We start from the raw sequence: 57,671 nt of genomic DNA, 5'->3' as shown, positions 1-57,671 counted from the left end.
TACCAAGCCAAAACTTAAAGCAAACCATTGATTTTAGGCGTATTTACTTTAATTTCGTTATGCGTACTGTGCCATTACTACGTACTGTATATAAAAATTACAGTGTGGATTGGTCTAAGTTCAACTCGCTAACTTTAAGCGATTCACCTGTTTTACTTTACCCATACTAAGTCTGTCTATACTCTATATGCTCTGTTTTCTAAAACATTAGCTGTTTTGCTAATAGTTAATGTATAAAAATAATAATAAAAGGTTTTATTATGCGTTTAGGGCCCGGACTGCTTGTCACCGCAGCTTTTATTGGACCAGGTACCATCACCACGGCAAGTGTTGCAGGTGCTAATTTTGGCTTTGCTCTTATTTGGACGTTATTGTTCTCAGTTGTAGCAACTATTTTGTTGCAATCAATGGCTGCTCGTCTTGGTGTTGCTACAGGACTTGATTTAGCATCTGCACTCAGAACCACCATTCAAACACCGATTTTTAAAGCCCTGGCTGCCATATTAGTGATCAGTGCAATTGGTATTGGCAGTGCAGCTTATGAAGCAGGCAATCTGACTGGTGCCAGTTTAGGACTGCAAGAAATACTCCCTTCTGTAAGTCCACTACTCTGGACTCCCCTTATTGCAATTTTAAGTGCAGTGCTCTTGTACACTGGCAAACATAAAGTCATTGAGGGTGCGTTAATTGTTCTAGTGGTGTTGATGAGTTTAGTATTTATTTCAACGCTGGTGATGGCAGCTCCGCCACTTGGTGAAGTGCTAAAAGGATTTATACCTAGCTTACCTGATAATTCAATTACCACGGTACTTGCCTTAATTGGCACAACAATTGTGCCCTACAACCTGTTTTTACACTCTGGGGTACTTGCAGAAAAACACGATAGTTCAAAAAATATCGACAAAGTAATCAAAGAAACAAACCTTGATACCGGTATTTCGATAACTTTAGGTGGCATAATCACGTTAGCTATCTTATCGACAGCCTCTGTGGCATTTTATGATACCGATGCAGGTAAAATTTCAGCGGCCAATATGGCTGTGCAACTTGAGCCCCTTCTAGGTGGTATGGCTCATTATTTCTTTGCTATCGGTTTATGTGCAGCTGGACTTACTAGCGCAATAACTGCACCGCTTGCGGGTGCTTACGCTGTTTGCGGCATGCTTGGTTGGTCAACACAAATGAGTGATACACGTTTTAAACTGGTTGCTATCACTATCCTTGTTTTCGGTGCACTGGTCGCATCGCTTGGGCTTGATCCGGTTGCGGTTATCATCTTTGCGCAAGCTGCCAATGGATTATTACTTCCAATTGTTACCTGTTACCTTGTTTGGTTAGTGAATCAAAAATCGGTGATGAAAGGATACACTAATTCGCTTTTACTTAACCTTGTAATTGTGCCAGTAATACTGCTTATATTTGGCCTTAGCCTTTATAAACTAAGCAATCTAATTTTTTAGCTTTTAGTTTGAAAATATGTATTAAAAAAAGGCCGCAAATTTGCGGCCTTTTTATATGTTGAGCACTTATTTAGTATAAGCGCGTGGCATCGCTGAATCAGTTGTATAACGATCGCGTAGTTTGTCTTGACGCGCTTCGGTTGAAACCTCTTCACCGTTGATCCACATTTTGCTTACGTGTGAGTTAAGCTCAAATGGATCAGCAGACCACATAACTAGGTTTGCACGTTTACCTTTGGCAATTGCGCCTGAGTTTAAACCAAAAACATCAGCAATATTGCTGGTAACTGCGCTAAGTGCACCTTGTTGGCTCATACCGTATGACACAGCATTACCTGCATCAAAACGTAATTGGTAAACGTTGTGGCTTGAGTCACCAGCAACACCAATAATGACTTTTACACCCGCTTTTTCAAGCTTACCTGCGTTAGCAAGGTTTGCATGCATAGAGTCAAAGCTACCCGGTAAGTTAGCCATAGAGCTGATGATCACAGGTACATCCACTTTAGCTAATGTATCAGCAACCACAACAGCATCATCACCGCCATGAATCACTAAATTGATGCCATAGCTTTCTTTTAACTTAACAAGTTCATAGATGTCAGATGCGCGTTGAACACTGGCAATCAGTGGCATATCACCAGCAAGCACAGCTGCTAAAACTTTTTGCTCTGTTGATGGCTCTTTTTTGTCATCTTTTTTAGCTGACTTTTCGCCTTCAAGCTTGTCGATAAGTGTTTTCATCGACATAGCACGTGAGCCTTTACTCTTTTCACCTAAATGAACAACAAGTGCAACTTGCTTTTTATTTACGCTTTCAAAGCTGCCTGATAGATCAACTACAGATGCAAGACCCGCAAAGATACTGTCACCACCGTTTGGTACAATCACATCTTGAGTAATACCGCCCTTGCGTGCATAAGGAATTAAGCTACTGCGTGGGTTGAATGCAAGGCTTGGATCAAAGTCAATGCCTGCTTTGTCGTCACCACCATCGCGCGACCCTGCAACAGCACCCACTTCCACTAAGCCTAATTGGTTCATAGTACCAATAAAGCCTGCAGTCACGATTTGGCCTTTTGCATCAATGGTTGCATCCGCGTTGACAGTCGCTGGGTTAATAGCAACAATTTTGCCATCTTCAATAACAACGCTTGCGCCTTCAAGTACGCCTTGCTCTGTTGAAGTGTGTAGTGTTGCATTGACAATCGCTACCGATGCAGCACTTGCTGTCGCAGAAAATAAGCCAGCAGCAACAAGTGACAGCTTTAATGATTTAGTTAATTTTGTCATCAATGTTACTCCTATTTTTGACCTAGCATGAAATCACTTTGTGCTTGGTATTTATCATCGTTACGATCATAAACTTTGGCACCATCGATAAATACTTGTTCAGCTTTCGCATATACACTGAATGGGTTTTGGTTCCAGATAACCACATCAGCTTGCTTACCTGCTTCAAGTGAACCTGTTTTATCATCAATACCTAGCGATTTAGCCGCGTTTGAAGTGATCCACTTAATTGCGTGTTGCTCAGAGATGTCGTAACCCACATCATTCGCGCGATACATCACTTTACCGGCTTCTTGGTTTAAGCGTTGAATCGTTGTATCTGAATCAGAGTGAACAACGGCACATGAATTTTTAACAGCATCTACAATTGCTACGTTCTCTTGAACCATGTCGTAGGCTTCCATTTTAAAGCCCCACCAATCTGGCCAAAGTGCCGCACAGTTACCGTTTTCAGCAAGTAAGTCAGCAATTTTGTATGCTTCAACACCGTGATGGAAAGTGCCTGAGTGATAACCAAACTCTTTACCAAGGTCGATCATCATGGCCATTTCTTCTGCTTTATAACAGTGGTTATGGATTAATATGTCACCTTCTAACACGCCAGCTAGCGTATCTAGCTTAATGTCGCGGTGAGGTGCTGCAGGGTTTTTACCTGCGGCATAATCACTTTCGTACTTATCCCATTCACGTTTATATTCAGTCGCTTCAATCCACGCTGTGCGGTAGCCCGCCATGTTACCCATACGTGTTGATGGTAAAACACCTTTGCGGCCATAAACACGTTTCGGGTTTTCACCACATGCCATTTTTAAACCATATGGTGCTTCAGGAAACTTCATACCTTGCATCGTGTGCGAGGGAATGTTTTTAAGCGTTACACCGCGGCCACCAATTAAGTTTGCTGAACCAGGTAGAATTTGTAATGACGTAATACCACCTTCACGAGCACGGTTAAAGCCAGGATCTTGCGGCCATACTGAATGCTCAACCCATACTTCTGCAGTCACAGGGCTGGTCATTTCGTTACCATCTTGGTGAGATGCCACCGATGGAGTTGGGTATGCACCTAAATGTGAGTGCACGTCAATAATACCCGGTGTTACCCATTTGCCTTGTGCATCAATTGTTTTATCAGCTTGAACAGATAGGTCTTTACCTACTTGTTGGACTTTGCCATCAACAAAGAATACATCTGCGTCGTCTAAACGCTCACCTGTGCCGGTTAAAACAGTGGCATTAGTGATTAACGTACTTTGTGATGCAAGTGGCTGATAAGTGCTTGGGTATGGGTTTTTGTTAATTGAGACTTTTGGATCTTGTGGGCCATTGTCTTGACAACCCGCTAACGCGACACCAAGCGCCATAACCAACAAGGATGGTGCAAATTTTTGCATTCTTACGTTCCTCTTTTTTATTATTTAATTACTTTAACTAATTGTTAATTCTAATGCGAGTAAACGAGGCCAGTCACCAATATTCAAGACGAATAACCAGCCTCACAGAGCACTATTTCTTTATGTAGTTGTTATATAACTGCTCTAACGCACCTTCGGTAGTTAAGCTCGGATCTTTGTTGATAAAATGTTTCACAGTTCGAGTTACAAAGTCTGAGTTTTGCTTGTGCTGCTTGGCAAAACTTTTAATCAGTGAATCTGCATCGTTAGCTGCGGTTATTTTTTCGTGTCGATGGCGGTATTGACTCAATGCACGGTTAAAATCACCATTATAATCTTCGACCACCAGCTTATAGAATTCTGTTCTGTCGACTTGTAAATCATTAATGCAGTAATTAAGCGCGTCTTTAAAGTCATAAAAGACTTTGCCTTGCACATCAAATTCGGCACGTTTCTCGCGAATAGTGACACTGGCATCTTCAGTTGCATAACTATAACCTTGAAATGCTAATCGCTCTGCCGCCTCTGCACCTAACTTCATGCCTGCTTTAATACTGTGCACAAACTCATCACTCATATCGTGAAGTTCACTTTCATGCCACATGTGATAAACTCTCAGCGCTTTTGCATATTTTGCAGAAAGTTTCTTTTTTAGCTTTGTCACTCGCCCATCAATAGTTAGCACTCGTTCGTTATGCAGTAATGCAAAGCACTCATAACATGCTGGAATTGATATAAATTCGGCCTCTTCGCCTAAATCTATAATGCTTTGCAGCATATGCAGTGGCGGACAAAAATCTCGCTCAGTTGCTTCACAACCACAATAAAAACATTGATTAAAGTGTTTTGATTCAGATGCATAGGCTTGTTGATAATAGCCTGCTAATTTTGTGGTCACTGATGCTCCTTATACTCTGATTAGCCTTTTAAAGAAAAGCTAGAGTTAATACTTAAATGTAACAGCCACGTAAATATCAAGTCTTAAATACGAGCTAATACAGGATTTTTAAAAATTAATTAAAAAATTTTAAGGCTAATTGTGTCAACATTCACACTTTAAAATAGCACTTATCAAGCGGTTAGTTTTGTTTGTTCACATCTACATACTTACTTACATCTTGTCGATTTTCATTAACAGCAATTGTTTTTGTTTAGCGTAATACTTTAAATGTGCCCAGCAAACAGGAAGTGTGCAGTATCCATAATAGCCAGGTCGCACAAATGTTACGTTATAGACAACAACTGGAGAGAAAGATGAATACGTTAACTACAGCACTAGGTACAGCAATAATTTTAGGTTCTTCACTAGCAGCAACTGATGCAAGTGCAGCCCAATTTGTCGCAGCAGATAACTCAGTTGGCACTCAAGCGTGTATGGCTATTGCATCAAATAAGCCACTCAATGTAATCGGAACTATGCGCGATTTACGCTTAAGTAAACGAGTAATGACAGAAAAACTATTTTGCAATGATATGCCAACTAATAAGTTTGTTAGCACTTATGGGTTGCATAACTCTGCGAAATACTTAAATTTTGACATAGCAACAAAAACCAGTATTCAAGATATCGCTAACGTATCTGATGACACTGTGATTGTAATTGCAGGCTCAAAATAATGATGAATACACAGTAGCAGGTCTTTGAAGGCCTGCTACAAATTCCTTCTTCATTAGACTAGCGCAGCTATCAGGCCAAATAAGCCGCCAAACACCCCACCCCAAATTACTAACCAACCTAAATGTTCTTTGATCATGGTTTGAATAATATCTTTTACCATGGTTGGTGTGAGCTCATTCAATCGTTCATCAACTAAACGCTCAACTGTACTGTGTAATGAGCCACCAAGGTGAGATTTTGCAAATAGCTTTTCATCAAGAATGGTTTTAAATTCGTCGCTATTCGAAATATCAATAACCGCCTCTTTCATTTTTTCAATGAAAGGTTCGCGCATTGGCTCGAGCGCATCACGGCCACCAAACATCGACAGCATGCCACCAAATTGAGAGTTTTCGATAACCTCAATTAAAGAGTCATAAGCCGGACTTAAATTAACTTCACTGATCACAGGCTCTAAATCAATATTTGGTTTAGCGAGCGCCATGACCTGATCGATTTTTTCTTCAGCGAAGAACTCGGTCATTACCAAGTTACGAATCGCCACCTTAAAAGACGCAAACTTTAATGTTATAACACCAGAGCCGTATAAAAATGGTACTTTTTCGAATAGCATGTGAATAGCAAGCCAGTTTGTTACTGCGCCCGATAACGCAAATAAACCAACAGAAAGCACAATTGCTTGTTCAAATAAAAATCCGACTAATACTAAGGCAAGTGCCACTAAGTTAGTAATGAGACTTTTATTCATCTGACCCCTCATAAATACTTCGATAAACTTTAACAATATTAACGCTATGGGTTTGTTAATTCATCGTCTTTTTGCCATAGTTTAATTATATGGTTAAAAGGTGAACAAAATTATGTGGAATTCGGTGAATGAACAGATTAGCCAAGCGATGCATTTTGATTTTAAGCATACCTTTAAGCGCCAATTACAATCACCCAATAACGATAAATACTTCCAAATTGGCGATGATTTACACCACTTCTTTGTGAAAGTCGCTCACTTAAGTGATCTGGAGCGCCTAGAGTGCGAAGCCTTTAATCTAGAGCTGTTAACTCAAGAAAGCTTATTTATGATCCCAGATTGCATCACCACAGGTTGCAATATTGAGTTTTCATTTATCGTGCTTGAATGGTTAGAACTTGATAAACAGCCCCATACCAATTGGCATGAAATGGGAGAACACCTTGCTCATTTACACCAAAAGCATACCCAAGCCATGTTCGGCTTAGATAACGACAACTTCCTTGGCCCTACTCTACAACCAAATCGTTGGCACAAAAAATGGGATGTATTTTTTGCTGAAGAACGCATTGGTTGGCAATTGCAGTTATTACAAGAAAAAGGCATTGAGCTTGTTAATCAAGACACCTTCATCGCTTTTGTTAAAGACGCACTGCATAGCCATATTGTAGAGCCTTCGTTATTACACGGTGACTTTTGGCGTCGAAATATGGGCTTTTATAATAATGTGCCCAGTGTGTTTGACCCTGCTTGTTATTATGGTGATCGGGAATGCGATATCGCAATGAGTGAGCTTTATGCACCACTTCCCGATAGCTTTTATGACGCCTATAACGATATCTACCCATTGCAGGTAGGCTACGAGCAACGTAGAGCCATCTACCAACTATACCCTATGCTCAATAATGCCAATATCTTTGCAGGGCACTATCTTACTGAAGCAAAACAACAAATTGATCAGCTCCTGAAATAAGCTAAAAATCACTGTAAAAGGAATGTCACAAACCGCTAAACACAGCTATATTTAGCTTATAAAGCGTATTAATAAAGATGCTAACCGAATTGGTAGCACTACGCTTAAATAAATTCGGTTAGTGAGTTATATCAATCTAATTAAATCTAGATTCATTTTTGATGAGTTAGGGTCTAATGAAGATTGCAATTTAACGAACTCAGGCATGCCTGATTAAGGTAAAAGCTGATGAAAGACCAATACACACAACGGATTTCATGCCCTCACTGTGGCCACCACATTCACGTAGCACTTGATGCAAGTGACGGTGACCAAGATTACTATGAAGATTGCGCAGCATGTTGCAATCCCATCCATTTGAATATGCATATCGATTACGCACGCAACAAACTCGAATTACATGTCGATAGTGACGACGAGCAAATTTTTTAATTTGCTCGTTTTATATGTCCTTCTTGCGAGAGATAATTTTCGACCGTGTTGATAATGGTATAAGTTTGCTGATCGACTTCGATATTTAACTTATCCCCTTCGCGGTAATTATCGAGATTGGTAATAGAGAGAGTTTCTGGGATTAAGTGCAACCAAAAGCCCTGCTCATCAACTTCACCTACAGTGAGGCTTGCCCCATTAACGCTCACAAATCCCTTATAAAGCACGTATTTTTGCCACTCTTTTGCTAATGCTAATTGCATTTTACAGTTGTCTTGATGGTTTTTAATTGAAAGTATCTCGGCCATACAATGAATGTGGCCTGATACGATATGCCCGCCCAGTTCAGTCCCAAAAGTCACTGAACGTTCAAAATTCACCGTATCATTGACAGCCAGCTTACCTAGGTTGGTTAACTTCAATGTTTCATCAATCACATCAAAATTTATAACACAGCACCCTTGAGTGTCTGATGCAAACTTCACCACGGTTAAACAACAACCATTAATGGCTATGCTAGCGCCGATATTCAGGTTTTCAGCGTATTGCTGTTCTACTTGTAAAGCTAGCCTTAGTACACCGCCTTGGTTAGTAGCATCAACCACAACGGCTTGCGTTTGCACAATTCCAGTGAACATCGCTTTCTCTTTTCTTCATTAAATAGATAACTGCGATTTTTATTGATCTATGAATAGATTACAATGGCTGTCTGTTTATTTAGTTGTGTATTTTATGTCTTTTTGTAGTTGGGAAGCCAAAAGGTTAATTTCGTTAGCCATTCCTGTTTTTTTGGCACAGGTAACCCTTATTTTAATGACGGTTGTAGATACCGTGATGGCAGGCCAAGTAAGTGCAACAGACTTGGCAGCACTTTCTATTGCAACGGGTATTTGGAATCCGTTAATGCTTGCACTGCAAGGCATATTATTGGCGTTAACGGGTATCATAGCGCAGTTTGCTGGTTCAAACGATAAACAAGGTATTAGCCACTACTTTCAACAAGGTCTGTATCTGGCGTTAGTACTTGCCATAATCGGTTTAGGGCTGGCAAGCCTTGCTGATACAGTGCTTAGTCAATTAGACACCTCACAGTCTATTACCCATTTAGCTGAGCAATACATTCATTTTGTAAAATGGGGTATTTTTGGTTTTTTACTTTTCAGTGTGTACCGCAATATCACTGAAGGTATGGGAATGACCAAACCTGCTTTCTACATTAGCTTAATTGGCTTAGCGGTCAATATTCCTGCCAATTACGTATTTATACACGGTAAATTAGGTTTTCAAGCCTACGGTGGCGCGGGCTGTGGTATTGCCACGGCACTGGTATTTACAGCAATGGCGTTAACTCAGGTTATTTATTGTCACTTTAATAGAAAGATTGATGCCAAAGCATTATTAGCAAATTTTAGAGCGCCAAAGCCCGCTACTTTATGGACTATCACCAAAGTGGGTATTCCAATTTCATTAGCTACTTTTTTTGAAGTTACGCTATTTGCCTGTATTCCTTTGTTTATAGCGCACTTAGGTGCTGTTGCTGTTGCCGGCCACCAAATTGCAGCCAGTGTGACGACTTTATTGTTTATGATGCCGTTGAGCCTCTCAATTGCGATTAGCATTCGAATAGGCAATTTATTTGGCCAACAACATTATCAGCAGTTAAAAAATGCCGTTAAAACAAGTTATATTCTCGCGGCAATTATTGCTTTTCTGCTGGCAAGTGTGACCTTTTTTGCCCGAGATATTATAAACCAATTGTATTCTGATAACCCTGAAGTATTAGCCCTTGCCTCTTCAATCATGGTACTTGCTTGTATCTACCAGTTACCAGATGCCCTGCAAGTTTCTGCCAATGGTATTTTGCGGGGGTTAAAATACACGGCACCAATTGGCTATATCACCTTTGTATCCTATTGGTTGATCGGCTTTGCGCTTGGCTTCGTACTTGCTCGTACAGATTTAATTGTTCCAGCAATGGGCCCTCATGGCTTTTGGATAGGCATTATTGTGGGGTTAAGTGCCGCAGCAATTATGTTGATGTTCACTGTTCATAGGCGATTTAAACATGCACCTTTTTTGCAAAACCAATAGCCTTCTAAACTCTATCATCGCAACAGCGTGCGTGGCACTTATTGCCTGCATGCCCTCTTCCGGTGATGTAAATCACACCTACGCGCAACGATTAGAAAACGTGCTTAAAACCGAAAGTTTTAAGCTATCTAAACCAAGTACAATAACTGTTAACCACTTTACTGAAAATACTGAAGATAAAGCAACCATTGGTATGCTTGAACTTGCCCAGTTACGACAGTGTAAACTTGCAACCCTTATTGCTGAGCACAATAACCAGCTTGGCAAAACTGCAACGCCTGCTAACATTCTTAGTTATCAAATTAAGTTTATTCAAAGCGCAAAGGAGTGCTTAGAAAGCTTTGAAGAACAAGATGAGCTATTTGAAAAAATAAAACTCACCGCAATACAAAAACAAGCAAACCTTGCTAACTACTTTAGAGCTATGCTGCTCAACGAAAGCGAGTTTAAGCAAAGCTGGCAGCTAAGCTCGACACACATTGATGAAAACACCGCAGGTTTTAGCGAAACCGTGAGCGCGATGGAGCAAATTGCTAAGTTAAACAATCAAATTAATACCGGCAAAATAAACGCTATAGAGCCAGAGCAAATCATCAACCAACTCGAAGTATTAAATCGTTTTAAATACAACAAGCTACTCATTTCTGCGGCTCGTGTGCAAACACATTACAATCAACAATTAACAGCGCTGCTCATGAAGTATTCAAAAGATGATCTCTGCCCTGCAAACAAGAATAAACAAAAAGCGCAAACGTTGAGTAATGTGTTTAAAAAGTTTTATTTAGAGCAACTACAGCCTTATCAATCATTCTTAGTGGGTCGATTAGAAACTCTACAACCTCTTTACCAGCAAATATGGCGTGACACAGAATTGGCCCAGTTTGTAAATAGCGAAAGTAATGACGCAATTTTACAAAGTCTTAAGCACTCTGCGAAAAGCCATGTTGCTTGGTGGCAAGGTTTTTACAGAACGTGCGAAATTAGTCCGTTATGAATAAAAAACCAGCACTTAGCACAAAAATAGCTAAAGCTGCTTGATTCACACAACCAGTCGCTATATATTAGCCTCCGTTGTTTAGCCACGCTAACAACAGTTTTAAATCAAAATACAACCGTAGCTCAGTTGGTTAGAGCACTACCTTGACATGGTAGGGGTCGGTGGTTCGAATCCACTCGGTTGTACCACGATTTACCTTCTTGAATCTAAATTGGCTTTTTAGTCAAACTTACAGTACGACCGTAGCTCAGTTGGTTAGAGCGCTACCTTGACATGGTAGAGGTCGGTGGTTCGAATCCACTCGGTCGTACCAATTCTTAATGCTCCAAATTTAAAACATCCCTAGCTCAGTTGGTTAGAGCACTACCGCTCTCTATGACCCACGCCAAAATCGGTGGTTCGAATCCACTCGGTCGTACCAATTCTTAATTTTCCAAATTTAAAATATCTGTAGCTCAGTTGGTTAGAACACTACCGCTCTCTATGACCCACGCCAAATTCGGTGGTTCGAATCCAGTCGGTCGTACCAATTCTTAATGTTCCAAATTTAAAATATATGTAGCTCAGTTGGTTAGAGCACTACCACTCTCTATGACCCACGCCAAATTCGGTGGTTCGAATCCAGTCGGTCGTACCAATTCTTAATTTTCCAAATTTAAAATATGTAGTTCAGTTGTTTAACGCACTACTGCTTCAATCGTTTGCTCTCAGTCTCATACCCTGAATTAACGTTATGAAACTGAGTAGGAGCAGTAAAAAATTTATTAATTGGCGAGTTTCAAACCAATAATGCCAAGGGCGATCAGTAGCAAGCTGGCTATTTTTAATAGACTCACGCCTTCAGCTAATAGTGTCATGCCTATTATTGCTGAGCCAATAACGCCGATACCAACCCAAACCGCATAAGCCAAACTAAGTGGTAATGATTTGAGCGCCACACTTAAGCAATAAAAGCTGGCAGCCATGGTTAAGATTGTAAAGAATGAAATGAGGGGTTTTGTAAAACCGTCTGATTGTTTTAAGCCATAAGCCCAAGCGACTTCAAGTAAGCCAGCAGCAATAAGTAGGATCCAATTCATGGTCGACCTCTTTATGGGGTCGTCCCCGAATTTAATTACAACTTTAAGGTCGTCCTTAAAGCGGTATAGAACATCACCACACACGGCGCAATTTAGCACGCCCAAATTACCAAGGCAACTATAGCCATAAACTCACAGTTAGCGACCAATAATCAGTGCGCCACCTTGAGCTAATAAGTTTAAGGTTAACTTGCCACTGTTACTTACTGTGACTTGCTTAGTACCAGTGCTGCCATCTTTTTTATCAAACAACAGGGTGATTTTTTTACCCGCTAACATAGGTAAATCGATATCGAATTTTTTGGTTTTATTTTCACCATTCACGGCTGCTACCCACCATGTTTGTTGATGACGCCTTGCGATCGTTACATCTTGACCCGGTTGACCTGCAATATAACGTGTTTCATCCCATACCGTTGGCATCGCCTTTAAAGTATCAATAACAAATTGGGGTTGCTCTGCAAGGTTATTTGGCGTCAGCCCAAAATGTTGCACTGGTGATTGATAAAGCACACCTGTTGCCAGTTCAAATGTATCTGTGGTTTTACGAATAGTGCCGACTGTTTGATCTTGCGATAAGCGTTTGTTTAAAAACACAGGGGCAAAATCCATAGCGCCAATAGCATTACGAGTGAATGGTAAAATAGTCGCGTTATAGGCATGTAAATCTAACGAATTTTGATGAAAAACAAGGTTCTCCGATGCCAGTACCGCTTCAGAAGTAACGAAGTTAGGATACATTCTTTCCCAGCCACGCGGGATGGTGCTGCCATGAAAGGTGATCACTAAACCATACTGATTTGCATCTGTAAGAATATCTTCATACAGTTTAATGGTTTCTTGTTTATCACCACCAAAAAAGTCTACTTTCAGCCCTTTTACACCAATGCTTTGCAGCCACGCCATTTCATTTCGACGTGCAGGTGCACTGTTCATTCTATTTTGTGGGGTCTGTGGTGCATCATTCCACCAGCCATTTGAGTTGTACCACAAAATAACATCAACGCCCTTTCCATTGGCGTACTTAACCAATTCAGCTATTCTCTCGCGGCCAATGTTTTTATCCCACCAATTGTCGATTAATACATATTCAAAATTTAATGATGCAGCTAAGTCAATAAATTTGATTTGGTCATCGTAGTTGATACTTGGGTCTTGCCAAACAATCCAGCTCCATGTTGAACGACCCATTTTATAATTTTGACTTGCTTGATAAAGTGGTTTAACCAAATCAAATGCCACGGTTGATTCAACAATTGGCTTTAAACTCGCTCCTAACGTGATGGTGCGCCAAGGTGTGGTTGCAGGCATTGCCATAGCGGCATAAGTTGCACCTATGCCATTGTTTTCACCGGCCTGAGGAAATGAAATACGATAAATACCGTCTTTCGTACCTTCACTTAATTTTGAGCCAACATAATGGCTATCAACACCGGTTTCAGAAATTAATAACCAGCCTTTGTCGCTATTTTTAAATAATGCAGGAAAGGTATAACCCACGCCATTCGCTGACGGTGTTCCAAGGGCTTCGTTAAAGGTGTAAGGCTCTTCGTAACTTGGTTTTGTTTGCATCCAGCCCGTTTCAGGTAAGGCTTGTGGGCTTATAAATGTAGTTGCATTATCTGGTAGGTTAAAAGCACTGTATTCAGCTAGCACCTTGATACGGGTATCTGTTTCAGCTCCCGATATCTGATAACGAAATGCAACATCGCTATCAGACACATTAAACTCGACGCCAAGCATTCTGCCGTCTTGGTTTTCAAATTGCGCTTTGAGTGTATTCGCTGTGTAATTTACGTCACTCACCTTCGCATTATGCAGTTTATAGCTTTCATTGACTGAAGCTGTTGTATGGCTTTTATATTTGAGGCTTTGTGAAAAATCACCTAGGTTGGTATTTAAACCAAGCTCTGATTGCTGCAAAAAAACCTGATTGCCATAATTTACGCTATAAACAAGCTGGTTTTGTTGTTTTTCGAGTTTTACAGTTATTTGTCCATCAGGGCTTGTAACGCTAAGCGGTAATTGTGCGTGAGCAAGCATAGAGCTTGTGAGAAGTGATATATAGAGACTTTGCTTTATCATTGTTGTTATCCTTAAGCTGCAAAAGCATTAAGTGATATCATAATACAAATGCAAACTTTTTGTCACTCAAGTCTACAACTATAAGCTGTGACCGAAAAATGTACTCCATCCGTTAGATATTGTTACAGTTCCTAGGTTGTATATTTACGACAAAAGGCTAAGCTTTAGATAAATAACAAAAACTTAAACAATTTATGAAACTATTAACAGTGCTCTTTTTATTCGCCTCATATCAAGCCCTTGCGGGTCTAACACCTGTTAGTTTTGAAAAAAATGGTGAAATCGTCACTGAAGAAGCGGTGCGTTTCAACGGCGGATACGGTTATAACCTAAGTGCCAAACATGTTTTAAAGCTCGTCACTTTAGATTGGCCTCCTTATATTGACGAAAACTTGTGTAACAAGGGCTGGCTCTATCAATTTACTGTCAGCTCACTTCTTGAAAAAGGTTATGGCATACACATTGGTTTCTACCCATGGGCGCGTGCCGTTAGAGAAGCTGAATTAGGGCGCGCTGATATTCTTTTTCCTGAGTACTTCATTGAAGATGATGTTGTATCAGATAATTTTCTTAGTAAAACTCGCAACAATTTACTTGCTTTAAGTCATGAAATACCTGGTGGAGATCTATCATTCGTGGCGTTAAAAGGAAATCAAATCCCTTTCAATGGTGATTTAAAATCAGTTGAGAATTTACCTATTGGTGTAGTCCGCTCTTATAAAAACACCAAAAAACTCGATGCTATGATTGATAATAAAGAAATCGATACAATCGTCGCTAATAACGAGTACCAACTAATTCACCTGTTACTTAGTAACCGCGTAAGCCTGATTGTGGCGGACCTTGAAGTGTTAAAAGCCAGTGTTTACAAGTCTGAATTATCAATTAGCGGCAAACGACAAATTCTAGAATCACTGGTCGCGCTAGAACCAAAGCTTGAATACAAACCGCTTTATTATTCTATTAGTAAATCAACGCCGCACTGGCAAAAAGTTTTAAAAGATTTAAATAATGAAATTGAACTGATGCAACAAAGCGGCAAGTTTGATGAATATATTGAAAGAATGAAACAACAGTGCTACGGATCAGACAAAGCGGCATAACCGCCGCTATATTTTGATTAAATCAGTACGCTATTGGGGACTACTCGGGCACTCTAACCCAACCTTCCATCAACACACGCGCACTTCGGCTCATACTTGCTTTAGTGACTTGCCAATTGCCATCAACAAGTGTTGCAGCAGCGCCGACTTTTAAAGTGCCAGAAGGATGACCAAAGTTTACCTCTTGTCGCTCACCACCGCCTGCAGCAAGATTTACTAAAGTTCCAGGTATGGCAGCTGCAGTACCTATTGCTACCGCAGCCGTGCCCATCATAGCATGGTGCAATTTACCCATCGACATAGCACGTACCACTAAATCAATATCGGTTTCATTTACAACTTTACCGCTTGATGCGTGATACGTTTTAGCAGGTGCAACCCAAGCTACTTTTGGCGTATGTTGGCGTGCCTTTGCTTCATCAATATGAGAAATTAGCCCCATTTTCAACGCCCCATAGGCACGAATCGTTTCTAACTTTTCAAGTGCCGATGCATCACCGTTAATAGCTTCTTGCAGCTCTGTGCCATCATAACCAACTTCACTGGCGTTAATGAAAACTGTCGGAATACCAGCATTGATCATCGTTGCAGACAACATACCAATACCCGGCACTTCTAGCTCATCGACTAAGTTACCTGTGGGGAATAAGGCCCCTTCGCCATCTGCAGGGTCCATAAATTCAAGTTTTACTTGAGCGGCTGGAAAGGTCACGCCATCAAGCTCAAAATCACCAGTTTCTTGCACTTCGCCGTTAGTAATTGGCACATGTACTATAATGGTTTTACTAATATTGACTTGCCAAACTTTAACTTCGACAACGCCGTTGTCTGGAATTTTGCTGGCATCAACAAGGCCGTTCGACACAGCAAAGGCTCCGACTGCAGAAGTTAAATTTCCGCAGTTACCACTCCAATCAACAAACGCTTTATCGATAGCTACTTGACCAAATAGATAATCAACATCGTGATCAGGTTTCGCGCTTTTTGATAATATTACCGTCTTACTGGTACTTGAGGTTGCACCGCCCATACCATCAGTTTGTTTTTGGTAAGGATCGGGGCTACCAATCACACGTAACAACAGGTTATCGCGCGCCTCACCTGCCACTTGGGCAGGCTCAGGTAAGTCAGTTAAGTTAAAGAAAACCCCTTTACTGGTGCCGCCACGCATATAGGTCGCTGGCACCTTAATTTGTGGTTTAAACGCCATCGCTTAGTGCTCCTCAGATTCTAAAAAATCTTGCGCGAAACGTTGCAGTACACCACCCGCTGAATATATTGACACTTCTTCAGCAGTATCTAATCGACACGTCATTGGCACTTCAACGGTTTCACCATTAGCACGGGTAATCACTAGTGTCAGTGTTGCGCCTGGTGTTGGCTCACCTTTCACACTAAAACTCTCACTACCATTAATACCTAGCGTAGTTCGCGTAGTACCTGCTTTAAACTCAAGCGGTAATACACCCATACCAATTAAGTTAGTGCGGTGAATACGCTCAAAGCCTTCTGCTGCAATCACTTGAACACCAGCTAGGCGAACACCTTTTGCAGCCCAGTCACGTGACGAACCTTGACCATAATCAGCACCAGCTACAATGATAAGCGGTTGTTTGCGCTCCATGTAGGTTTCGATAGCTTCCCACATACGCGTCACTTTGCCTTCTGGTTCAATGCGAGCATATGAACCTTGCTTCACTTCACCATTTTCTTTAACCATTTCATTCAATAACTTAGGGTTAGCGAATGTAGCACGCTGTGCTGTTAAATGGTCACCTCGGTGAGTTGCATAGGAGTTAAAATCTTCTTCTGGGAGACCCATTTTAGCCAGGTATTCACCAGCAGCACTTGACGCTAAAATCGCATTCGAAGGTGATAAGTGATCAGTAGTGATGTTGTCGCCCAACACAGCTAATGCACGCATATCACTCAGAGAGCGTTCACCCGCTAATGCGCCTTCCCAATAAGGAGGACGACGAATATAGGTACTTTGTGGACGCCATTGGTAAAGTGGATCGTTGTCTTCACCGTAATCTACACTTAAGTCAAACATTGGCTCGTAAACCTTTTTAAATTGTTCAGGTTTAACACTTTGTTTGATCACTGCATCAATTTCTTCATCTGATGGCCATAAATCCATAAGACGAATTTCGTTACCTTGTTGATCATGCCCTAATACATCTTTTTCGATATCAAAACGAATAGTACCGGCGATAGCATAAGCAACAACCAGCGGCGGTGAAGCTAAGAATGCTTGTTTAGCATAAGGGTGAATACGGCCATCGAAGTTACGGTTACCCGAAAGTACAGCGGTTGCGTATAAGTCGCGGTCAATCACTTCTTGCTGAATTTTTGGATCAAGCGCACCACTCATGCCGTTACAGGTTGTACATGCAAAGGCAACGATACCAAAACCTAGTTGTTCAAGCTCAGGTAATAAATTTGCTTCTTCTAAGTAAGACTTAACCGCTTTAGAACCCGGTGCCAGTGATGTTTTAACCCATGGCTTACGAGTTAACCCTTTAGCGTTAGCATTACGCGCAAGTAAACCTGCGGCAATAACATTGCGTGGATTACTAGTATTCGTACAACTTGTGATTGCAGCAATGATACAGGCACCATCTGGCATTAAGCCTTCTTCATTCTCAACAACGCCAGTGATACCCGCTTTATCAAGTTCGCTTGTTGCAACACGGCGATGTGGATTTGAAGGGCCCGCAATATTGCGACCAACTGATGATAGATCAAAGGTTAACACACGCTCATATTCTGCCGTTTTAAGGCTATCACTCCAAAGGCCAGTTTCTTTCGCGTAAGTTTCGACGAGTTTAACTTGCTCTTCTTCACGGCCTGTTAAACGTAGATAATCAAGCGTGTTGTCATCAATGTAAAACATCGCAGCTGTTGCGCCAAACTCTGGCGTCATATTAGAAATAGTTGCTCTATCGCCTAAGGTAAGTGCATCGGCACCTTCGCCATAAAACTCAAGGTAGGTCGATACAACTCTTTCATTACGTAAAAATTCGGTGATCGCTAATACGATATCGGTTGCAGTAATACCCGGTTGTGGCTTGCCTTTGAGCTCAACACCCACAATATCAGGTAAACGCATGTAAGATGCACGGCCAAGCATCACGCTTTCTGCTTCAAGACCACCTACACCGACTGCAATAACACCTAATGCATCGACCATAGGTGTATGGCTATCTGTACCAACTAATGTATCTGGGAATGCCACGCCGTCACGTTTTTGGATCACAGGTGACATTTTCTCTAAATTGATTTGATGCATAATGCCGTTACCCGGCGGGATCACATCAATATTTTTAAATGCTGTTTTCGTCCAATTAATAAAGTGGAATCGGTCATCGTTACGACGGTCTTCAATAGCACGGTTTTTTTCAAATGCGTCAGGTTCAAAACCTGCGTGTTCAACCGCTAATGAATGGTCAACAATTAACTGTGTCGGTACCACAGGGTTTACTTTTGCAGGATCGCCGCCTTTTGCAGCTATGGCATCACGCAGGCCTGCTAAATCAACTAACGCTGTTTGACCTAAGATGTCGTGACACACAACGCGCGCAGGAAACCATGGAAAATCTAAATCACGCTTGCGGTTAATCAATTGCGACAGTGCATCATTTAGCATTTCAGGGTCACAACGACGAACTAAGTTTTCGGCAAGTACTCGCGATGTATAAGGAAGTGTGGCATAGCTGCCCGGTTTAATTGCATCAACAGCAGCGCGAGTATCAAAGTAATCGACGCCGGTGCCTGCTAATGGTTTTCTAAAATTTGTATTCATGATGATTCTACTTGTACTTGGTGACGGTGAACAAAGGTGGGCTGATTGTTTTTGTATTTATTTCGCCCCTTCATAAAGGGGTAGCCAAGCCACCCCTATCACTGATTTAATTAACGATTAACGCTCAGAAATTGGCGTGTAGCTACGCGCTTCTGGGCCAGTATAATCGGCACTTGGGCGAATAATACGGTTATTAGCACGTTGCTCTTTCACGTGTGCTGTCCAACCTGTTACACGGCTCATCACGAAAATTGGCGTAAATAACTTAGTTGGGATACCCATGAAGTGATACGCAGATGCATGGAAGAAATCAGCATTACAGAATAATTTCTTTTCACGCCACATAACTTCTTCACATCGAACAGATACAGGATATAGAACATCGTCACCCACTTCTGCAGCCAGCTTTTCTGACCATTTTTTGATGATCACGTTACGTGGATCTGATTCACGGTAAATGGCGTGACCAAAGCCCATGATCTTGTCTTTACGCTCAAGCATCCCCATCAGTGCATCTTCAGCTTGGTCTGCACTTGTAAAGCCTTCAATCATATCCATAGCCGCTTCGTTCGCACCACCATGTAGTGGACCACGTAAGCTACCAATTGCACCCGTTACACAAGAGTGAATATCAGACAATGTTGATGCACACACACGCGCAGTGAATGTTGATGCATTAAACTCATGCTCAGCATAAAGAATTAAAGATACATTCATTACTTGCTCAAACAGTGCTGATGGTGCTTCGTCATGTAATAAACGTAAGAAGTGTGCACCTACCGAATCATCATCTGTTTCAGTTTCAATACGAACGCCGTCATGGCTAAAACGATACCAGTAACAAATAATGCTTGGGAATACGGCAACTAAGCGATCAATCGCATCATTCGCCTGTGAGAAATCTTGCTCCATTTCTAGGTTACCTAGCATAGAACAACCCGTACGCATTACATCCATTGGGTGCGCGTCTTTAGGAATGTTCTCAAGCACAGTTTTTAGTGCGTCAGGTAAACCACGAAGTGATTTTAGCTTTGCTTTATATTCAGTCAGCTCAGACTCTGTTGGTAATTCACCGCGCGACAGTAAAAAAGACACTTCTTCAAACTGCGCTTTATCTGCTAATTCACTAATATCATAACCACAATAAGTTAAACCTGAACCTGACTTACCTACTGTACACAGAGCTGTTTCACCTGCTACTTGACCACGTAAACCTGCGCCGCCTAATGCTTTATCTACCATGAGTGTTCTCCTTATATGTTGTCGTTATGATTTTTTAGCTGAGAAAAGGTTATCGAGTGTGTTTTCATATGAGTGATAATCTAAAAACTCATATAATTCTGCACGTGTTTGCATATTGTCTACTTGGCTTTGTTGCGAGCCTTCGCTAAGAATAGACGAATACACATTAAGTGCGGCTTTGTTCATCGCTCTAAATGCACTAAGTGGATAAAGTACAATTTCAACACCCACTTCGCTCAATTGCTCAGTTGTATAAAGCGGTGTTTGGCCAAATTCAGTGATATTCGCAAGAATTGGCACATTTAAAGCTTTAGCAAACGCTTGGTAATCTGCTAAATCATGTACCGCTTCTGCAAAGATCGCATCTGCGCCAGCTTCAACACACGCTGCTGCGCGGTCAATCGCGGCATTTAAGCCTTCTTTTTGGAATGCATCAGTACGCGCCATAATATAAAAATCACTGTCTGTTTTGGCATCAACCGCCGCTTTAATACGGTCAACCATTTCATCTTTAGACACGATCTCTTTATTAGGACGGTGACCACAACGTTTTTGTGCTACTTGGTCTTCAATATGGAAGCCCGCTGCGCCTGCTTTGGTCATTTCTTTAACGGTACGAGCAATATTAAAAGCACCGCCCCAACCTGTGTCAGCATCAACAAGAAGCGGTAAGTCGGTAGCGCTGGTGATTCGACGAATATCTTCAAGTACGTTATCAAGGCTAGTCATACCTAAATCTGGCATGCCGTATGATGCGTTAGCAACACCCGCACCTGAAAGGTAAAGTGCTTGGTGGCCTGTTTTCTCTGCCATCATTGCGCAGTACGCGTTGACGGTGCCAACCACTTGCAATGGCTTGTTGTTGGCGATTGCCTGTTTGAATTTTAATCCTGCTGACATTGGATAACTCCTATCTTTGAACGGTTTCAGCTCTTTGGCTAACTCTATTTTTTAAATCTAAATTGTGACTGTTTAACTACGGCGCTACTGATTTTTTGCTGCGAGTAAGTCAAACTTCGTCTGAATATTTGCCTGAGACGCACTGATATGGCGCTTCATAAGCATTTCGGCTAATTCACCGTCATGGTTTTCAATGGCATTAATAATAGCCAAGTGTTCATCAAACGCTTTTGATACACGTGGCCCAACCATCCCCATTTGTACACGGTACATACGAATTAACTGGTACAACTCATTACATAACAGATGAATTAAGTGTGCGTTTTTCGACCCTTTAATAATGCGATAATGAAAATCAAGGTCGCCCGCTTCTTGGTAGTATGATTCACCTTCTTTTACACGCTGTGTTTGTAAGTGCTGATTCAATAACTGTTTTAAACCCTGTACTTCTTCAGGTTCCATGTTGTCGGCAGCTAACCGACAAGCTAGCCCTTCTAAGGCACTACGAACCTGATAGACTTCGATTAAACGCTCGGCGGTTAGCGCAACAACACGACAACCGACATTCGCTTTACGCTCTACCAAATAACAGCTCTCTAAACGATTTAGTGCCTCACGTAAGGTGGCACGGCTTACACCATAGCGTTTAGCAAGTTCTGGCTCAGAAATTTTGCTACCCTGCTCGATGGTGCCTTGGACAATTTCACGACGCATGTCGACAAACACTTGGTCTGATGCTGTTGTTATCGTGATATCGTTGTAGTTATCGTTGGCTTTTTGCTCTGTCATAATAGGTCTATCAAAGTACTAAATTAAGATTGTCGACAATTTGTGAGTTCACTATGCGCCCTATCATTGAAACTGTCAACCTTGAGATCGGAAAAACAGACTAAAAAACCAGCAAAATGTCGACATAAATTGATATTTATCAAAAATAATGGCTATAAAGAACATTTATATTAGTAATATGTCGACACTTCAATCTCACTGTTAAAAAGCTAAAAATATCCCCTGATAGCGCTATAAATGGTATGATCCAGCTATTATTACGTGATGTGAGAGCCATTTAGTGGACGCTAATACATATATTCCTGACTCATTTATTGATGATGTAAAAAGCTACCTTCCTGAACATTTATCATTAGACGACTTTATTGCAGCCTGTCGCCGCCCACTAAGACGATCTGTTCGCGTAAATACATTAAAAATGTCAGTCGATGAATTTCAGCGTCAATGCGCCAAAAAAGGATGGGAGTTAACAGCAATTCCATGGTGCGAAGAAGGGTTCTGGCTAACACGACCAAGCGACGAAGAAGCCGCCCTTGCAATCGGTAATACCGATTTACATTTAAGTGGTGCTATGTATGTGCAAGAAGCCAGCTCAATGTTACCGCCGGTAGCACTGAGAGCCGAAGTTAAGCAAAGCGACGCGGTACTTGATATGGCATCGGCACCAGGTTCAAAAACATCACAAATCGCCGCCATGATGGATAATAGTGGCGTGTTAGTGGCCAATGAGTTGTCATCGTCACGCTTAAAAGTATTGGCTGCAACCCTCAAACGTATGGGTGTGGGTAATTGCGCATTATCACATTTTGACGGTGTGATATTCGGGGATTACATGTATGAGTGCTTCGACAGCATTTTGCTAGATGCTCCGTGTTCAGGTGAAGGCACGGTTCGTAAAGATGCAGACGCCCTAAAGAATTGGTCAATCGAATCTAATATTGATATTGCTGCTGTGCAAAAAGCCCTTATCAAAAGTGCCTTTTATGCCTTAAAACCAGGCGGCACATTAGTCTATTCGACCTGTACTTTAACACCCCTTGAAAACCAACAAGTGTGTGAGTATCTATTATCAGAGTTCCCTGATTGCATCGAAGTACAACCGCTCGACAGCCTGTTTGATGGCGCAGACAAAGCGACAACCAGTGAAGGGTATTTACATGTTTGGCCGCAAACTTACGACAGTGAAGGTTTCTTCATCGCTAAATTTAAGAAAGTAGCATCAAGCGATAACCCAAATCAAAAAATTAAAAAAGGCGCATTTCCGTTTGCTGAGTTTGATAAAATACAAAGCCAAGCGTTTATGCAAACAATTAAAAAACAGTTCGGTCTAAAATCACTCAAAGGCACGTTAATGCAGCGTGATAAAGAGCTTTGGTTGTTTCCTGATGGCTTTGAAGAACTGCAAGATAAAATTAAATACTCTCGTTTAGGTATTCAACTTGGTGTGATCCACAAAGGCGGTGTTCGCTTAACTCACGAGTTTGCCACTGTCTTTGGCCAAGATTGCGATAAAAATACCTTTGAGATGTCTGTTTGCCAAGCAAACGATTACTTTAACGGTAAAGATATTAGGCTCGAAAAACCAACGCAAGATAATGGTGAAGTAGTTTTAATGTTATGTGGTTGTCCGGTAGGCCTAGGTAAGTGGCAAAAGAATAAAATTAAGAACTCATTACCTCGTGATTTGGTCCAAAATGCCCAGTTGATAACTTGGGTATAAGTTGCGCATAAAGACTGTATAAATAAGGCGCTAATTTAGGTAAAAAGCTGTAACAGACTGATTTTAAACTAGTATAAAATTTGTACATTTACCGTGCAATTTCCTGCTGATTAACTACACTTAAAAGTACTTTCTACTTCTCCCTACTGAATTTAGAAGGTGTTTTTTTATAGTTAGCGCAGGCTCACACGAGCCACCCCCTAAGCCCAGAACAATGCGGATTCGTTCTGGGCGTTTTTTTATTCAAAAGCAATCGATTAATTATCGTTTAAATCGAATTCAGTTATTTGGTTATCAGCGTGAATAAGTTCATATTTAGCGAGTAAGCCATCATTGAGCTCAATTAAGCTGATAGCCGCATTACTGACCAAATACTTTTGTCCTTCGCCTTTGGTTTGATGTTTATCAACTTCCATTTGCCAACGTTTAGTGAAAAAGTTAAGTGGGCTTTTCGGGGCATATAAAATTGAGTCGAGTTTATCGAGTACATTAATAAGTTTGCGTGGGAACTCATTTTTAATACCACTGGCAGTCAACTGCCAAATTCGGTTTTTATGTTTACCAAAGCGCTTTTGCACTGAAAAACAAAATGAATAATGGACATCACCAGAGAGGATCAAGGTTTCTTTTGGCGTATCTTCACGGCGAAAAGTATCTAGCAGTTTTTTAGCAGAACCTTCATGGGCCATCCAGTTTTCAACATCAACCAACAATGGCTGCCCGCAAAAATTAAAAATAGCTTGGATTGCTTCAATCGATTTAACACCAAACACCGGTGCTGGAGATACAATAATCACTTTATCGTGAGACAATAAGCTTTCTTCTAATTCAATGAGCCTTTCCCAATCAAGTAAGCCTGATGGTTCATTGAAATTTTGCTCATTACGCCAGCGATGGGTTCGGGTATCGAGAACCACAACTTTGGGGATGGTATTAAGCTCGTAATGCCAATGGTTAAAATTGAGTATTAGCTTATCAAAGTCTTTAAAATGCCAGCTCTGTTGTTGCAGGCTTTGTTTAAAACTGGGTAATAAAGACAAAGTGTTATCACCGGCATCATTACCAATTCCTTGCATTAACCAATAACTAATCAGGCCATTATTTACAATACGACGGCTAGCTGGGTGCTGATAAATAGCTTGCTCCCACCCTGCTGTTAAGTTCCAATCATCGGTGACATCATGATCATCAAACATCATTAGTGTCGACACATTGGCGAATAATCTTTCAACACTCTGAAGGCCATTTGCAAAGCCAACCAGTGCGTCCTTTTCAAGTTTAAATAGGTTAGCGTATTTAGGGGCTAATGCTGGGCATTCAATTGATTCAAACTCAATTAGCTGCCAAGTAACAGCACTGAAGTTTAATAAATATAGCGCTATAAATTCTTGAAAATGAATTAAGTGGTTTTCAGCTTTTAAGCTTGAGAAGTGTGGCTCATCTTTTTTAAGCCAATAACCAACACCAAATTTGCTCCGTTTTTGCCAAGGTACTTTAGGTAAGTGTAAATGGCGCTGATAAAGTTGCTGCTCAAACTCTTCTGGTAAATCTAAATCAAGCGCTGGCTCTGAAAACACTCCAAACAAGCTAATCACTTTTTCAATCGCGAGCAGCATAGGCCCTGCGACATCATCCGCATATATTTGGTCGCCAGATAACAATAATAGATCAGCACCTGCATTAAGTGACTGGCGCTGATCATTTTGCCAATTATCTGCAGCTACAAGGCTATCTTTTGCAGGGTGATGAGGGTTACGACACGAACCATGCAGAATTCTATCGAGTCGATTTGGGATCACAAATGCTGGAGATTCTGCACGTTCATAGCAATAAGACGATAAATCAAGGCTTTTTTCTTCATCATGTAACGAATAATAGATCAGTGAATCAACTGCAAACTGGCCACTGACTGGTATGACATTTATGAAATTTAAGTAAAGGTGTTGCCCTAACTGGATTGATTCTAAGCTAGAGAATGTTTCAACACCGCTAAACTCTATTCGGTAGTGGCAAGGCCTAGTTGTAACAAATTGAAAGCACACTCGCCCTGCATCTGCTCGGCGTACCATTGGCCCCATTACTAACTGAGGTAAGTTCGATACGCCGTCCACTATTACGCCCTTTTAGCTTGATTAAACAACGAGTAAAAGTTGTTGGTTGTTGCTTCAGCTAATTCGTTAAAAGTAAGCCCTTTTAACTCAGCGATGTAGTAAGCCACATCTTCAACATAGGCTGGTTGATTTGTTTTACCACGATATGGAACAGGCGCTAAATACGGTGAATCTGTTTCGATTAGTAAGCGATCTAGCGGAATTTGCTTTACAACGTCTTTTAACTCTACGGCATTTTTAAACGTAACAATGCCCGAAATCGAAATATAAAAGCCCATATTAATGGCTTTTTTGGCCATATCCCAGTTTTCTGTAAAGCAATGTAATACACCACCACAATTCTCAGCATTGTGGGCGCGCATTAAGTTAATGGTGTCTTCTCTAGCGTCTCGTGTATGAATAATAAGCGGCTTATTTAGCTCATTGGCAACGTCGATATGACCAACAAAGCTTTCTTGCTGAACAATATGGGTGTCTTTTGAGTAATAGTAATCAAGACCCGTTTCACCAATTGCTACCACTTTGTCGTGGCTTGCAAGTGAAATAAGCTTTTGCTTATCGAGTGCGTCTTTTTGATCAAGTGGATGCACACCACATGATGCAGAAACATCTGGATAGTTCTTAATTTTATCCAGCATTGATGGGAATTGATCTAAAGTTACGCTTACACATAAAAAGTGTTCTACTTTCTTTGCACGAGCATTATCGAGTACTTGGTCTAAATTAAGGTCGAGTTTATCGAAATCAAGCCTGTCTAAATGACAATGAGAATCTACAATCATGGTACTACTTTTATTACATGGTATAGGTCGGATTGCCTGAGTTTAACATAGTACCGAGTAGTTTTTCGATTTTGGCATTCAAATTGGTTTTATCATCGATAAAATTCACACCAATACCTGGCGGGTTTGAGCTTTGCGCACCTTGTGGTGTGATCCAAGCAACTTTACCCGTTACTACATCATCCTCTAGTGCATCTGGTAATGTTACTTTTAAAGCCAATGAATGACCCATTTCAAAGCGCATATTAGTGCGAACAAACAAACCACCATTTTTTAGATAAGGCATGTAACAGCGGTATAATTCTTCTAAGTCTTCGATATCTACTAATAATTCTTGCACGATATATCCTAATTTTGACTTTCACGTAAAGTAAACGCTAATTGTGAAATGGCTAGATCCATATTTAAGCCAAGCACATGCGAGCTGTTATAAAGAAACTCTGAAATAGCAGATTGTGCTTTTTGATAATTGAAAAAGTCCATTCCTAATACTAATTGCGTTTTAAGATGCTCTGTTAAAAACAAGGCAAATACATTAACCAAGCTATGATCTTTATTAAGGATGTCGACTAACGCACTGAAATTATGGCTGTCTTTTAGCTTAGTTGCAAATTTAAAGAGTGAATCAATAGCTTCAAGTTGGTTATCATTTTGCCACTGCTGAACAAGCAGTGGCTGCCTAGCGAACAACTCTAACCATGAATAATTAGCAATGTTCAGTGATGCTAACCATTGTGTTGTATATTCTGGGTTAACCTTTATTTCGTGTACCGCACAGCGACTTAAAATTGTTGCAGGTAATAATGCTGTTTGTTCGCACGTTAACAATAAATAACGGCGCAAACTTGGCTCTTCAAGGGTCTTTAATAAAGCATTAGCCGCTGCAGTGGTCATTTTGTGACACTGTTCAAGCACCACTACTTTGTTACCATTTTGCGCTGCTGAATGGTTGATAAAATCACTGATCTCCCGAATTTCATCAACGCCTATTGTTTGGCCTTCTACCTTTACAACGCGTTTATCAGGATGAGTACCCGCTTGATTTAGTTGGCAGCTTTTACAATTGCCACAGGCTTTTAAGTTTACAGGTGACGCACAAAGTAGCCCATCAGCGAGCGAATCGACTAAACGTTGCTTGCCAACACCTTTATCACCATTAAATAGCTGTGCATGATGAAAGCGTTGCTGTGCAAAACTTTGCGCAAGTTGCTGATAAAGCCCTTCAAGCCACGGCAAAGGCATATTAATTTAAACCTGCAAAAAAGTTATCAAGCACGGTAGTGATTGCCGCATGTACTTCTGGCATTGTTTGGTTTGCATCCACAATTTTGATACTGCTATCAGTGTTAGCTATTTCAAGGTAGCGTGCGCGAGTGCGCTCAAAAAAGCCTAATGCTTCTTGTTCGATACGATCAAGTTCACCACGTCCTTTAGCGCGAGCAAGACCCACAGCTGGGTCAATGTCTAAATAAATGGTTAAATCAGGCTTTAAACCATTTAGCACCATATCAGCTAAAAAAGAGAGTTTAGTTTGTTCAATACCACGACCACCACCTTGATATGCTTGTGATGAAAGATCATGGCGATCACCTAAAACCCAAGTGCCCTTTTCAAGTGCCGGATTAATAACATTAGCAACCAATTGCGAACGTGCTGCATACATGATTAACAGCTCTGTTTCACTCGTCACTGTTTCTTGGTGAGCCTGTTTGACGATATTACGCAGCTCTTCAGCCATAGCTGTACCGCCAGGCTCACGTACATTAATAAAATCGACTTGCTTGTTTTCTAAATAAGCTTGGCATACGGCAATAGCCGTTGATTTTCCGGCCCCTTCTAGGCCTTCAATCACTATAAATTTCGCTGTCATATGACTCAATTCTGGTTGTTAGTTTAATTGGTACTGCTTTACCGCTCGATTATGTTCTTGCAATGTTTTCGAAAATTGATGGCTGCCATCCCCTTTCGCAACAAAATACACATATTCAGACTCAGGTGGATTAACCGCGGCCAAAATCGCTGCTTTCGAAGGCATGGCTATGGGTGTTGGCGGCAAGCCTTTTATTTTATACGTGTTATACGGTGTATAGGTTGTTAAATCTTTTCGTTTTATATCGCCATCAAAATCAGCACCAATACCATAAATAACCGTTGGATCGGTTTGTAAGCGCATATTGGTTTTTAAACGATTGGTAAATACCGCAGAAATTAATGGTCGCTCAGAAGCAAGGCCCGTTTCTTTTTCGATGATAGAAGCCAGTATTAACGCTTCATACGGTGAGCTTAATACTAAATCTGGCGCTCTAGTTTGCCATGCGGTGTCTAATTCCTGCTGCATTTTGTTGTATGCGCGTTTTAATAAGCCGCTGGCACTATCTTCGCTATGGTAGTGATAGGTATCAGGGAACAACCAGCCTTCTAAATTCTCTTGCGTGTTACTTATCTGCGTCGCTAAATTTTCTGTATCTAAGTCTTGGCTTAAATGCGCTTGCTTTTGAATATTAGCAACAACGTCACGAAGTGGCTGACCTTCAATAATTGTGAAGCTAAAGCTCACTTGTGCACCTTGATTAATACGGCGAATATTATCAATCACAGCGCTTGTATCCAGTTCATAAAGACCCGCTTTTAAATCCGTAAGCGTAGGATCTAATTTAGCGAGTACCTGAAATTTAAAACAACTATCAACCCACTGCTTTGTTTGCCATGCTTGGCAAAGTTGATTAAAGCCGGTGCCACGCTCCACTTTAAATAAAGTACTATTTTCAACTTTTAACGGCATTTTTAATGCTGATTGAAGTTGTTGATAGCCAATACCACAACATAGCAATGCTAATAACAGCACGCTAACAATGACTTTTATCACACACTCTCCTTGGCAAACTGCGCCGTTAATAGCGCTTTACTGCATTCAATATCAAACTGTGTATCAGCAATTCGTGCAACGGGAACCACGCCCATTAAACTGTTACACATAAATACGGCATCCATAGCTAAAAGCTCATCTAGTTGGATTGCTTTAAATTCAATGGCTAACTTATCACATAAAGCGCTGAGATAAACCCCAGTGATACCGCAACGGTCTAACTTAGGTGATATAACTTGACCGTCTTTAATAGCAAAAATATTTGCAGTAGAGCACTCAATCACATTGTTATCATAATCAAGTACAACAACGTCATCACATTCAAGGCTGCTCATTTGCTTTTTGATAAGCACTTGCTCTAAACGGTTCAATGTTTTTAAGCCTGCAAGTAAAGGTTGATGTGCAAGTTTCACGTCGCTGATTTCAAGATTTGCCCCCTGCTGCTGCCAACTTTTATAGTGTGAAACTGCAGGCATGGTACTGATCAGCACTTGGATACTTGGTGTGTTTGGTAAGCCATAACCACGCCCACCTGCACCACGGGTGACAACTATTTTTAAAATACCGGTTTGTGTATCACTGATTGCGTGGTTAACTTCACGCTCAATTGCGGTTAAATCTAATTCGGGGAAAAATAGTCTTTGCGCGCATTCATCTAAACGCGCTTTGTGTAAATCCCAGTGCTCAACGACAGAATTCATCACAGAGGCTGTGGTAAAAAAGCCATCACCATAATTTAAGCCACGATCTTGCGTGCTTATTGTGGTGTCTGGTGTGATTATTTTTATTGTTTGTTTTAATTTATTCATACAAAAAAGCCCAGTTAAACAACTGGGCTCTTCTTTTTAGTCCGTTGTTAAAAAGAATTATACCTTTTTAAACAGCAACGAGCCATTAGTACCACCAAAACCAAATGAATTACATAGTGCGTAATCCAATTTAGCGTCACGTGCAGTGTGCGGTACGTAGTCTAAATCACAGCCTTCATCTGGGTTATCAAGGTTGATTGTAGGGCTTACTTTCTGGTCAACAAGTGACAAGATAGTAATAATTGACTCTACCGAGCCTGCTGCACCTAACAAGTGACCCATCATTGATTTAGATGAACTTACCATCACATCTTTCGCTGCATCACCAAAAATAGTTTTAACAGCGGATGTTTCGGCTTTATCGCCTGCATTCGTCGATGTACCGTGAGCATTAATGTAACCAACTTGGTCTGCATTAACTTGTGCATCGTTTAGGGCATTTTCCATCGCTAGAGCTGCGCCTGCACCGTCTTCAGGTGGAGATGTCATGTGATATGCATCGCCACTCATACCAAAACCAACGAGTTCAGCGTAGATCTTCGCGCCACGTGCTTTAGCATGCTCATATTCTTCAAGTACGATAACACCAGCACCATCAGCAAGAACAAAACCATCACGGTCTTTATCCCAAGGACGAGATGCAGCTTGTGGATCGTCGTTACGAGTTGATAATGCACGTGCCGCATTAAAGCCACCCATACCAATTGGTGTCGATGCTTTTTCAGCACCACCGGCTACCATTGCATCTGCATCGCCGTATGCAATCATACGCGCAGCATGACCAATGTTATGCAGACCTGTAGTACAGGCTGTAACGATTGAAATATTAGGGCCACGTAAACCGTGCATAATCGATAAATGACCAGAGATCATATTGATAATGGTCGAAGGTACGTAAAACGGAGAAAGCTTACGCGGGCCGCTATTTAATAGTTTAATGTGGTTTTCTTCAATTAAAGTTAAACCACCGATGCCAGAACCCACTGCTACACCAACACGAGTGGCGTTTTCTTCAGTGATCTCTAGACCAGAATCTTGTAGTGCTTGTACACCCGCTGCAATGCCATATTGGATAAACAAATCCATTTTCTTTGCATCTTTCGGTGACATGTAAGCTGATGCATCAAAGTCATTCAGCAAACCTGCGAATTTGGTGCCGAAACTTGAGGTATCGAAATGCGTGATAGTTTGAATACCACTTTTACCGTTTAACAAACCTTGCCAAGTAGATTCAACATCATTACCTAGCGGTGTCAACATTCCTAAGCCAGTTACGACGACTCGACGTTTAGCCACGGGTTGCCTCCAATAAGGAAATTATTTTAGGTGGGGTGTATACCAAATTTATTAGTATCATTCTATAGATAGACTAAGGGCAGCTTAATGCTGCCCTTAAAATCAAAATGCGTAAAATTACTCAGCGTGAGCTGTAACGTAATCGATTGCAGCTTGAACTGTAGTGATCTTTTCAGCTTCTTCGTCTGGGATCTCAGTGTCGAACTCTTCTTCAAGAGCCATTACTAGTTCTACAGTGTCAAGTGAATCAGCACCTAAGTCGTCAACGAAAGAAGCTTCATGTTTTACTTCTTCTTCTTTAACACCTAGTTGCTCAATGATAATTTTCTTTACGCGTTCTTGGATGTCGCTCATTCTTCTTTCCTTTATTAAAAACGCCAATGCGTTATTTTCAGATTGCGGCGTAGTTTACGCCGCATAATTCTGTGATTCAAGGATTTGCTGATAATTACTTATCTGGTCAAACCTCTCGAATAGTATTTGTTCATTTATCGCTTATTTTCATAGCGAATTCAAGTATGTTTAAAGCAAGATCACAAAAATTTCAACAATTTTCGATAATCTTTCGCTAGCAAATTTTTGCTAACTTTCATTAAACCATGTACATCGCGCCATTTACGTGCAATGTTTCGCCTGATACATACGCAGCAGCGTCAGATGCTAAATAGCATACCGCAGCAGCGATTTCTTCAGGTTGACCTAAACGCCCTGCAGGTACATTTGCAAGCGTAGCTGCTTTTTGGTCTTCAGTCAGCTCGTCTGTCATATCTGTTTGGATAAAACCCGGTGCAACAACGTTCACAGTGATGCCACGTGATGCCACTTCGCGTGCTAATGACTTAGTAAAACCAATTACACCCGCTTTCGCTGCAGCATAGTTAGCTTGACCCGCATTACCCATAGTGCCCACTACAGAACCGATATTAATGATACGACCATTTTTCTTTTTCATCATAGGGCGTAAAACAGCCTTAGATAAACGGAAAATTGAGCTTAGGTTCGTGTCGATGATGTCATCCCACTCACCGTCTTTCATACGCATTAATAAGTTATCGCGAGTAATACCTGCATTGTTAACTAATACGTCGATATCGCCTAAATCAGCCTTGATCGCAGCAAGTGTCGCCTCAATCGATTCAGGATCTGTAACGTTAAGGGCATAACCTTTACCGTTGTCACCTAGATATTCACTGATTTTAGCAGCACCTGATTCGCTTGTTGCAGTACCCGCTACTTTTGCACCTTGTGCAACTAGCGTATTTGCAATCGCTTTACCAATACCACGGCTTGCACCAGTGATTAGGACAACCTTGCCCTCAAGAGAAAATAAATTTGTCATTCTATTCCTACTTATTTCGCTTCATCAATAGCAGCTTGCGTATTAACCGCACCACATACCATTGCTTTATCAATTCGTTTAGCAAGGCCCGTTAATACTTTACCTGGGCCAAACTCATAGCTTTGTGTGATACCTTGCGCAACTAATGCTTGTACAGTTTCAGTCCAGCGTACTGGGCTGTATAGTTGGCGTACTAATGCATCTTTAATTGCTTCACTTGATTGCTCAGCTTTTACATCAACGTTGTTGATTACATCACACTTAGGTGTATTAAATGTTAAAGCGGCTAAATCAGCAGCTAATTTCTCAGCAGCTGGTTTCATTAGTTCACAGTGAGAAGGTACGCTTACTGCAAGTGGTAAAGCACGTTTAGCACCTGCTTCTTTACATGCTTCTGATGCACGCTCAACTGCCGCTTTGTGGCCAGCGATAACAACCTGACCTGGTGAGTTGTAGTTTACTGGTGAAACAACTTCACCATTTGCTGATGCGTCACAGGCAGCTTTGATTTCGTCATCACCTAAGCCGATGATTGCAGCCATAGAACCAACACCCGCAGGTACTGCTTCTTGCATATATAAACCACGATTTTCTACTAGTTTAACGGCTTCGCTTAAGCTTACAACGCCAGCACAAACTAATGCTGAATACTCGCCTAAACTGTGACCAGCCATAACAACATCGGCATCAGGGTTTGCGTCTAACCATTGACGGTAAATAGCAACACTAGCAGTAAGAAGTGCTGGTTGTGTACGATGGGTTTGATTTAATTCTTCTTCTGGACCATTTAGTACAAGTGCAGCTAGATCATAGCCAAGAGCTTCAGATGCTTCAGCGAATGTTGCTTTAGCAATTTGAGAATCAGCTAATAGTTCAGATAACATGCCCACAGTTTGTGAGCCTTGACCTGGAAATACGAGTGCAATTTTATGTGCCATACTTTGCTCTTATAATTAAACAAAAAAATATTCTGTAGCAGGCAGCATAACAAGTTTTAGATATGCTGCACTACTTTGTTGTTGGATGTGTTTGCTCAAAAATCGCAGCGATTTTTTCAGGGAGTTGGCGTTCGACTTCCCGCGCGGCTTCATCAATAGCAGCATGAAACGCCTTTGGTGAGGCATTGCCATGGCTTTTAACAACAATACCGCGCAATCCTACCAGACTTGCGCCGTTATACTGGTCGGGGTTCACCCGCTTGTAGAGTTTTTTTATCACTGGACGCAATAAAAACGCTAAACTTTTGTATAAGAAATGTTTGTGTAAGGCTTTGGTGAGTTTATGCATGATCAGTTTGGCAATACCTTCACAGGTTTTTAATGCCACATTACCTACAAATCCTTCGCACACAATAACATCGGCTTTTCCGCTGAAAATATCACTACCTTCACTGTAACCTGTGTAGTTGAGATATTCACACTGCTGCATTAACTGTGCAGCTTGTTTTATTCCTTCATGCCCTTTGATGTCTTCAGAGCCAATATTCAATAAACTAACTCTTGGGTTATCACACCCAAGTGCCTGCCCTGCTACCACAGAACCCATAATGCCAAATTGATAAAGGGTTTGTGCGTCACAATGCACATTAGCGCCTAAATCAAGTAAATAAACAGGGTTTTTACGTTCAGTTGGAACAGCAGAGATTAATGCAGGACGTTTTACGCCTGGAAGCATCTTTAATACATAATGCGCCATAAAAAATAACGCGCCTGTATTACCAGAGCTTACACACGCTTGCGCTTCACCCGATTTAACTAAATCGAGGGCAACTCGCATTGATGAATCTTTTTTAGAACGAACCGCTGAAGCAGGTTCACACGCATTTGTGACGACTTCGCTACAATGGCGAATAATTAAACGAGGGTGTGAAACAGAATCGAGTGCTTCGAGTTCTTTTAGAATAACTTGCTGATTACCACATAAGATGAGTCTTAAGTTGGTATTAGCATTTACCGCTTGCACGGCAGCGGGGATAGATGAACGGGGGCCGTAATCGCCCCCCATCATATCTAACGCTATGGTTAGATTGGTCAGCATATAGCAATCTCTTAGTTAGAAATTACTTTAACGCCTTTGTAGTAACCGTCAGCAGTTACGTGGTGACGACGGTGAGTCTCACCAGAAACTTGATCTACAGTTAAAGTTGGACCACTGATCGCATCGTGTGAACGGCGCATGCCGCGTCTTGCACGAGACTTTTTGCTTTTTTGTACAGCCATTAGTCTTCTCCTAAGAATCTTTCTTAAGTTGTTTCAAAATATCAAATGGATTTGGTTTGTCATCTTTTGCTGCTAATTTACCAAAGCTAGTAGGCTCTGATGAATAACTGCATGAAGCTTCGTTGTGAGTAGGCACTATTGGAATAGCTAAAATCAGTTCGTCTTCGATTAACTCAAATACGTTGATTTCACCGTTTTCGTCCAGCTCTACTTCATCGTAACCTTCAGGTAGATGATCTGACTCTGCATCCAAACCAATTGGCGAATACACAAAGTCTTGTTCCAAATCCAACCCTAATTCTCCATTACAGCGTTGGCAAGTTACAGTTACATGTGTTGATAAGTTACCACTTATTACCACTAAACCTTGCTCGTCAATTTTGCAATGAATCTTTACCGCTATTTCACCTGCTTCCTCCTGCACAACTTGCTCTAAACGAGAAAGTTTTTCAAGCGGGACAATACCGTCATACGTTAAACGATGTTGAGCTGCTTTGCTGGGATGAAGAGTGATGGGAATTTTCACCTTTTGCATAGGGGCTGCATCATATAGATAGTTAGTAAGTTAGTCAAAGTAAAAAACCAATTTTGATAGGTTTTTAACGATCTTCTGCTTTGTTTTCGGATTCATTGTGGCTTATCCTTGGCAAAATACAATTTTCATCCAGAATTTATTATGAAACCAACACTTATATTAGCGTCAAGCTCACCATTTAGACAGCAATTATTAACGAAGTTTAACTTACCTTTTCAAAGTTTTTCTCCAGATATTGATGAGTCCCCTATCGCAGCTGAAACGCCAGAGCAATTAGTTGCTCGTTTAAGCGAACAAAAAGCCCGTGTTGCCAAACAACATTATAGTGAAGGTTTGGTAATTGGCTCTGATCAAGTTGCGGTATTCAACGATACAATTTTAGGTAAACCTCATACTAAAGAGAATGCCATTAAGCAGCTATCATCTTTCAGTGGCCATACAGTGACCTTTTTAACGGGTTTAAGTGTATTTGATATACAAAGCGATAAAGCAATTACCACCGTGGTGCCATTTGATGTGACATTTAAAGCACTCACACTTGAGCAGATCAATGCTTATTGTGATGCCGAGGAGCCCTACAATTGTGCAGGCAGCTTTAAAAGTGAAGGACTCGGGATATGTTTATTTGAAAAGCTCAGTGGCGATGACCCTAATACATTGATAGGCCTGCCACTGATCACACTAACTAAAGTGCTGGCTGAGTTTGGTGTTGACGTGTTAACTCTGCAAGGGGCGTAGTTAAAACCTGCAAAAGTTGTTGGTATGAATCAACAACACATAACGGCGTATGTTGTTGCAACTGCGCCGGGCTATGGGCACCAAAACTCACTCCAATACAAGTAATACCTGCGGCATTAGCCATTGCCATATCCAATTGGCTATCGCCAATCATCACAGCATCACCTTTTGCGATGCCCTGCTCAAGTAAAATTTGCTCAAGCATATCTGGAGATGGCTTCGACTCAGCATCGTCAGAGCATTTTACATTCACAAAATACTTCACAAGGCCTGACTCATTAAGAAGCCTATCAATGCCTTCACGTCCTTTACCGGTAGCCACTGCCAATTGCATGCCTGCATCACTTAACTGCTTTAAAACGGATTCTACATCTTTAAATAAAGGTGCAGGTGTAACATCTAACTCACGGTACTGTGCTTTGTAACCTGCAACGAGTTCGTCGCTTAAATGTAAATGCGCCGGAAAAAGAACTTCAGTGGCTTTTGCCAGCGATAAACCAATAACGTCTTTTGCTTGTTGCTCTGTTGGAACAGGAATACCTAAGTCTCGCGCAGTATTTCGCAGGCAGGTAACAATTTTTGGCACAGAGTCCATCACTGTGCCATCCCAATCAAAAATAACCAGCTTAAACTTGTTCATTATCTGCACGTAGCTTTTTGATACAATTTTGAAGTGCATTATCGAGTGGCGCTTCAACATGCATGGTTGTTTCATTTTTAGGGTGCATAAAACGTAAATCGTGGGCATGTAAAAACAAACGATTTAAACCAGTCAGTTTATTCACGTATTGATCGAACTCTGCAACGCCATATTTATCATCACAAGCAATTGGATGACCTTTACATTGCGTATGCACACGAATTTGGTGAGTACGCCCCGTTACCGGCGACGCTTGTACTAATGAGCACTCAGCATATCGCTCAAGCACACGAAAACGCGTGTGCGATGGTTTACCTTCAGTATTATCAACACGCACCACACGCTCACCAGACTTTAAGGTGTTTTTACGAAGTCCTTCGGTAACGTTTTTCGTTTTAGAATCCCATTGACCATCAACTAATGCCCAATAGTTTTTCTCCATGGTTTTTTCACGTAACTGTTTATGTAAATCAGTTAACACTGAACGACGTTTAGAAATAAGCAAGCAACCTGATGTGTCACGGTCTAGTCTGTGTACAAGCTCTAAACTACGCTCTTCAGGACGAAGTACGCGAAGTGCTTCGATTAAGCCATAACTTAGGCCACTGCCACCATGCACAGCCATACCCGAAGGCTTGTTGATCACCATTAAATACTTGTCTTCAAACAAAATGGCGTCTTCAAGTTGTTTTACTTTATCGAGTTTCTTTGGCACAAACTCTTCTTTTTCGGCCACTTTGATAGGTGGAATACGAATCACATCGTTTAGTTGTAGTTTGTAGACAGGTTTTATGCGTTTTTTATTTACTCGCACTTCGCCTTTACGAAGGATTTTATAAACTGCACTTTTAGGCACACCTTTTAGGTGAGTAATAAGAAAGTTATCAATACGTTGACCTAGATGGTCTTCACCTATGGTAACAAACGAAACTTGTAAGCCGGTTTTTTCTGACATTGCCTAATCACTGATTTAAGTAAATAATTTAGTTGCTAACGCGACTGTAATAGTGGGATAATCACCGTCGCGAACATAAGTTTGCGAGTAACAACGGTGCTTTTATCACATTAATACATTCGTGAAGCATATTCTGGGTTGCCGATCATACAGATCCGCGCTAAGTTTTCCAAAGCTTTTATAATTACCCAGCCAACACGAGCGTTCAATTATCGGCGATGCGCGTAATATATTGCCTGAATAATTTGAGCACGAATGTTGATTAATGAACATAAAAAGCAATTGAACAAGATAAATTGACTGATAGTGACGACGTAGCAACGTCATTCAGAAGCAGCTGTTGTAGCAAGACATTGAATAAAAATTTGAACATGGTCGACTTCGGGACAAAACTCGTAAATTAAAACCGCAGAATTGGCGGCAGTTTTGACACCTATAAGAATTTAATAACGTGACAACATGTTATTGTCAGCCACACTTAGTGATGCTCAATGTAAGCAAACAACTTCAGGTTTTGACTTTACCCAGTCGTGAGACTGCACAAAAACAACCGTCAGAAACCACTGAACAGACGTGTTTATATCGTCATGTCAGCGACAGAATTAGTAGAGTAACAATATGAAACGTATGCTAATCAATGCGACGCAGCAAGAAGAAATGCGCGTTGCACTGGTTGATGGCCAGCGCCTGTATGATTTAGACATAGAGAGCCCAGGTCACGAACAAAAAAAAGCAAATATTTACAAGGGTAAAATTACCCGTATCGAACCGTCACTAGAAGCTGCCTTTGTTGATTATGGCGCTGAAAGACACGGTTTCCTTCCTCTTAAAGAAATAGCCCGCACCTACTTCCCACAAGGCTATACATTCCAAGGTCGTCCAAATATCCGTGACGTGATCAAAGAAGGCCAAGAAGTCATTGTGCAAGTTGATAAAGAAGAGCGTGGCCAAAAAGGCGCTGCGTTAACGACTTTTATCAGCGTTGCAGGTAGCTATTTAGTACTTATGCCTAACAACCCTCGTGCCGGTGGTATTTCTCGCCGTATCGAAGGTGATGAGCGTACTGAACTTAAAGAAGCACTAAGCCGTTTAGAACTACCTAAAGGCATGGGCTTAATTGTTCGTACTGCAGGTGTTGGTAAATCATTTGAAGAACTAGAGTACGACTTAAAAGCACTATTAGTGCATTGGCAAGCGATTCAGCAAGCTGCTGATAGCGGCCCTGCTCCGTTCTTAATTCACCAAGAAAGTAACGTAATTTTCCGCGCAATCCGTGACTATTTACGTCGTGATATTGGTGAAATTTTAATTGATAAAGCACGTGTATTTGAAGAAGCGAAAGCGCATATTGAGCGTTTCCGTCCAGATTTCATGAGCCGCGTTAAGCTTTATCAGGGCGATGTACCACTATTCACTCACTACCAAATTGAAAGCCAAATTGAATCTGCTTTCCAACGTGAAGTTCGCTTACCATCAGGTGGTTCAATTGTAATTGACCCAACTGAAGCACTTACGTCTATCGATATCAACTCATCTAAAGCCACTAAAGGCGGTGATATCGAAGAAACAGCACTTAATACTAACTTAGAAGCAGCAGACGAGATTGCCCGTCAATTACGTTTACGTGACTTAGGTGGTCTTATTGTTATCGACTTCATCGATATGACTCCACCACGCCACCAACGCGAAGTAGAGAATCGTTTAAAAGACGCTGCTCGTCCTGACCGTGCCCGTGTTCAGATTGGTAAGATCTCACGCTTTGGTCTGCTTGAAATGTCGCGTCAGCGCTTACGCCCTTCATTAGGTGAAGCAAGCCAAGGTCCATGTCCTCGTTGTAATGGTCAAGGTACGATTCGTTCTAACGAATCAATTGCACTGTCTATCCTTCGTTTAATCGAAGAAGAAGCAATTAAAGACAATACATCACAAGTAAATGCACAAGTGCCTGTGGCTGTTGCCGCTTACCTATTAAACGAAAAACGTCGTAGCGTGCAACGCATCGAAAAACGCCATAACGTTGATGTTGTGATCATTCCTAATCAACACATGGAAACGCCACATTACGAAGTAGTTCGCTTACGTAAAGACGAAACAATCGAAACAGTAAGCTACGAGCAAGTTGTTGCTCCTGAGCCAGAAGCATTTGAAATGGCTAAAGCGCCTTCAGCACCAGTTCGTGAAGAGCCGGTTCTTAAAGGTGTTGTTATGCCTACTACACCTGCACCTCAAGCTGCACCAAAAGCTGAGCAAACGACTCCTTCGGCTAAAAAGTCAGAAGGTGGATTATTTGCTGCAATTGGTAAGTTCTTCAAGTCGTTATTCAGCAATGCCGAAGAAGAAGCTGAAAAAGAGCAAGAAGAGAAAAAAGCAGCACAAAGACGTAGCAATAATCGTCGCAACAACGACAACCGTCGTCGTAGCAACAACCAACGCCGTCGCAACTCTCGTAATAAACGCCCTGACGATGCACAAGCTAAAGAAGAAAACACAAATACTTCAAATAAGCCTGAGCAAAAAGAAGGTAACGAGAATCGCAACAAACGTCGTCGTAATTCTAACAACAGAAAACGTAATGAAAAACGTAATGATGATGTAGAACAAACGAATAAAGACACTGCACCAGAGACGAAATCTGAGCAGCCAAAGGAAACTAAACCTAAGGTTCGTCGTCAACGTCGCAACTTACGCAAAAAAGTTCGCGTAACAGATGAAAGCGCAGATGAAGCAAAAGCAGTACAAACGACTGAAACAACTGAGCAAGCACCTAAAGCTGAAAAACCAGCTAAGCCTGCAAAAGAAAAAGTAGCAGTTGAAACTGAACAAGCAGAACAGCCAGTTGCTGAAAAGCAAGTATCTACAGAACCAGTAAAAGCTGACGCTGAGCCTAAACAAGCAGAGCAAACTGAATCGGTAGTTGAAACATCAACTGATGAAGAACAAGCTCAACCTCGTACACGATCTCGTCGTTCACCTCGCCACTTACGTGCTGCTGGTCAACGTCGCCGTCGCCCTGAGCATGATGAAAAGTCGAGTGATGACAAAGCTGATGCGCCAGCATTTATTCCTGTAGCAGATCAAGCTGCTGCTGAATATGAAGCTGAGCTAAAGGCAAAACAGGCTCAGGCTGAAACTGAAGAACCTGTAAAAGCTGAAGAGCCTGTTAAAACTGAAGAACCAGTGAAAGCTGAAGAGCCAGTTAAAACTGAAGAACCAGTTAAAACTGAAGAACCAGTTAAAGCTGAAGAACCAGTGAAAACTGAAGAACCAGTTAAAGCTGAAGAACCAGTTAAAGCTGAAGAACCAGTTAAAGCTGAAGAACCAGTTAAAGCTGAAGAGCCAGTTAAAACTGAAGAACCAGTGAAAGCTGAAGAGCCAGTTAAAACTGAAGAACCAGTTAAAGCTGAAGAGCCAGTTAAAGCTGAAGAACCAGTTAAAACTGAAGAACCWGTTAAAGCTGAAGAACCAGTTAAAACTGAAGAGCCAGTGCAAGCTGAAGAGCCAGTTAAAGCTGAAGAGCCAGTTAAAGCTGAAGAACCAGCAMAAGCTGARGAACCAGTGAAAGCTGAAGAACCAGTGAAAGCTGAAGAACCAGTGAAAGCTGAAGAACCAGTGAAAGCTGTAGAACCTGCTAAAAATGAAAAAACTGTTTTAGTAAAAGGTTCAGCAAGCGCTGCAATGGCAAAACCTACACCAGTTGCAGATAGTGAGCCAGAGCCAACACCAGCGGCTATGGCCCATGACAAGCGTGTAGCTATTCCAGATAGCGGCCTTCGTGCAGGTTCAATTAAACCTGCTGGCAGAGCCCGTGCTGATATGGCAAAAACCTTAGCGGCTGATTAATTTAGTCGCTTAAGTAAAAAAGCCGCGTTTATAACGCGGCTTTTTTGTATGTATTCTTCTTATAAAGCAATATTTTGTATACCTAGGTGATTTGCATAGCCACCTACAAGAACCTTATAAACCCCCTGCTCATCCGAATAAACACTGGCAGAAATATGTGAACTGCACCCCATTGCTCGGCCTTGTTCAAACTTGAAATGGTTTTCTTGCTGTACAAATACGTGTTTTGATAAGTAGCATGCAAGCGCGCCACTGGCGCTACCGGTTGCTGACTCTTCAGGTATACCAACCAAAGGCGCAAAGTTACGACAACTTGCGGTCAGCTCACTTTGCTCTTCACATAATTCAAAGGCATGCACACCAATCACATTATGCTGTTGGCAGAACTCGCTAAGCGCTGCCTCATCAATAACAATTTTATCTAAGTAGCCATTCGGCACAGCGACTATAATATCCGGCAATCCTGTAGTTATTACATCGATCGGCAAGCCAGTTTCTGCAAGAGTCGTTTCATCAAGCCCTAATAAGCCTGCAAGGTCGTCATAAGCAAAGTTGCCTAGGTATTTTGGCAAGGCTTGCTCCATGGTAATTTGCCCATCTTCGGCAATTGTTACACCTAACAAGCCCGCTTTTGTTCGTTGAGTGTAATAGCCAGGTTTTAATAACCCTTGTTCGAAGAGCGTAGCAAACACAGCTAGGGTTGCGTGGCCACAAAAATCAACTTCTTCAGTTGTCGTAAAAAATGACACAGCAAAGTCAACTTCATGATCTTGCGCCACAAATGCGGTTTCTGAAAAGCCAATTTCTTTTGCAATCGTCAGTTTTTCTGCGTTTGTGAGTTTATCTGCATTCAAAACGACACCTGCTGGGTTCCCGCCTGTATTATTTGCACTAAAGGAGTTAACTAAAAATGCGGTTATTGTCATTATTGTGTGCCTTGGTTTAAATTAAATTCAAAAAACAACATGCCATTTTCCTTAGATGCTTGCTCTTCAAAAGCCAACTTTTTTAAAAGCTTAATTGATGGTGTATTTGACTCGTCAACACCTGCGATGAGCTTATGCCAGTGTGACTGAGTGCTAGCCAGATTGATAAAACCCTGCAATAACTCAAATGCAAGACCCCGCCCCCAATATTGCTCAGCTAACAAATAACCTATATGAGCATCATGGTTTTCGGTATAGATAAATAAAAGGCCAACAACTTCTTGCTGTTGAGATTGCAGCATTAGTAAACGGCACTCGTTAAGCATGTTAGCCAGCCACTTTTCAGCAGCAGCTATAGAATCTATCCCCTGAAAATAACTCGGTAAAATCTCAACTACAGCAGGTGTTAATATCGAAGGTAAAGCGTTAACTAAAGTAGTTTGCTCTAATTTAGCGGTATTAGAGTTTATTTCAATGACGTTTAGTCTCGGTGTATTAAATGAAATAGCGATTTAACCTCTTAGATCTTCAGCCGTAAAATTACTTTTAAATGTAAAAGCATGTAGTGTGTCGCCGTTATCTCGCAGATATTGCAACCTTTCTAATGCCTCTTGAGGTGTTGGAATATGCTTATCTTCAACCCACCATAAAACATAGCTACCTTCTGATAAGCGCTGAAACCATTCACCTTTTCTGCGCATGAAATCTCTGTGGTGAGTGCGAAACATAAAATTTTTGAGATCTTCAACGCTTTCCCACACAGACATATTGATTATCATATTTGGATCATCAAACAATTTAATATTGGTGGCATCGCCTGATTCGTCTTTTAATCGCCATACAAAACCAACACTGTTTTCAGCCACCCCATTAATTAAATCGAGATTATCAACAAAGTCTTTTATTTCTGGGGCATCCAATGGGTATTTAGCAAGAGCAATATTTAGTTGGGCAAGTTTCATTAATGACTCTCCTTAGCCATCGGGGAAGTGTGTACCTTGAGTGTATTAAAACTAAGCGATATAGCAATAGCAACGTCATTGATATTAGTTAAATTCACCTTGCACAATTGCTTATAAATAAAAAAGCCCAGCAAGTGCTGGGCTATAAAACGAGTATTTATAATCTTATCGCTTAAAACTTAGACCTTTAAGCTTGAGCCAAATTAACTTTCGTCTTGCTCCATAAAGCGCTGAAGCTGGTCTTTAAGATTAGGTGGAATACCTTTAATTACCAGTGTATCGGTTGCTTCGTTATACATGACGCGCTCACCTAAGTGTTTACGTTCAAAGCTCACGCTAACACCGCCGCCCATGCCAGAGAACTTCACCATGCTAGTGACTGTTTTCTTATCAACAGGGAACGACTCTTCTAAGTCATAACTTTGCTCTTGGCAGAAGCTTTCAAATGGACTGTCGTCATTTTTCGATAAGGTTGCAGAAAGCTCTTTAACGTTGGCATCTTCACCTGTGGTTACGCAATCATTACAGTAATCAAAAACTTGCTTACGTAGCTCGTCTTTTTCTGACTTGTCGTATTGTTGCTCAGATAAATAATCTTCTACAGCACTAAGCATAACTTGGCTTTGCTGTTTAGGATCAATGCCCTCTTCGCAGCCTAAAAAGTCTAAAAAGAAGTCAGCCACTTTACGACCTGCACGACCTTTAATAAACGACACATAACGATTATCTTCTGGTTGTGTATCCCACGCAGTTAAATCGACACGTGCAGCTAGTTGCATACGCGAAATATCTAAGTGACGAGATGAAGCTAAATCAAGCTCAGAAGTAATTGAATAATGCTCTTTAATATTGATCATCGCAATTAACAAAAAGTCACTTGCAACATATTGATAATGGCAAAAAACTAAATAACCCGTTTCGTTAAAGGCATACTTATTTAACTCTTCTTTTAGCACATTTGTTGCTTGCTCTGTCATGTGCCAAAAGCCAAGTTCGTCGTTACGGTAACTTTGCATTGCCGAAGCAACAATGCTGTTTTTCTCGCCGCTGAATGCACAGTAGCCTTTACCTGGCTTACCATTATATGCATGGTGTAGCTGCTCTATAAAAACGGCTACTTTATCGTTAACAACCATCTCATCATTGCGTAAATGAATATCTGTATCGTCATCTTTTTTGTCTACATAGTGAACGACTAATTTTTTAACATCTATTGTCATCTTTGTTTTTCACGCCTCTGGTGTTAAAATACGGGAATATAACTCTTTTTATCGAACCAACTGATGCCTATCATATCAAAATATTCTAATGACCAAGTAGAACAAATCGTTGATCAGCTGATTGATGTACTAACAGAGCACAAAGCGCCTGTTGATTTAAGCCTTATGTGTTTAGGAAATTCTATCACGCATATTTTAAAAGAGCATGTACCATCAGAGAAAAGACAAGCTGTTGCCGACAACTTTGCAAAAGCATTAGCACAGTCGGTTAAATAAGATTTATGAATTTATCGCAACAAAGTCAGTTTTCTTCAAAAGTAAGTCAGCTTTTAAGTTGGGGCCATTGGTTCACCTTTGCAAACATAGGGTTAGTGCTATTTATTAGCTTAAGCTACTTAGTTGCAGACAGTGCACCGACTACCTTCATGGGTTATGTATATATGCTCGTGACCTGGTTAAGCCACACCAGCTTTATTACTTTTATTGCCTTTGTTTTAACGATATTTCCATTAAGTTTAGTGTTTCCATACCCTCGGCATATCCGAGGGATGGCAGCCATTATTGCAACCCTCGGCGCGTCATTCTTAACGCTTGATGCCTATGTTTATTTTAACTTGGGTTATCACTTAAACACGTCTGCGCTACCTGAAATCGTTTCTTTGTTGTGGCACCGCTTAACAAACTCACCGGCATTAACAACGATTCTTGCGGGCGGCATTGTGCTGCTAATTTTAGCGTTCCAGTTATTAGTCAGTAACTATACGTGGCACCACCTAGCGCGTTTAAAGCAATATAAGTTCCCGCGCTATGCAACCAGCACTATTTTAGTGTGCTTTGCACTTAGCCACAGTATTCATATTTGGGCAGATGCCAATTTAAAATTTGATATCACTAAACAAGATAATGTATTGCCGTTGTCTTACCCTACTACAGCAAAAAGCTTATTAGCTAAAAACGATTTGCTTGATTTAGAAAGCTACAAAGAAGCGCACGATGTAAGGCTTGACCCACATAATATCGATTACTTAGCACCTACTCCACTTGCCGAGTGTAAAGCTGAGTCGAGTGCGACTATCGATATTTTAGTATTTGAAAATAATGCTGACCTTGAGCAATTTGTTGCCACTGAGCCAGCACTACGTAAAACAGACTTGTTCTTACAACCTGTAGAAACAGAAGATACGTTATTTAGTTTAGTGTATGGCCTGCCAGCATTTTACAAAGCCCCTATTCTAGACAAACAGCAACTGCCTGTGTGGCTTGCTGATAATCGCTCAATTCAAATTAATGGTTTTGAGCAATTCGAGTTTATTAATAACGACGACCAAAACCCAGCGGTTCGCCTTGTACGCGCAGACGCTACAACACAAGCTCGCGAATCAGCCAATGCCGTGTTTGCCTTTAGTCTTGCACAGCAGAGCAATGGTATTGTTACAGCCTCTCGTTTATACAGCTCAGATAAAAAAGTTGTACAAACCGAAGGCCTTATTCAGCCAAGCGATATTATCGCCACCAGCGTAGGCCATTATTTAGGTTGCAAAACCCTAGCTAAACAAAGCATGTTAGGCAGTAACTTATACAAGCGCCATGACGACACCGGTGTTAATTACTCGCAAAATGTGTTCATCGCATTTAAAAAAGACAGAATTACCCTGATTGATTCAGACGGTAATTTTAAAAACATTTCAGCTGCACAAGGCTTTGCCATTGAACAAGGGCTCGATATTCCGTTCTTAGTTCAAAGCATTAAAAAGCTGAAGCGATATACGCCCTAGCGCTTATTGATAAATCAATATTTCGAGCTAGCTTTAGATATTAGACACCTTATTTGATTAGGAGACACGGACGTCATGAAAGCCATAATCATTTATCTAATATCACTTACACTAGTTTGTTTTACCAACACATCACTTGCTGCCACCACAGAATACTATAAATGTGTCACAGACAGAGGCACCGTATTTAGTGAGTTCTCCTGTGGTAGCCGTGCAACCAAGCATAAAATTCAAGTAACCGACCCAGACTTACAAGCTCCGCAAAACTTTGTTAAAGAGCTCAACGAGCTTGAGCGCCAGCAAATTATCAGAAACCTCGAAGCTGAAATTCGCAGCTATAAGCACCGTTTAGATATTTTAAGCCGTGATCGAGACCGAGCTCAGTACCAGCAAGAGCAGCGCTTAAACCGAATTTTGTCTGACAAAGAAGCAAAGCAAATTAGTAAAGACATCAACAAGCAGCTAAAAGCAATTAACAAGCAATACGGGCGCGACGTAAAAAGCGTTAATAAAAAACTCGCAAAACTTGAGAAAAAACTCGCTCGCTATAATTAAATACACTTTACTATTGGGTTTGAAGAATAAATAACATATTCTTAACACCAATAGAGTTATTGCTCTATGTTGGTATTAGTAAGGAGTTTATATGCAGCCACAACACATTGCAGAGTTAATTTTATCTGGGTTTCGCAATCACTATAAACTCTTTCAAGCAATTACAGCCAAAGCACCACTTGCGTTTGCCCATCGTGATTGGCAAAAAATAAATGAGATTAGCAAACTCAGAATTAGCCATTACGATGATCGGGTTAACGAAACCATTGCTAAGCTCAAGTCGCTCAACGAACAGCAAATTATTACCTTAGATCAAACCTGCTGGCTCGAAACAAAACAGCTTTATCAGCAATTTTTGCGCTTTCACCCTCAGGCAGAACTTGCCGAAACCTTTTACAACTCTGTTTTTTGTCGTTTATTTCATCGTCGTTATTTTAATAATGACTTTATCTTTGTAAAAGCGACGCTTGCTGATGCCCCCGCACTACCAATGGAAGTTGAATACCGCAGTTACCACCCTGTTGTTGATGGTTTAAGACCCACAATACGCAAAATTATTAATCAGTTTGACTTTAAAGCGCCCTTTGTTGATTTAGAACGCGATATTCGCTTGCTGGTAAAAGCCTTTTATAAACAAGCGCCCGATACACATCACCAAGCATGGCAAATGCGCTTTGATATACTGCAAGCCCCGTTTTACCGAAACAAAGCGGCTTATATTGTTGGCCGTGTGGTATCAGAAAGTGGCGTACAGCCATTTATTATTGCGGTGTTACACCATGAAGACAAAGGGTTATACCTCGATGCCCTACTCACCAAATCATCGCAAATGCGGGTTATCTTTGGTTTTGCCCGTGCTTATTTTATGGTTGAAACCCATGCGCCATCAGCGTTAGTACGGTTTTTAAATCAACTTATGCCAAACAAAACCCTGGCAGAGCTATACAACGCCATAGGTTTTCATAAACAAGGTAAGACCGAGTTTTACCGAGAGTTTTTAAGTCATTTAGATCATTCAAACGATCAGCTTGTAATTGCCCCTGGTACACCCGGGATGGTAATGATGGTATTTACCCTGCCGTCGTTTGGTTATGTGTTTAAAGTCATTAAAGACACCTTTGGTGAAAGCAAACCCTTTGGCCGCGATACCGTACTAAAACGCTATCAATTAGTAAAAAGCCATGACCGTGTTGGCCGCATGGCCGATACCATAGAGTATTCGAACGTCGTATTTCCACTAGCTCGATTTGATAGTAAATTACTTGCAGAGTTACATAAAACGATTGGCTCTTCGATGATTATTGAAGGCGAATGGCTAATCATCAAGCATTTGTATATAGAAAGACGGATGACACCGTTAAATCTGTATCTTGAAAATGCCAGTGAACAACAAGCGTTTGAAGCAATAGAAGAATACGGCCAAGCTTTAAAAGAAATGATTGCCGTAAATATTTTCCCAGGCGACATGCTGTTGAAAAACTTTGGGGTGAGTAAACATAATCGCATTATTTTTTACGACTATGATGAAGTTCAGTACCTAACAGACATGAACTTTCGCGCCTTACCAAAAGCAAAGTCGTACGATGATTACTTAACCAATGAGCAAAGTTACTCTGTGGCACCGCAAGATGTGTTTCCAGAGCAATTATGTACCTTTGTGACAGCAAACCCAGTGTATAAGCAATATTTATTGAGTACACACCCAGAGCTTGAAGATCCAGCCTATTGGCGACAAGCACAATACAATTATAAGCAAGGTGTAGTTAGCCACATTTATCCATACCCTGCTGCACAACGATTTATCCATTATTGGTAAACACCAAGGACACACAATGAATATAAGTAAAATAGATTTAAACTTACTTGTTTACCTAGATACTTTACTAAGGGAATGTAATGTCACTAAAGCTGCTAACCAGCTAAGCATTACCCAACCTGCCATGAGTAATGGCCTAAAAAGACTCCGTAATTTATTTAACGACCCTATTTTAGTGCGTACCAGCGAAGGTATGGTACCGACAGAGCGCGCAAAAGAGCTACAGCCTGTGATCCGTGGCATTTTAATGACCCTTGAAGAAACACTTGCACCAAATCGCGAATTTGAAGCATCACAAAGTAAACGTGTTTTTCGTATCATGGCCAGTGACTATGCAGCAAGTACCCTTGCTCCTCGCTTATTAAGTAAATTACACGAAGAAGCGCCCGATACAACACTCGATATTTTGACCCCAAGTGATGTAACCTTCCACGACGTTGAAAACGGTAAGGTAGATATGGCTATCAACCGCTTTGAAAACTTACCGCAATCGTTTCACTACAAACAAATTTGGAAAGACAGCTTTTGCTGCTTAGTAAAAGCAGATAACCCGATTATCAAAGACTTCAGCCTCGACAGCTATTTAAAAGCCCGCCATATCTGGGTAAGTAAAACAGGCTTTGGTGTAGGTGTGGGTATGGACCCTAAAGATGTGCAAAAGCTAGGTTGGGTTGATGAGGCGCTCGCTCACTTTGGTAAACACCGTAATATTGCCACCTTTACCCGTAACTACCACGTAGCCATTCACTTAGCGAAAGAACAAAACTTGGTTGCAACGTTGCCTTCAAAAGCCGCAAATATTTATTTAGATGATCCGGGCCTGAAAATTCTTGAGCCGCCATTCCCTATTCCGCCGTTTGAGCTCGATATGATTTGGAGTCCGCTATTACACCGTGATGCAAGCCATATTTGGTTACGCCAAAAGGTTGCAGAAGTAGCCGACGAGCTTAAGTAAGATTTTACCAACCAGTTGTAATTATTGCTGATAAGCAAGGTGTTAGCTTAGCTTATCAGCAGCATCCTCCTATTAAAAACCAATAACCAACTGAAATACAATAACTTTATATTTAAGTAATGAACTGGAATATGCTTTGCAAGTATCTAATTGCATTGTTTTTAATATTCAAAAAGAGGTCATTATGAATACTCATCAAGGACAAGACGTTCATCATATTGCAGATATCATCCAAGTTATGAATAGCGGTATCGATTTTTATGAAAAAGCTCAGGAAAAAGTAACCGACCCAAGCATTATTGCCTTATTTCAACGCATGATAGATGCTCGCAAAGTAAGTGTTGAGCGCTTACAACCTTATGCTATTAACGAAAATGGCGAGCGCGAAAATGGTTCTGACTTTGCTGTAGAAGCGCGTAAAGCTTATACATCACTAATTACTAAACTAGGTGCCGACAAAAACGCCACCTATGTTAGCGAACTTGAAGAAGTTGAAGATAAAACACTAGCCGAAATCAAGCACGCGCTTAAAAAGCCACAACCCCATGATTGTGAAGCCGCGTTATCAAAAACCCTGCTGACAATTCAAAGTTGTCATGCTGAAATGAGTAAAATGAAAAAGCATTAAATTGTGAGAGTGCAAAGCCCAGTTAAGCTGGGCTTTTATATTGTTAGAATAGTTAAATATCATCCCTAGACTCTGTAACTAAATCCCTATAATTGCCATATTAAGCGTAAGTCTAATCTACCAGGTAGCAATGTTTCCGTAATTGATTGTTAAAGTTTATCTCGAAAACTAGGGTTATTTTTATGTTTGATTATTCCGAGCCTAGTTAACTCTACAAACAATTTTTTTATTGTTTCATTTTGTTTTGAAGTCCTGTTTTTATTTGTAACTAAATCACAATAAGACTTTTGTAACCTGTTTATTTTTTGTTCACTTTTACGGCAATCAATACACTTTGTGCAGTGCGCATCAATATAAAATCTGAGTACCTCAAACCAATACTTTTGCTCCAAGGCAAAGAAAATAAAAGGTCTATTACATACCTCACACAACTCTTCTATATCAATGTATTTCTCCCTCGGATAAACCCCATAATTCTGTTTCTCTGTATTAGCAGGTATAGCTGTCCCAACGAGAAACTTAACGTGTTTATATCGCCAATAAGAATTATTTATATCTGTTACAGAGTATTGGTATCCAGATCGAATCGGCTTACACCCATAACGGGGATGATTTACATAAAGTGACATAAACAACTCTTTCCTTATTCTTGACAGCTACCAGTCTTGTTGCCCAAAGTTTCTTGTCAATTAGCCCTTTTGCTAAATTCAGTAAACTATGTCACTTAAAAATAGCTGAGCTAGCAATTTGAGCCAGAGCCACCATTTAGATAATGCATAAAGTTTTTATAAACAAACTCTTTAAATACTTTTATTCTCATTGGTTGATGTTTATCTCGTAAAAAGACCAAATAGAATGGCGTTGCCTTAGGGTGCCAATGCTTAAAAACAGGGATCAAGGTGCCGTCATTTAACTCCGAATTACAGTAAACTTCTGGAACTCGAATTATGCCATTACCACGCAATGCAGAATACACCATTACTTTGCCATTTTTGCACTCAAGATCACCTTGGACGATGACCTCTTGCTTCTCATTTGTATGCTCACTTAATAGAGTCCATGTATTCAATGAACCTGCTATACACTTGTGATTAATTAAATCTTTTGGGTTTAATGGTTCTCCATGCTTTTTAATGTACTCTGGGCTCGCATAAATGCCTATTGTAAGCTCAGTTAACTTTCTTGCGATTAATGATGAATCTGTTAAGTCTCCCATTCTGAATACAAAATCAAATTCGCCTGCTACTAAGTCGACTCTTCGACTACTAAAATCTAACACAACATTAATTTGTGGGTACTTCTGCATAAAATCAGTAACCATTGGGCCAATAACATTTTCACCAATGTACCCCCCGACACAATTTATTCTAATTTCACCTGATGTATGTGACGCAGTATCTGATGTTATATCTATAGCATGTTCAATGCGCTCAAAAGCTTTTTTACATTTATCGTAAAAAAGCTCACCAGATGGTGTTAAATGTTGCGTACGCGTCGTCCTAACTAACAAACTGACACCTAGACCAGCCTCTAATTGAGATAGTTGTTTAGAAATTTGTGAGCGAGAGCACATTAATTTATTGGCTGCTTTTGTAAAGCTTCCCTCTTCGACCAAAATAAGAAAGCTATTGATATCAGCATAATTGATGTCTTTTTTCATGTTTTATACCCATTAAAATCAACTTAACCACATAGATTCGCTCAAATCTGTAAACAGTATTGTGAATTAATGACTATATATCATCAAATCTTTAATAAATAAAATAAGCTTCAGAAAAACATCATTAGAAATAGATAGTTAAAACTTAAATTCACCTAGAGGAGTAATAAATGAAAAAGTTAGTAGTGATTACTGGAGCAAGTTCAGGCATTGGTGAAGCTATTGCTAAGCACTTTAGCGAAGCCGGTTACCCACTCTTACTTGTTGCAAGACGAGTTGAAAAATTAAAGGCTTTGAATCTTCAAAATTGCATCTGTGAACAGGTAGATGTTACTGATAAAGAAGCGTTTTCTAATTCTATAGAAAAAGCTGAGGCACAATACGGCCCTGTTGAGTGCTTAATTAATAATGCAGGTGTCATGTTATTAGGCCAAATAGATACACAAGAGTCTACTGAATGGCAAAAAATGTTCGATGTTAATGTTTTAGCATTACTAAATGGTATGCAAGCTGTTTTACCTGCTATGAAAAAACGTAATAGTGGCACCATAATTAACGTTAGTTCAATAGCTGGTAAAAAGACATTTGCTAATCATGCAGCTTATTGCGGCTCAAAGTTCGCCGTATCAGCAATTACAGAAAATGTTCGAGAAGAAGTGGCCGACTTTGGGGTACGCGTAACAAGTATTTGCCCTGGTGCCGTTGAGACAGAATTGCTTGGCCACACAACATCTGACGATATTAAAGCAGGTTACAACGAATGGAAAAAAGCTATGGGTGGAGTACTAATTGCTGATGATATCGCTCGTGCTGCGCTATTTATTCAAGAGCAACCACAACATGTGTGTGTTCGTGAATTACAGATTGCTCCTACCCGTCAACAACCTTAATCTAGCAATAACCTAAAAGTTTAATGTACGCCAATTCACTCATTGAGTAATAAAACTAAACATCCCATCGACAAGGGCTCAAGTTGATGGGGTGTTCATCATTGCGTAATTTTCATTTTAAACGAATCAATCAACTAAACTAAAAGTAAAATCGGTAAGTGTTCGAAAACCTATAACTAGCCCTAATCAGAAAAATAATCTCGCTCAAGGTGAGAAAAATTACTGTTAGATCATTTAATGCCATCAAAATTATAAAACACTTTATGCTCTATGACTGGCTAAAGTTAACGTTCTGTAAACATAAGCTAGCCTATAAACATTCATTTATTAATGTGTTTGTTATAGAGGCTTTTCAGGTAAGTCACTTATTATGTATATCACTCTTGGTCCCATACAAAATGTTATTAAACCATCATCTCTTTTCGGAAACTTATAATAAATGGCTATAGAAGCTTTATCTAGCATATTAGTAGCAAGCTGGAAAGTTGAAACTCTATAAGGTCTCAATTCTGGACTGTGTTCTAGATCTAATGGTTCATTAACAAATGTGGGAACAGTTAATACAGGTTGATCAAAATTGCTTTCAAACGAAATTTCAGCTCGAAAAGCTTGAGCGTCGCCGTAATCCAAAGGGTAGTAAACTTCTATATGCTATATCTCACGGTAAATACTTTGAGTTTTAAAAGCTGATAACCCACTCGTATTTTCAGTCGAACAAGCAAGGCTAAACAAGGGAGTTAATGAAAGTAAAAGTACTAGAAATCTCACTGTATCTCCTGAAAGTAAAACGCCATTGCAAGAATTTGGTAAACACTATTTATCATTCAATTTGTTGGGGATATCAACATAAATTTCTTTAGATTACATATAGCTATAAGCTTACTTTAATAAAAACTTAAACTCTCCATCGAGATTCAAGCCAAGACGTTAGAAGAAAGAATTATTAAGAAAACGTCAAAACTTTTTAATTTCACAAAACCTTCCATGATTTATAATTCTCACCTAAATGGGGCAAAAAATGCTTCGCTAAAATACTCAATAAAGGAGCGTAGGCAAAGTTTTTACTACCTCTTTAGGTAGCTTGTTATGTTACTGACGATAATAAAACAAAGAATAGCTTTATTAAAATCCCCGTTATCGACACAAAAACAAAAGCTTCACCTAGCTTGTTGTAATACGCGCGTGCTGTATTTAAACCAACACCTTTGTCCTTGGCTCTCCTGTAATATATTTTGGCTAAACCAAAATCAATTTTTAACAACTTCTTTGTTGGAGCAAAGTAAATATACAATCCGCCAATTCCAAAGCCTAAAAGAACAATATAATCCATAACAATTTCTTCATAATACTCTATTCAGCGACTGCTTGATGTTTGGCTTATATGTGAAGCTGAGCGACCCATCACCAGAGTTATAACACTCACTCCAAAGCCTACCAATGGCAAGCTTTAAAAATTGCGCCATCCCAGTTTCCTTAATTCACCACTACTCCGTGAAAACATGACGCCAACCGTTAAAAATATCTTACTGCAACGGTTGTTATGTGCGATTACTCAAAACTTACTGAGCTAATTTTAGGCTCTGACTCTAGTTTCGATTTTAAATACAATACACATTCATCAGTCTGAGATATTTTTGCTTTTCCAAAGAGCTTCTCAATGAAAGTACGGCTTTTATCTATTTGTAAAACCCACTCGAGTTCTGACTTTGGATCATTCCCTTCTTCAAAATAAGTAGATGCACCAAGCATGTATTGACGTCCCTTCCAATCAATATAGCTATACCAACCCCAATCCTCTGCATCTGGTTCAGTAACGTCAAAGTCAGGTTCAATTTCAGATTTAAACCACTTTAAAAGTGATTCACCAAAAATCGGATTAATTGGATTTGTTCGCTCTTTTGAAACGTCAAACTTTGTACTTTTAAAACTTATAGCAATATGCACGATTCTCACCAATACAACGAACTAATAACCGGGTCTAAATTAAAAGGCTTATATGAGCAACGAAGGAGTTCATGCTAACCATTTCACGTCCTTTCGAGTAACAATGATGTGCACTTATTTACTGTAGCTAAACCTAGATCTATATTTGCAACTATATACCCATACTCTTTCTTCGTTAAATTGTTAGACTTATATTGCTGCTTAGCTAGTTCGTGTGTCCAAGCCTTTTCACACGGAGCTAAGGGAATAGCTGTATCAATTGATAAAAGATATTCTTCTTTTATCGCTCCGCCTTTTTTGACAATACTTTTAGCACAAAGGCTTAAAGCATATTCAACAGCAAATTTATCGACACTTGGCATACCAATAAACTCTTCGTCACAAGCAAGCTTTTCATTACCTTCAGTATCAACATAATTAAGCTGACCTGAAGTAGTACAGCCTAAGCTAAAGAAAACTATAACGAGCAATAACATATATTTGATGTTCACTTTATTCCCTTTAAATAAATTTTTATGTTTTGACTTTAGCCAAACCTTGCTCCGTTAGCCTATACACAGTGCTGTAATACTCATTGAAAGCTATATAAGAAACATATTTTAGAGATTTCTATACTAATCACTTAAGACATAACTACATCATAGAAATGTAATAATGTTAGCTAAAATCACTGAGGGACGAACATCTAGCCAATATTTAGACGCCCTAATTCTTTTTCACTTTGCTAGTTTCCAATTACCCGTGATGACGCCGGATATGTTTGATTAAACCTAATTGGTTAAATTCAAGTGAAACAATATTGGTTTTATTGTACTCGATAGTTTTGTCTAAATGAGCAGGCTTAACTTTACCTGATTCAGTCATTTTTACAAAAACTACGTCAGCGCCAACCATAATCTCATTTATTTCTATTGAACTATAGATAACTTCATCATTTAGCTTACTTATCAAATCCTTACGGAGTTTTGATTTATCTGAATAAACAAATTTAAATTTGACGTGTTCATCAATGAAATCATCAGCTAGTAACGAAATAAAGTAGTCTATTTCTTGAGTGGTTGTGTTTGGCTGTTGACGTGCATTTTTTGCCGCTACAAATGCTTTAGCTTTCTCAATTAATTGCTCTGAAGTGAATTGGTCATTTGCATTACTGGTAAAAGAAAAGAGAAAACAAATTAACACTAATATAGATTTTTTCACGAACTTTCCTTGTATGCCTAACATTATGGTATTTATACGACACGTTGTTTGCGTTGCATAATAGTTTGTTGAGCTGAGTTGCTACATGCTCGGTTAGTTAAGTGGGTGTTGTTTATACTACAGCTCCCTGTAATGCTCAGCGCTTATAATGTATCCATTACACATAAATTTGACTAGATTAACAATTATATTTTCACGCTAAAATACTTTTAGCCTTAATATAGAAGCAAGATAAAGCATTGATTTTAAGCATCAAATTAACTAACGAGTAATTCATGTTGTTTTGCCATCGTTTATTGTTCGCTCTTTCCCGAAATTCTGAGAGTTTCAATAGCGTAAATCAAGCTTGACTCGTTACTGCCCCACAATGAGTTAACGTAATTACTCTAAAGGTGGCTTTGAGCGAAAAGCTGACAGTCACATTGCTCGATTCTCAACTAATTATACAGTTAGCCATCAATATTACTTTCGCTAAATCGAAAACAATATTGATGGCTATGCAGTGCTTAAAAGTCAGTAACAATAGTTACACCAGGAACTGTTGATGTATCCATTGTGGTTAAGGCATCTATCGATTGCTCAAGATTAATGCTCTGACCAATTAGTTTTTCAGGTGCTAACTTTCCTGAAAGCATCATAGCCAGCATGTCTTGGTAGCGGAAAGCTTGCATACCATGACTGCCAATGATTTCTAGCTCTTGTGCTATGACTTTGCCCATCGGGATATTAGGAGCAGCTTGATCCCCCAGAAGTAACCCTACTTGGACGTGTTTACCTAAACTGCGTAGGCATTTAATTGAATTGACACAAGTCACACTGTGCCCAAGTGCATCTAGTGAAACATGTGCACCACCTTGGGTAAGTGACATAATCGCTTCAGCTACATCGGCAACCTTGCTGGCGTTGATTACGGCAACGGCTCCTAAAGAGCGAGCAAGCTCGAGTTTATCTTCAGCAATATCAACAGCAATTACATGTGCACCAACAGCACTGGCTATCATGATAGCAGACAGTCCAATGCCCCCACAGCCATGAACAGCAACCCACTGCCCAGCTTTCACTTTACCTTGATCGACCACCGCTCTAAATGACGTTACAAAGCGACAGCCAAGGCTTGCTGCTGTAGCGAAATCCATATCACTAGGTAAATGAACTAGATTCGTGTCGGCATTATTAATCGCTACATATTCGGCAAAAGAGCCCCAATGTGTAAATCCTGGTTGCGTTTGGGTTGAACAAACTTGTTGGTTGCCAGAATGACAATCAGAGCAACTACCACAG

The 57,671-nt window shown here is 40.5% G+C and carries 56 protein-coding genes and 2 tRNA genes; 19 read left to right on the top strand and 39 right to left on the bottom strand.

What is annotated here, in order from left to right:
* Positions 1-260: 260 nt before the first annotated feature.
* Complete coding sequence (locus AOG27_RS19885) at positions 261-1,460, top strand: Nramp family divalent metal transporter (protein WP_054554741.1); 1,200 nt, start codon at positions 261-263, stop codon at positions 1,458-1,460.
* Positions 1,461-1,526: 66 nt separating this feature from the next.
* On the opposite strand, the gene AOG27_RS19880 is transcribed toward AOG27_RS19885, so the two are convergent.
* From AOG27_RS19880 to AOG27_RS19870, 3 genes are all read right to left on the bottom strand, one after another.
* Entirely contained in the window at positions 1,527-2,753 is a 1,227-nt protein-coding gene (locus AOG27_RS19880) for an amidohydrolase family protein (RefSeq protein WP_054554740.1), read from the bottom strand.
* A gap of 11 nt (positions 2,754-2,764) precedes the next feature.
* On the bottom strand, positions 2,765-4,147 hold the full coding sequence (locus AOG27_RS19875) for an amidohydrolase (RefSeq protein WP_054554739.1): 1,383 nt from the start codon (positions 4,145-4,147) through the stop codon (positions 2,765-2,767).
* A 112-nt stretch (positions 4,148-4,259) separates the two neighbouring features.
* A complete protein-coding gene (locus AOG27_RS19870) occupies positions 4,260-5,045 on the bottom strand; it encodes a hypothetical protein (RefSeq protein ID WP_054554738.1) in 786 nt (261 codons plus the stop codon).
* Between the two features lie 356 nt (positions 5,046-5,401).
* Between AOG27_RS19870 and AOG27_RS19865 the strand changes: the two genes are divergently transcribed.
* Complete coding sequence (locus AOG27_RS19865; protein WP_054554737.1) at positions 5,402-5,764, top strand: DUF3718 domain-containing protein; 363 nt, start codon at positions 5,402-5,404, stop codon at positions 5,762-5,764.
* 53 nt (positions 5,765-5,817) lie between these two features.
* Here AOG27_RS19865 and AOG27_RS19860 read toward each other — a convergent pair whose 3' ends face one another.
* The gene (locus AOG27_RS19860) at positions 5,818-6,513 is read right to left on the bottom strand and encodes a hypothetical protein (RefSeq protein WP_054554736.1); all 696 of its coding nucleotides are present in this window, start codon (positions 6,511-6,513) and stop codon (positions 5,818-5,820) included.
* Positions 6,514-6,625: 112 nt separating this feature from the next.
* Here AOG27_RS19860 and AOG27_RS19855 point away from each other — a divergent pair, with 112 nt between their 5' ends.
* Positions 6,626-7,486: a fructosamine kinase family protein gene (locus tag AOG27_RS19855; protein ID WP_054554735.1), complete on the top strand. Its 861-nt coding sequence runs from the start codon at positions 6,626-6,628 to the stop codon at positions 7,484-7,486.
* 228 nt (positions 7,487-7,714) lie between these two features.
* Entirely contained in the window at positions 7,715-7,918 is a 204-nt protein-coding gene (locus tag AOG27_RS19850; protein WP_054554734.1) for a CPXCG motif-containing cysteine-rich protein, read from the top strand.
* Here AOG27_RS19850 and AOG27_RS19845 read toward each other — a convergent pair.
* Positions 7,915-8,556: a riboflavin synthase gene (locus AOG27_RS19845; RefSeq protein WP_054554733.1), complete on the bottom strand. Its 642-nt coding sequence runs from the start codon at positions 8,554-8,556 to the stop codon at positions 7,915-7,917. The genes AOG27_RS19850 and AOG27_RS19845 overlap by 4 nt on opposite strands.
* Before the next feature lie 94 nt (positions 8,557-8,650).
* Here AOG27_RS19845 and AOG27_RS19840 point away from each other — a divergent pair, with 94 nt between their 5' ends.
* The 4 genes from AOG27_RS19840 (at position 8,651) to AOG27_RS19825 (ending at position 11,319) form a co-directional block, all read left to right on the top strand.
* The gene (locus AOG27_RS19840) at positions 8,651-10,009 is read left to right on the top strand and encodes an MATE family efflux transporter (RefSeq protein WP_054554732.1); all 1,359 of its coding nucleotides are present in this window, start codon (positions 8,651-8,653) and stop codon (positions 10,007-10,009) included.
* Positions 9,984-11,003 (top strand): DUF3080 family protein, encoded by a 1,020-nt coding sequence (locus AOG27_RS19835; protein ID WP_054554731.1) that lies wholly within the window; start codon positions 9,984-9,986, stop codon positions 11,001-11,003. Before AOG27_RS19840 ends, AOG27_RS19835 begins: the two co-directional genes overlap by 26 nt.
* A 114-nt stretch (positions 11,004-11,117) precedes the next feature.
* Positions 11,118-11,194, top strand: a tRNA-Val gene (locus AOG27_RS19830).
* 48 nt (positions 11,195-11,242) lie between these two features.
* Positions 11,243-11,319 (top strand) — tRNA-Val (locus AOG27_RS19825).
* Positions 11,320-11,770: 451 nt separating this feature from the next.
* On the opposite strand, the gene AOG27_RS19820 is transcribed toward AOG27_RS19825, so the two are convergent.
* Together AOG27_RS19820 and AOG27_RS19815 are read right to left on the bottom strand one after the other, a co-directional pair.
* Positions 11,771-12,085 carry a DMT family transporter gene (locus tag AOG27_RS19820; protein ID WP_054554730.1) on the bottom strand — a complete coding sequence of 105 codons (315 nt, stop codon included), beginning with the start codon at positions 12,083-12,085 and terminating at the stop codon, positions 11,771-11,773.
* Between the two features lie 138 nt (positions 12,086-12,223).
* Positions 12,224-14,170, bottom strand: coding sequence for a glycoside hydrolase family 97 protein (locus AOG27_RS19815; protein ID WP_054554729.1), 1,947 nt, complete (start codon positions 14,168-14,170; stop codon positions 12,224-12,226).
* 194 nt (positions 14,171-14,364) lie between these two features.
* On the opposite strand from AOG27_RS19815, the gene AOG27_RS19810 reads away from it, so the two are divergent.
* Positions 14,365-15,273, top strand: coding sequence for a substrate-binding periplasmic protein (locus AOG27_RS19810; RefSeq protein WP_054554728.1), 909 nt, complete (start codon positions 14,365-14,367; stop codon positions 15,271-15,273).
* Positions 15,274-15,313: 40 nt separating this feature from the next.
* Here the strand turns inward: AOG27_RS19810 and prpF are convergent, their stop codons facing one another.
* The 5 genes from prpF to AOG27_RS19785 all read right to left on the bottom strand — a co-directional run bounded on the left by prpF (position 15,314) and on the right by AOG27_RS19785 (position 22,009).
* Positions 15,314-16,483, bottom strand: a complete 1,170-nt coding sequence (gene prpF / locus AOG27_RS19805) for a 2-methylaconitate cis-trans isomerase PrpF (protein ID WP_054554727.1) — start codon at positions 16,481-16,483, stop codon at positions 15,314-15,316.
* A 3-nt stretch (positions 16,484-16,486) separates the two neighbouring features.
* Positions 16,487-19,078 carry a Fe/S-dependent 2-methylisocitrate dehydratase AcnD gene (gene acnD, locus AOG27_RS19800; RefSeq protein ID WP_054554726.1) on the bottom strand — a complete coding sequence of 864 codons (2,592 nt, stop codon included), beginning with the start codon at positions 19,076-19,078 and terminating at the stop codon, positions 16,487-16,489.
* 117 nt (positions 19,079-19,195) lie between these two features.
* Entirely contained in the window at positions 19,196-20,320 is a 1,125-nt protein-coding gene (gene prpC, locus AOG27_RS19795) for a bifunctional 2-methylcitrate synthase/citrate synthase (protein ID WP_054554725.1), read from the bottom strand.
* A gap of 24 nt (positions 20,321-20,344) precedes the next feature.
* Positions 20,345-21,220, bottom strand: a complete 876-nt coding sequence (gene prpB / locus AOG27_RS19790) for a methylisocitrate lyase (RefSeq protein WP_054554724.1) — start codon at positions 21,218-21,220, stop codon at positions 20,345-20,347.
* 84 nt (positions 21,221-21,304) lie between these two features.
* A complete protein-coding gene (locus tag AOG27_RS19785; RefSeq protein ID WP_054554723.1) occupies positions 21,305-22,009 on the bottom strand; it encodes a GntR family transcriptional regulator in 705 nt (234 codons plus the stop codon).
* Between the two features lie 280 nt (positions 22,010-22,289).
* On the opposite strand from AOG27_RS19785, the gene rsmF reads away from it, so the two are divergent.
* Entirely contained in the window at positions 22,290-23,729 is a 1,440-nt protein-coding gene (gene rsmF / locus AOG27_RS19780) for a 16S rRNA (cytosine(1407)-C(5))-methyltransferase RsmF (RefSeq protein ID WP_054554722.1), read from the top strand.
* A 257-nt stretch (positions 23,730-23,986) separates the two neighbouring features.
* On the opposite strand, the gene AOG27_RS19775 is transcribed toward rsmF, so the two are convergent.
* From AOG27_RS19775 to yceD, 14 genes are all read right to left on the bottom strand, one after another.
* Complete coding sequence (locus AOG27_RS19775; RefSeq protein ID WP_419177742.1) at positions 23,987-25,843, bottom strand: alkaline phosphatase D family protein; 1,857 nt, start codon at positions 25,841-25,843, stop codon at positions 23,987-23,989.
* Positions 25,843-26,622: a TatD family hydrolase gene (locus AOG27_RS19770; RefSeq protein ID WP_054554721.1), complete on the bottom strand. Its 780-nt coding sequence runs from the start codon at positions 26,620-26,622 to the stop codon at positions 25,843-25,845. The genes AOG27_RS19775 and AOG27_RS19770 overlap by 1 nt, the downstream gene beginning before the upstream one ends.
* Before the next feature lie 13 nt (positions 26,623-26,635).
* Positions 26,636-26,962, bottom strand: a complete 327-nt coding sequence (locus AOG27_RS19765; RefSeq protein WP_054554720.1) for a PilZ domain-containing protein — start codon at positions 26,960-26,962, stop codon at positions 26,636-26,638.
* A gap of 8 nt (positions 26,963-26,970) precedes the next feature.
* Entirely contained in the window at positions 26,971-27,864 is an 894-nt protein-coding gene (locus AOG27_RS19760) for a DNA polymerase III subunit (protein ID WP_054554719.1), read from the bottom strand.
* 1 nt (position 27,865) lies between these two features.
* Positions 27,866-28,492 carry a dTMP kinase gene (tmk, locus tag AOG27_RS19755; protein ID WP_054554718.1) on the bottom strand — a complete coding sequence of 209 codons (627 nt, stop codon included), beginning with the start codon at positions 28,490-28,492 and terminating at the stop codon, positions 27,866-27,868.
* A gap of 18 nt (positions 28,493-28,510) precedes the next feature.
* Positions 28,511-29,488 (bottom strand): endolytic transglycosylase MltG, encoded by a 978-nt coding sequence (gene mltG, locus AOG27_RS19750; protein WP_054554717.1) that lies wholly within the window; start codon positions 29,486-29,488, stop codon positions 28,511-28,513.
* Entirely contained in the window at positions 29,485-30,297 is an 813-nt protein-coding gene (pabC, locus tag AOG27_RS19745) for an aminodeoxychorismate lyase (protein WP_054554716.1), read from the bottom strand. The genes mltG and pabC overlap by 4 nt, the downstream gene beginning before the upstream one ends.
* Before the next feature lie 57 nt (positions 30,298-30,354).
* The gene (fabF, locus tag AOG27_RS19740; protein WP_054554715.1) at positions 30,355-31,593 is read right to left on the bottom strand and encodes a beta-ketoacyl-ACP synthase II; all 1,239 of its coding nucleotides are present in this window, start codon (positions 31,591-31,593) and stop codon (positions 30,355-30,357) included.
* 117 nt (positions 31,594-31,710) lie between these two features.
* Entirely contained in the window at positions 31,711-31,947 is a 237-nt protein-coding gene (gene acpP / locus AOG27_RS19735) for an acyl carrier protein (RefSeq protein WP_016707440.1), read from the bottom strand.
* A gap of 238 nt (positions 31,948-32,185) precedes the next feature.
* Positions 32,186-32,932, bottom strand: a complete 747-nt coding sequence (fabG, locus tag AOG27_RS19730) for a 3-oxoacyl-ACP reductase FabG (protein WP_054554714.1) — start codon at positions 32,930-32,932, stop codon at positions 32,186-32,188.
* An 11-nt stretch (positions 32,933-32,943) separates the two neighbouring features.
* Positions 32,944-33,870 carry an ACP S-malonyltransferase gene (gene fabD / locus AOG27_RS19725; RefSeq protein ID WP_054554713.1) on the bottom strand — a complete coding sequence of 309 codons (927 nt, stop codon included), beginning with the start codon at positions 33,868-33,870 and terminating at the stop codon, positions 32,944-32,946.
* Positions 33,871-33,940: 70 nt separating this feature from the next.
* Complete coding sequence (plsX, locus tag AOG27_RS19720; RefSeq protein ID WP_054554712.1) at positions 33,941-34,969, bottom strand: phosphate acyltransferase PlsX; 1,029 nt, start codon at positions 34,967-34,969, stop codon at positions 33,941-33,943.
* 11 nt (positions 34,970-34,980) lie between these two features.
* The gene (rpmF, locus tag AOG27_RS19715) at positions 34,981-35,151 is read right to left on the bottom strand and encodes a 50S ribosomal protein L32 (protein ID WP_036967969.1); all 171 of its coding nucleotides are present in this window, start codon (positions 35,149-35,151) and stop codon (positions 34,981-34,983) included.
* Between the two features lie 10 nt (positions 35,152-35,161).
* Positions 35,162-35,686 (bottom strand): 23S rRNA accumulation protein YceD, encoded by a 525-nt coding sequence (gene yceD, locus AOG27_RS19710; protein ID WP_054554711.1) that lies wholly within the window; start codon positions 35,684-35,686, stop codon positions 35,162-35,164.
* Positions 35,687-35,827: 141 nt separating this feature from the next.
* Here yceD and AOG27_RS19705 point away from each other — a divergent pair, with 141 nt between their 5' ends.
* On the top strand, positions 35,828-36,424 hold the full coding sequence (locus AOG27_RS19705) for a Maf family protein (RefSeq protein WP_054554710.1): 597 nt from the start codon (positions 35,828-35,830) through the stop codon (positions 36,422-36,424).
* Here the strand turns inward: AOG27_RS19705 and AOG27_RS19700 are convergent.
* Complete coding sequence (locus AOG27_RS19700) at positions 36,372-37,064, bottom strand: HAD family hydrolase (RefSeq protein ID WP_054554709.1); 693 nt, start codon at positions 37,062-37,064, stop codon at positions 36,372-36,374. The genes AOG27_RS19705 and AOG27_RS19700 overlap by 53 nt on opposite strands.
* Positions 37,051-38,019, bottom strand: a complete 969-nt coding sequence (gene rluC, locus AOG27_RS19695) for a 23S rRNA pseudouridine(955/2504/2580) synthase RluC (RefSeq protein WP_054554708.1) — start codon at positions 38,017-38,019, stop codon at positions 37,051-37,053. Before rluC ends, AOG27_RS19700 begins: the two co-directional genes overlap by 14 nt.
* 618 nt (positions 38,020-38,637) lie before the next feature.
* On the opposite strand from rluC, the gene rne reads away from it, so the two are divergent.
* The gene (gene rne / locus AOG27_RS19690; RefSeq protein WP_054554707.1) at positions 38,638-41,859 is read left to right on the top strand and encodes a ribonuclease E; all 3,222 of its coding nucleotides are present in this window, start codon (positions 38,638-38,640) and stop codon (positions 41,857-41,859) included.
* Positions 41,860-41,918: 59 nt separating this feature from the next.
* Here the strand turns inward: rne and AOG27_RS19685 are convergent, their stop codons facing one another.
* From AOG27_RS19685 to yejK, 4 genes are all read right to left on the bottom strand, one after another.
* Positions 41,919-42,785, bottom strand: coding sequence for a PhzF family phenazine biosynthesis protein (locus tag AOG27_RS19685; RefSeq protein ID WP_054554706.1), 867 nt, complete (start codon positions 42,783-42,785; stop codon positions 41,919-41,921).
* A complete protein-coding gene (locus AOG27_RS21820) occupies positions 42,785-43,174 on the bottom strand; it encodes a GNAT family N-acetyltransferase (RefSeq protein ID WP_327077897.1) in 390 nt (129 codons plus the stop codon). Before AOG27_RS21820 ends, AOG27_RS19685 begins: the two co-directional genes overlap by 1 nt.
* 123 nt (positions 43,175-43,297) lie before the next feature.
* Positions 43,298-43,747 (bottom strand): DUF3291 domain-containing protein, encoded by a 450-nt coding sequence (locus AOG27_RS19675; RefSeq protein WP_054554704.1) that lies wholly within the window; start codon positions 43,745-43,747, stop codon positions 43,298-43,300.
* A gap of 203 nt (positions 43,748-43,950) precedes the next feature.
* Positions 43,951-44,967, bottom strand: coding sequence for a nucleoid-associated protein YejK (gene yejK / locus AOG27_RS19670; protein ID WP_054554703.1), 1,017 nt, complete (start codon positions 44,965-44,967; stop codon positions 43,951-43,953).
* 63 nt (positions 44,968-45,030) lie between these two features.
* On the opposite strand from yejK, the gene AOG27_RS19665 reads away from it, so the two are divergent.
* From AOG27_RS19665 to AOG27_RS19640, 6 genes are all read left to right on the top strand, one after another.
* Positions 45,031-45,243, top strand: coding sequence for a DUF1414 domain-containing protein (locus tag AOG27_RS19665; protein WP_054554702.1), 213 nt, complete (start codon positions 45,031-45,033; stop codon positions 45,241-45,243).
* Between the two features lie 5 nt (positions 45,244-45,248).
* Positions 45,249-46,742, top strand: a complete 1,494-nt coding sequence (locus AOG27_RS19660) for a DUF3413 domain-containing protein (protein ID WP_054554701.1) — start codon at positions 45,249-45,251, stop codon at positions 46,740-46,742.
* A gap of 75 nt (positions 46,743-46,817) precedes the next feature.
* A complete protein-coding gene (locus AOG27_RS19655; RefSeq protein WP_054554700.1) occupies positions 46,818-47,297 on the top strand; it encodes a hypothetical protein in 480 nt (159 codons plus the stop codon).
* Positions 47,298-47,388: 91 nt separating this feature from the next.
* Positions 47,389-49,113 carry a bifunctional isocitrate dehydrogenase kinase/phosphatase gene (aceK, locus tag AOG27_RS19650; protein ID WP_054554699.1) on the top strand — a complete coding sequence of 575 codons (1,725 nt, stop codon included), beginning with the start codon at positions 47,389-47,391 and terminating at the stop codon, positions 49,111-49,113.
* A 16-nt stretch (positions 49,114-49,129) separates the two neighbouring features.
* Positions 49,130-50,068 carry a LysR family transcriptional regulator gene (locus AOG27_RS19645; RefSeq protein ID WP_054554698.1) on the top strand — a complete coding sequence of 313 codons (939 nt, stop codon included), beginning with the start codon at positions 49,130-49,132 and terminating at the stop codon, positions 50,066-50,068.
* Between the two features lie 184 nt (positions 50,069-50,252).
* Positions 50,253-50,696 (top strand): ferritin-like domain-containing protein, encoded by a 444-nt coding sequence (locus AOG27_RS19640; protein WP_054554697.1) that lies wholly within the window; start codon positions 50,253-50,255, stop codon positions 50,694-50,696.
* Positions 50,697-50,845: 149 nt separating this feature from the next.
* On the opposite strand, the gene AOG27_RS19635 is transcribed toward AOG27_RS19640, so the two are convergent.
* Both AOG27_RS19635 and AOG27_RS19630 read right to left on the bottom strand, forming a co-directional pair.
* A complete protein-coding gene (locus AOG27_RS19635) occupies positions 50,846-51,325 on the bottom strand; it encodes a zinc-ribbon domain containing protein (protein WP_054554696.1) in 480 nt (159 codons plus the stop codon).
* A gap of 110 nt (positions 51,326-51,435) precedes the next feature.
* Positions 51,436-52,356, bottom strand: a complete 921-nt coding sequence (locus AOG27_RS19630; protein WP_054554695.1) for a LysR family transcriptional regulator — start codon at positions 52,354-52,356, stop codon at positions 51,436-51,438.
* Positions 52,357-52,526: 170 nt separating this feature from the next.
* Here AOG27_RS19630 and AOG27_RS19625 point away from each other — a divergent pair, with 170 nt between their 5' ends.
* The gene (locus tag AOG27_RS19625; RefSeq protein WP_054554694.1) at positions 52,527-53,246 is read left to right on the top strand and encodes an SDR family oxidoreductase; all 720 of its coding nucleotides are present in this window, start codon (positions 52,527-52,529) and stop codon (positions 53,244-53,246) included.
* A 1,084-nt stretch (positions 53,247-54,330) separates the two neighbouring features.
* On the opposite strand, the gene AOG27_RS19615 is transcribed toward AOG27_RS19625, so the two are convergent.
* From AOG27_RS19615 to AOG27_RS19595, 5 genes are all read right to left on the bottom strand, one after another.
* Positions 54,331-54,576, bottom strand: a complete 246-nt coding sequence (locus AOG27_RS19615; protein WP_054554692.1) for a hypothetical protein — start codon at positions 54,574-54,576, stop codon at positions 54,331-54,333.
* A gap of 218 nt (positions 54,577-54,794) precedes the next feature.
* On the bottom strand, positions 54,795-55,190 hold the full coding sequence (locus AOG27_RS19610) for a hypothetical protein (RefSeq protein WP_054554691.1): 396 nt from the start codon (positions 55,188-55,190) through the stop codon (positions 54,795-54,797).
* An 83-nt stretch (positions 55,191-55,273) separates the two neighbouring features.
* Positions 55,274-55,681 (bottom strand): hypothetical protein, encoded by a 408-nt coding sequence (locus AOG27_RS19605; protein WP_054554690.1) that lies wholly within the window; start codon positions 55,679-55,681, stop codon positions 55,274-55,276.
* A gap of 244 nt (positions 55,682-55,925) precedes the next feature.
* Positions 55,926-56,390, bottom strand: a complete 465-nt coding sequence (locus AOG27_RS19600; RefSeq protein WP_054554689.1) for a hypothetical protein — start codon at positions 56,388-56,390, stop codon at positions 55,926-55,928.
* A 506-nt stretch (positions 56,391-56,896) separates the two neighbouring features.
* A partial coding sequence (locus AOG27_RS19595) for a zinc-binding dehydrogenase (RefSeq protein ID WP_054554688.1) occupies positions 56,897-57,671 on the bottom strand: 775 nt, incomplete at its 5' end.

The sequence above is a fragment of the Pseudoalteromonas lipolytica genome (genome assembly GCF_001306915.1).
Lineage (GTDB): Bacteria > Pseudomonadota > Gammaproteobacteria > Enterobacterales > Alteromonadaceae > Pseudoalteromonas > Pseudoalteromonas simplex.
Note: the sequence above shows the minus strand (reverse complement) of the source record. Positions and strands in the feature narration are given on the sequence as shown.

What these genes read in the sequence shown, in the direction of transcription:
- AOG27_RS19885 (WP_054554741.1), top strand. Translation starts at nt 261, where the DNA reads ATGCGTTTAGGGCCCGGACTGCTTGTCACCGCAGCTTTTATTGGACCA.
- AOG27_RS19880 (WP_054554740.1), bottom strand. Translation starts at nt 2,753, where the DNA reads ATGACAAAATTAACTAAATCATTAAAGCTGTCACTTGTTGCTGCTGGC.
- AOG27_RS19875 (WP_054554739.1), bottom strand. Translation starts at nt 4,147, where the DNA reads ATGCAAAAATTTGCACCATCCTTGTTGGTTATGGCGCTTGGTGTCGCG.
- AOG27_RS19865 (WP_054554737.1), top strand. Translation starts at nt 5,402, where the DNA reads ATGAATACGTTAACTACAGCACTAGGTACAGCAATAATTTTAGGTTCT.
- AOG27_RS19860 (WP_054554736.1), bottom strand. Translation starts at nt 6,513, where the DNA reads ATGAATAAAAGTCTCATTACTAACTTAGTGGCACTTGCCTTAGTATTA.
- AOG27_RS19855 (WP_054554735.1), top strand. Translation starts at nt 6,626, where the DNA reads ATGTGGAATTCGGTGAATGAACAGATTAGCCAAGCGATGCATTTTGAT.
- AOG27_RS19850 (WP_054554734.1), top strand. Translation starts at nt 7,715, where the DNA reads ATGAAAGACCAATACACACAACGGATTTCATGCCCTCACTGTGGCCAC.
- AOG27_RS19845 (WP_054554733.1), bottom strand. Translation starts at nt 8,556, where the DNA reads ATGTTCACTGGAATTGTGCAAACGCAAGCCGTTGTGGTTGATGCTACT.
- AOG27_RS19840 (WP_054554732.1), top strand. Translation starts at nt 8,651, where the DNA reads ATGTCTTTTTGTAGTTGGGAAGCCAAAAGGTTAATTTCGTTAGCCATT.
- AOG27_RS19835 (WP_054554731.1), top strand. Translation starts at nt 9,984, where the DNA reads ATGCACCTTTTTTGCAAAACCAATAGCCTTCTAAACTCTATCATCGCA.
- AOG27_RS19820 (WP_054554730.1), bottom strand. Translation starts at nt 12,085, where the DNA reads ATGAATTGGATCCTACTTATTGCTGCTGGCTTACTTGAAGTCGCTTGG.
- AOG27_RS19815 (WP_054554729.1), bottom strand. Translation starts at nt 14,170, where the DNA reads ATGATAAAGCAAAGTCTCTATATATCACTTCTCACAAGCTCTATGCTT.
- AOG27_RS19810 (WP_054554728.1), top strand. Translation starts at nt 14,365, where the DNA reads ATGAAACTATTAACAGTGCTCTTTTTATTCGCCTCATATCAAGCCCTT.
- prpF (WP_054554727.1), bottom strand. Translation starts at nt 16,483, where the DNA reads ATGGCGTTTAAACCACAAATTAAGGTGCCAGCGACCTATATGCGTGGC.
- acnD (WP_054554726.1), bottom strand. Translation starts at nt 19,078, where the DNA reads ATGAATACAAATTTTAGAAAACCATTAGCAGGCACCGGCGTCGATTAC.
- prpC (WP_054554725.1), bottom strand. Translation starts at nt 20,320, where the DNA reads ATGGTAGATAAAGCATTAGGCGGCGCAGGTTTACGTGGTCAAGTAGCA.
- prpB (WP_054554724.1), bottom strand. Translation starts at nt 21,220, where the DNA reads ATGTCAGCAGGATTAAAATTCAAACAGGCAATCGCCAACAACAAGCCA.
- AOG27_RS19785 (WP_054554723.1), bottom strand. Translation starts at nt 22,009, where the DNA reads ATGACAGAGCAAAAAGCCAACGATAACTACAACGATATCACGATAACA.
- AOG27_RS19770 (WP_054554721.1), bottom strand. Translation starts at nt 26,622, where the DNA reads ATGATTGTAGATTCTCATTGTCATTTAGACAGGCTTGATTTCGATAAA.
- AOG27_RS19760 (WP_054554719.1), bottom strand. Translation starts at nt 27,864, where the DNA reads ATGCCTTTGCCGTGGCTTGAAGGGCTTTATCAGCAACTTGCGCAAAGT.
- tmk (WP_054554718.1), bottom strand. Translation starts at nt 28,492, where the DNA reads ATGACAGCGAAATTTATAGTGATTGAAGGCCTAGAAGGGGCCGGAAAA.
- pabC (WP_054554716.1), bottom strand. Translation starts at nt 30,297, where the DNA reads ATGAATAAATTAAAACAAACAATAAAAATAATCACACCAGACACCACA.
- acpP (WP_016707440.1), bottom strand. Translation starts at nt 31,947, where the DNA reads ATGAGCGACATCCAAGAACGCGTAAAGAAAATTATCATTGAGCAACTA.
- fabG (WP_054554714.1), bottom strand. Translation starts at nt 32,932, where the DNA reads ATGACAAATTTATTTTCTCTTGAGGGCAAGGTTGTCCTAATCACTGGT.
- fabD (WP_054554713.1), bottom strand. Translation starts at nt 33,870, where the DNA reads ATGGCACATAAAATTGCACTCGTATTTCCAGGTCAAGGCTCACAAACT.
- plsX (WP_054554712.1), bottom strand. Translation starts at nt 34,969, where the DNA reads ATGCTGACCAATCTAACCATAGCGTTAGATATGATGGGGGGCGATTAC.
- rpmF (WP_036967969.1), bottom strand. Translation starts at nt 35,151, where the DNA reads ATGGCTGTACAAAAAAGCAAAAAGTCTCGTGCAAGACGCGGCATGCGC.
- yceD (WP_054554711.1), bottom strand. Translation starts at nt 35,686, where the DNA reads ATGCAAAAGGTGAAAATTCCCATCACTCTTCATCCCAGCAAAGCAGCT.
- AOG27_RS19705 (WP_054554710.1), top strand. Translation starts at nt 35,828, where the DNA reads ATGAAACCAACACTTATATTAGCGTCAAGCTCACCATTTAGACAGCAA.
- AOG27_RS19700 (WP_054554709.1), bottom strand. Translation starts at nt 37,064, where the DNA reads ATGAACAAGTTTAAGCTGGTTATTTTTGATTGGGATGGCACAGTGATG.
- rluC (WP_054554708.1), bottom strand. Translation starts at nt 38,019, where the DNA reads ATGTCAGAAAAAACCGGCTTACAAGTTTCGTTTGTTACCATAGGTGAA.
- AOG27_RS19685 (WP_054554706.1), bottom strand. Translation starts at nt 42,785, where the DNA reads ATGACAATAACCGCATTTTTAGTTAACTCCTTTAGTGCAAATAATACA.
- AOG27_RS19675 (WP_054554704.1), bottom strand. Translation starts at nt 43,747, where the DNA reads ATGAAACTTGCCCAACTAAATATTGCTCTTGCTAAATACCCATTGGAT.
- yejK (WP_054554703.1), bottom strand. Translation starts at nt 44,967, where the DNA reads ATGACAATAGATGTTAAAAAATTAGTCGTTCACTATGTAGACAAAAAA.
- AOG27_RS19665 (WP_054554702.1), top strand. Translation starts at nt 45,031, where the DNA reads ATGCCTATCATATCAAAATATTCTAATGACCAAGTAGAACAAATCGTT.
- AOG27_RS19660 (WP_054554701.1), top strand. Translation starts at nt 45,249, where the DNA reads ATGAATTTATCGCAACAAAGTCAGTTTTCTTCAAAAGTAAGTCAGCTT.
- AOG27_RS19655 (WP_054554700.1), top strand. Translation starts at nt 46,818, where the DNA reads ATGAAAGCCATAATCATTTATCTAATATCACTTACACTAGTTTGTTTT.
- aceK (WP_054554699.1), top strand. Translation starts at nt 47,389, where the DNA reads ATGCAGCCACAACACATTGCAGAGTTAATTTTATCTGGGTTTCGCAAT.
- AOG27_RS19645 (WP_054554698.1), top strand. Translation starts at nt 49,130, where the DNA reads ATGAATATAAGTAAAATAGATTTAAACTTACTTGTTTACCTAGATACT.
- AOG27_RS19640 (WP_054554697.1), top strand. Translation starts at nt 50,253, where the DNA reads ATGAATACTCATCAAGGACAAGACGTTCATCATATTGCAGATATCATC.
- AOG27_RS19635 (WP_054554696.1), bottom strand. Translation starts at nt 51,325, where the DNA reads ATGTCACTTTATGTAAATCATCCCCGTTATGGGTGTAAGCCGATTCGA.
- AOG27_RS19630 (WP_054554695.1), bottom strand. Translation starts at nt 52,356, where the DNA reads ATGAAAAAAGACATCAATTATGCTGATATCAATAGCTTTCTTATTTTG.
- AOG27_RS19625 (WP_054554694.1), top strand. Translation starts at nt 52,527, where the DNA reads ATGAAAAAGTTAGTAGTGATTACTGGAGCAAGTTCAGGCATTGGTGAA.
- AOG27_RS19615 (WP_054554692.1), bottom strand. Translation starts at nt 54,576, where the DNA reads ATGGATTATATTGTTCTTTTAGGCTTTGGAATTGGCGGATTGTATATT.